Origin of the sequence: Nocardia vinacea NBRC 16497 (assembly GCF_000308835.1) — a bacterium.
GTDB lineage: Bacteria > Actinomycetota > Actinomycetes > Mycobacteriales > Mycobacteriaceae > Nocardia > Nocardia vinacea.
Genome location: NZ_BAGN01000161.1, coordinates 1 through 43,781, shown reverse-complemented (window position 1 = coordinate 43,781; position 43,781 = coordinate 1). Strand labels below are relative to the sequence as shown.

Here is a 43,781-nt window from a genome sequence, read left to right as displayed (position 1 = left end):
CCAGCTCGGCCAGGGCAAGGAGAACGCCCGCAAGTTCCTGCTGGAGAACACCGACGTCCGCGACGAGGTCGAGAAGAAGATCAAGGAAAAGCTCGGCATCGGCGCCGACGTGACCGCCGACGGCGCGGCCGCCGAGGTCCCCGCCGACTTCTGATCCGATGACCCCTCGGCGCCCAGCCCCGCACCCCACCCGGCCCGCACCCGATACAACGCGGCCCGACCCGGTAACCGAGGCCCGCCACCGCCTGAACGAACTGCTCTCCGCCTCAGGCCGCCCACCCATTCCAACCCCAACCGGGTCCGGTTCGGGCGAGTCCGAACCGGGGCGGGTGCACTGGTCGGAGGGCGGTTCGGAGGCCGCTGGTTTCCAGGTGGGCGAGTCTGAGCCCAGGCGAGTCCAGCAGTCCGCAGGAGCTGCCGGGTTCCGGTCGCGTGGTTCTCGGCGGAGCCGTGGTCGGCGGTCCGAGATCGACTCGGAGGCTGCGGATTTCGACTCGAACGAGCATGAGTCGGGCCGGGGCCAGTGGCCCGAGGGGGATTCGGCGGGGGCGGGTTTTCGGGGGAGGGGGCAGGGGGATAGGCGGGTCCGGTTGGCCGAAGGTGGTTTGGCCGATTCGGACATCATGGGAACTCGGTCGAGCGCGCCCGATCCGCAGCGGGCGCGCTCGACTGGGTCCCGGCGCGGTCGCGGGCGCCGGAACGAATTCCGGCGCAACGACTCCCACTCGGCTGACTTACAGAGTTCCGAAGGCCGATGGGCGGATCCGGTGGCGGCCGGATCCGAGGAGGGTGCGTCCTCGACGGGCACCGGTGCGAACCGGTCCCGTGCGGAGCGCACTCCCCAAGGCGGGACGGTCGAGCAGGCGAAGGAGGCGTGTCTTCGCCTGCTCGCCGTCCGCGCCCGCAGCCGTGCCGAACTGGCGCAGCGTCTCGCGGCCAAGGGCTTTACGCCCGAAATCACCGAACGCGCCCTCGACCGCTTCACCGAGGTCGGCCTGATCGACGACGCCGCCTTCGCCGAACAATGGGTCCAGTCCCGCCACACCTTCTCCGGCAAGGGCAAACAAGCTCTTGCCCAAGAACTCCGCCGCAAAGGCGTCTCCCAATCCGACGCCGCCTGCGCCCTCGACGCCATCACCGCCGACGACGAGGAACAGCGCGCCACCGAACTGGTCCGCCGCAAACTGCGCACCATGCCCGCAAACCTGGACCGCGACAAAACAGTCCGCCGCCTCGTAGCCATGCTCGCCCGTCGCGGCTACAACCAATCCACCGCCTACACCGTGGTGAAAGCCGAACTGGCACAGGCCCAGTTCGACGCGCCGGACCTCGACTGAGCCCAAGTCACGCGCGGCAGTCGTGGGCTGTGTCCTGTGCCGGTTTCGGCTCTGTGCCTTGCCGGTCCGCTGCGGCGACAGTTAGTCGAAAGCGGGGGCGAGGACTTCTTCGCACCATTGGCGGAAGGTGGTCGGAGTCGTGGCTCGGGGAGTGCGGGGTTCGGCGTTGTCGAGGCCGTTCTCCTTTGCTTCCAACATGTCGTACATGCCCTGAGCCATGGCCTCGGACATGCCGGATTCGAGCATGGTGGCTTTGTAGGCCGCGCCGGAGACTTGTTGGAACCGGATCGGGCGATCGAGTACTTCGGACATGATTCGCGCCATGTCGTTGTTGGACAGGTCTTCTGGGCCGAGCACAGGAACGCTGTCATATCCGCTCCACGAGTCGTCGAGCAGCAGTTCGGCGGCGACGGCGGCGATATCGCGGGTCGCGCAGACGGGGCGTTTCAGCTCGGGGGACAGCGGTGCGAAGAACATGCCCTGAGTCTTGATCACTTCGATCTGGTGGAGGAAATTGTCCATGAACGAGGGCATCGTCAGCGCGCGGTAGTTCACACCGGTGCTCGCGATCAGATCGTCCATCGCCAGTGATGCCGTGACCAGTCCGGCGTTCCCAACCGATGCGGCCCCGCGCCCGAGACCCGAAATTCCGACCACACGCTGGACGCCCTGGCTCTTGAATGCCTCGCAGGCGGGCCGGGTGAAATCCAGAAAGGTCGCGTCGAGACTCGCGGTCTGCCGATCCGGCGGAAGCAGCCAGAACACGGCATCGGCACCGGCGAATGCCTTGGTGACGACATCGACGTCCCCATGCGAACCGGTTACGACTTCGACGCGCTCGCGGATATCGGCGGGCAGGCGTGCGGGATCACGCGCGATGACACGGACCGGCACTTCGCGGGCGAGGAGATGCGGCAGGACCTGACGGCCGATGGTGCCGGTCGGGGCGGTAACAACGATCATGACAACCTCTGCTCGAGTGATTTGGCACTGGCAAGTCAAGTCGGCGCGGCATCGAACCTGAAGGACCGATCCGATAAGCGTTGATACCGTGGGGGTATGAGTGATCTGGAGGTTCGGCAACTCCGATACTTCGTGGCCGTCGCCGAGGAACTGCATTTCGGACGCGCAGCCGACCGACTGGGGATGGCGCAACCACCCCTGTCGCGGGCGATCCGGGAACTGGAACGTCAACTGGGCGTTCAACTTTTCGAGCGCACCACCCGACACGTGGTGCTCACCCCGCCCGGCGAGACCTTGCTCCGCGACGCGCGGACCGCACTCGATGCCGTCGCGGCGGCTGCTCAGCGTGCCCGGCACGTCGGCAGGCCCGCACCGGGGTTACGGCTCGCGCTCAAAGCCGACTACGACGCCGGACTCCTGCCGAAGATCATCGAGACCTACCACCTCGAGGAAGCCGCGGTCCCGGTCGAGTTGATGTTGGGTGGTCGGGGCGAGCAGGTCCCGGCCCTACTTCAGGGCCGCGCAGATGTTGCCCTCCTGTCCACCCCGTACGACGACCGTGGTCTGGATGTCGAACCGCTGCTCACCGAACCGCGGCTGGTCGCACTGGCCGCATCCGATCCGCTCGCCGCCCGGGCAACCCTGTGCCTGGCCGACCTGGGCGGTCGAACGCTGCCCGACGGAATTCCCGCCGACCGCGACGGCCTCGCCCCGCCTTCCGAAACCCCGCGTCCCGTCCGGGATCTGGCACAGATCTTCAACCTGGTCGAACTCGGCAACAGCATCTGGTTCCCGCCCTCCTCGGTCGCGCGCCGCCACCCGCGCCCCGGCATCGCCTATCGCCCGGTCACCGACCTGACACCGGCCACCCTCGCGATCGCTTGGCCACAGAACTGTCACTCACCCGCGGTGGCGGCCTTCGTCCGTGCAGCCACCGCGGTGGCAGCAGCCACCTATCCGCCCGAATCCGCCCCACTCGCGGAAACTTTCACCTCCGCGGTCCACCCCCAGACCGAAGAACTCCGCAGCACCGTGCCGTTGTCCTGATCACCAACCACCTGAGCGACCCGCCCCCACAACTCCGCGCACGTGCCGGATGCACGCATCCTCGGCGGCAGCGCATCCCCGCTTACATGCTGGTGTCGCCACAAGCAGCAACCAAACCGCGTCAGTCCGAAAGAGGCTCTGAGCGTGCCCTTTCCACGAATCCGGCAATTGCCGGATGCAGGCGAGAAGTGCACGCTCAGACCCCTGGACTCACGGCTTCTGCGTGATATCCATCCCCGGAGTCGCATCGGCCAGAATCGAGTCGGCCGCCACGACGCCGGCACCCTTGGTCCGCTTGCGCGAGCGCAACCGCTGCTCCAGCTTATTGGCCACGATCGTCAACGTGCTGTTCAGCAGAATCATCACGACGGCGACGACCATCAGCGCGGGCACCGTATTGCGTTCGGCCGCACCGAGTTGCGAGCCCTGACGCACGATCTCGAGGTAGGTGATCTGGTAACCGAGCGCCGAATCCTTCAGCGCCACAACCATTTGCGAGATCAAGGCGGGCAGCATGGCGGTAATCGCCTGCGGCAGCAGGATCAACCGCATCAGCTGCCCCTTGCGCAGACCCAGCGCCACCGCGGCCTCGGTCTGCCCCTTCGGCAGCGATTTGATGCCGGCGCGCACGATTTCGGCGATGACCGAACCGTTGTAGACCGTCAGCGCGATCACCACGGCCCACAGCGCAAGCTGATCGACCTTGAACACCTTGTAATCGGAAAAGACGTAGAACAGGAAGATCATCAGGATCAGCACCGGAATGGCCCGGGCCACCTCGACGATCGCTCCCGCCACCCAGCGCACCACCCGGTGATCCGACAGGCGAAGGATGCCGAAGACCATGCCGATCACCAGCGCGAACACAATCGACAGCAGCGCCGCGACCAGGGTGCCGCGCAGGCCGGGCAGCAGATAGGTCTTCCAGACGTCCGCCTCGATGAACGGCTTCCACTTCTCCGCGGTGAACTGGCCCTTATCGGCGAAGCCGCGGTAGAACACCCAGCCGAGTGCCAGCACCGCGACAATCGCGATGACGGAATAGATTTGGTTTCGAATGCGCGCGCGGGGCCCCGGCGCATCGAAAAGAACCGAAGCACTCATCGAGCCACCTCGTATCGCTTGGCCAGCCAGCCGAACAGCAGGCCGGTCGGCAGGGTCAGGATTACGAAGCCGAGTGCGAAGATGAAGCCGATGGTGATCAGTGCGGCCTCGTTCTCGTTCATCTTGGCCATCAGGGTCGCTGCCTCGGCGACGCCGATCGCCGAGGCGATCGTCGAGTTCTTGGTGAGCGCGATCAGCACGCTGCCCAACGGGGCGATGACCGAGCGGAATGCCTGCGGCAGCACCACGATTCGCAGATTCTGCGTGAAGGTGAAGCCCAGTGAGCGGCCCGCCTCGGACTGGCCCATCGGCACGGTGTTGATGCCCGAGCGCAATGACTCGCACACGAATGCCGCTGTGTAGATGCTGAGTCCGAGTACGGCGTAGCGGAAGTTGTTCTGCGCCAGCGAGTTCGGGCCCTCCGGTGCGAGCTTCCAGCCCATGGTGGAGTAGAGGCCCAGTGAGCAGAACACGATGATCAGTGTCAGCGGGGTATTGCGGAAGATGGTGACGTAGGCGGCGCCGAGAAAACGGGCGACCGGCACGGGGGAGACGCGCATCGCGGCGACGAATGTGCCCAGGATCAGGGCGAGGACCGCCGACGACGCGGCCAGTTTGATGGTCACCCAGAAGGCGCCGAGGACGTCATACCTCGAGATCAGGTCGAACACGGTGCTCGCGTCCCTCCGATCGGATTGTGCGGCGGCCGGAGATCGTCCTTCCGCGCGCTATGTACAGGTTTGCTCGTAGCCAAGAGATCGGGTGGCCCGTGCAGGCCACCCGATCACGAATCTCAGTACCGGTTCACCGTCGGCGGCGTGGGCGCCTGGTAGCCGGAGACGCCGACCGTGGAGTCGAACGCCTTCTTCCAGGACCCGTCGGCGATCATGGCCTCGATCGCGTCGTTGACCTTGTCGCGCAGCTCTTTATCGCCCTTCTTCAGGCCGATGCCGTAGTTCTCTGTGGTGAACGGCTTGCCGACGACCTTGAACGTGCCCGCGCTCTGCGCGGCGTAACCGGCCAGGATGATGTCATCGGTGGTCACCGCGTCGTACGAACCGGCCTGCAGGCCCTCGAGGCACAGCGAGTAGGTGTCGTTGGTCTGCAGCTGCGTGGCGGGGTAGTTCTTCTCGATGTTCTGGGCCGGGGTGGAGCCCTTCACCGAGCAGACCTTCTTACCCTTCAGATCATCGGGACCGTTGATGCCGGAGTTGTCGGCCTTTACCAAAAGCGACTGGCCCGCAACGTAATACGGCCCGGCGAAGTCGACCTTCTGCTTACGCGCATCGTTGATCGAGTAGGTCGCGACGATGTAGTCGACCTGACCGTTCTCGATCAGCGTCTCGCGCTGACCGGACGGGGACTCCTTGAACGTGATGTTCTCCGGCTTCACACCGAGCTTGCCCGCGACGTACTTGGCGACCTCGACGTCGAAGCCGCTGTAGGAGCCGTCTTTGTTGCGCAGGCCGAGGCCCGGCTGGTCGAATTTGATGCCGACGGTGAGCTTTCCGTCCTTGGCGTTGTCGAGTGCGGACTTGTCGCTTCCACCGCCACAGGCGGCGGTCGTTGCGGCCAGCGTCAGGGCTATCGCCCCGATGCCGAGTCGAAGCGAACGGTTGATCCTCATCGTGTTCCTTCTCCCTCTGGTGATTTCGGTGGCCGAGGTCTTTACGTTTGCGGTGATTACTCGGTTCAGTGGCTCAGAATCTTGCCGAGGAAATCCTTGGCGCGGTCGGACTTCGGCGCGGTGAAGAACACCTCGGGTGTGTCGTCTTCGACGATCAGCCCGTCCGCCATGAACAGCACCCGGTTGCCCGCCTTGCGTGCGAAGCCCATCTCATGGGTGACGACCAGCATCGTCATCCCCTCCTTGGCCAGCGACACCATGACGTCGAGCACCTCGTTGACCATCTCCGGGTCCAGCGCCGAGGTCGGCTCGTCGAACAGCATCACCTTCGGGCTCATCGCCAGCGCGCGGGCGATCGCCACGCGCTGCTGCTGGCCGCCGGAGAGCTGCGCCGGATACTTATCGGCCTGATTGGCGATCCCGACGCGCTCGAGCAGTTCCATCGCGCGCTTGCGGGCGTCCTCCTTTTTCACCTTGCGAACCTTCAGCGGCGCGAGCATCACGTTCTCGACGATCGTCTTATGCGCGAAGAGGTTGAACGATTGGAACACCATGCCGACATCGGCGCGCAGTGCGGCGAGCGCGCGGCCCTCGGCGGGCAGTGGTACGCCGTCGATGGCGATATCGCCGGAGTCGATCGGTTCCAGTCGGTTGATGGTGCGGCACAGCGTCGACTTCCCGGACCCCGAGGGGCCGAGAACGATGACGACCTGTCCCTTGGGGACTTCGAGGTTGATATCGCGCAGCACATGGAGGTCACCGAAGTGCTTTTCCACATTGCGCATCGAAATCATCGGCGCGCTCGTAGCGGTACTGCCCTCATCAGAACTAGCTGCCCCGGTTTTGGCCAACCCGATTGTGTCGGGCGTGGTGGCGTCGTCGGTCATGGTCCAAGACCTTAAGCGGAAAACGGCGATTTGCCCGGGTTTCGGCGACACACCGTCACGCCGCGCCGATACGACACAGCGCCGTAACCCTTCCGATGCGACCCGGCCGGGGCCCGGAGCCTGCGCCGATGCGCTGAAAACCCGCGTTGCGCACCCCCGTACCCTGGACGGGTGGATTCGATCGGACAGGCAGTGTTGTCTCCCGCCCCTGCGGCCGCGGACGGCGCACGCAGTTACGAGGTCCGCACCTTCGGTTGCCAGATGAACGTGCACGATTCCGAACGCTTGTCGGGCCTGCTCGAAGATGCGGGTTATGTGAAGGCCGCGCCGGGTGCGACGGCCGATCTCGTCGTCTTCAATACCTGTGCGGTGCGCGAGAACGCCGATAACAAGCTCTACGGCACTCTCGGCCACCTCGCCCCGATCAAGGCCGACCGGCCGGGCATGCAGATCGCCGTCGGCGGCTGCCTGGCGCAGAAGGACCGCGACACCGTCGTGCGCAAGGCGCCGTGGGTGGATGTGGTGTTCGGCACACACAACATCGGATCGCTGCCGGTGCTGCTGGAACGTGCGCGGCACAATGCCGAGGCGCAGGTGGAGATTCTGGAATCGCTGGAGGCGTTCCCGTCGAGCCTGCCCGCCAAGCGCGAATCCGCCTATGCCGGTTGGGTTTCGATCTCGGTGGGCTGCAATAACACCTGCACGTTCTGCATCGTGCCGTCGCTGCGCGGCAAGGAGGTCGACCGCCGTCCGGGCGATGTGCTCGCCGAGGTGCAGGCGCTGGTCGATCAGGGCGTCCTGGAAGTCACGCTGCTCGGCCAGAACGTGAACTCCTACGGTGCGTCCTTCGCCGATCCCGACGAGACGCGTGACCGCGGTGCCTTCGCCAAACTCTTGCGTGCGGCCGGACGCATCGATGGGCTGGAGCGAGTGCGCTTCACCTCGCCGCATCCGGCCGAATTCACCGATGACGTGATCGAGGCGATGGCCGAGACGCCGAATGTCTGCCCGCAGCTGCATATGCCGCTGCAGTCCGGTTCGGACCGGGTGCTGAAGGCGATGCGCCGGTCCTACCGCAAGGCGCGCTACCTCGGCATCATCGAGAAGGTGCGGGCCGCGATGCCGCACGCCGCGATCACCACCGACATCATCGTCGGCTTCCCCGGCGAGACCGAGGAGGATTTCCAGGAGACCCTGGATGTGGTCCGGCAGGCGCGGTTCACCAGCGCCTACACCTTCCAGTACTCCAAGCGTCCTGGTACACCCGCCGCGGATATGCCCGACCAACTGCCCAAGGCGGTGGTGCAGGAGCGCTACGAGCGGCTCATCGCGTTGCAGGAGGAGATCTCCCTCGGCGCGAACGAGGCGCTCGTCGGCACCGAGGTCGAACTGCTCGTCGCCGACGGCGCGGGCAAGAAGAACGCCGCGACCGCCCGCATGAGCGGCCGCGCCCGCGACGGCCGACTCGTGCACTTCCGCCCCGAAGGCGCTGCGGAAAAGATCCGCCCCGGCGACATCATCACCGTCGACATCACCGACGCGGCCCCGCACCACCTGATCGCCGACGCACCCATCAAAACCCACCGACGCACCCGCGCAGGCGACGCCCACGAACGCGGAATCACCCCCAAAACCGACCCCATCGGTGTCGGCCTCGGCCTCCCCCGCATCGGCGCTCCCGTGCCCGAACCCGTCGCCTCAGGCTGCTCAACCGGCTGCGGCGCATGAGCACACGGTCGGGTGACGAGGACCTGACGCGTGCTGGGGGATCGGATCCCGCACCGGGTGCGTCTGGAGCGGGGTCGTCCGTGTCGGATTCCGGTGGTGCCGGAGCAGATCGTGCGACGCGTGCTGCCGACGAGACGGGTCTGGTGTCCGATCGCGCGACCGATGGTGCACAGACTGATAACGGGGAGCGTGCAGGTGAGAGTGCCGCGCCGAGCGGTGAACGCCGCGAGGTCGTGCCGAGCTCACCCGAGATGGATTCGCTCGGAGCCGGTAGGACGCGTACGGGCGATCCCAAGGGTGACCCCGGCGGCGTCTCGAACGCGGGCGAGGGCGCTTCGGGCTCGGGTGGGCGCAAGGTTGGCGCGGATTCGGGACCCGGCGAGACCGGCGCGGTTTCGAATGCGGGCGAGGGTGTCGCGGATTCGGGATCGGGCGTGGGCGCTGCGGGTTCGCGGGGAGGCGAGGATGTCGCGGCGGATTCGGGACCCGGCCAGGATGCCGCGGACTCGCGATCTGGTGCGGGGGATGCGAGTACTACCGGACGTAGTGGGGTGGCCGCGGGGGATGGGGGCGGTGATGGCACAGTGGATGCGGGTAAGGCAGCGGAGCAGAGATCAGCCGAAGGAGACGAGGGCGCAGTGAACTCGGTCGAGAGCAGTAATGGCTTCGAGCAGTTCAAGGACGATCTCGACGCCGTCGAGCGGCGCATTGCGGGGGAGATCGACCCCGGGGTGCGCGCGATGGTGGTCGCGGGCGCGGTTTTCCTGCTGCTGTTTTCGCTCGTGTTGTCGCATGCGGGCGGTGCGCGCGGATTCGATGTTCTGCTCGGTACCGATGCCGCGCGCGCTGAGCACATCGGTCTGCCGTCGCGGATCTTCGTCTGGTTCGCCGTCCTCTTCGGCATCGGCTTCTCACTGCTCGCGCTGATGACCCGCCGCTGGGTCCTCGCCTGGATCGCCGTCGCCGGTTCCGCGATCGGCAGCGTCTTCGGCGTCTTCTCGATCTGGCACCGCCAGACCCCCGGCCTCGGCAACTATCACGGTGCAGGCCCAGGTGTCGGCCTCATCCTCGGCACCATCGCCATCATCGTGCTGACCTTCCACTGGATCCGGGTCGTCTGGAGCCGCACCGCCCTGCAACTTGCCGCAGAGGAACAGCGCCGCAACGCCGCAGCCGCTGCCGAGGAACGCGACCGCCGCCGCCTCACCGGCGACTCCTGACCCACCCAGCGCACTCAACGTCGGACCTACGCTGAGCCGCGCACCTTTCGCGCGAACGTGGCAGAGAATGCCGAGCTCGTGCGAGGGTGCACGCTCAGACCCGTCCAGCGACCCGGAACCGCCGGTCGGTATCGCTATCCGGGCCGCACAGTCAGCGCGGCCGCACGGCCCAGTGCGGTGTTGCCGAGCATCAGATCCGTTGTCCGCTAGACGATTTCGTGTTGCTTAGCCCCGAGGCTGACGGAGTCCCCGCTTGCGGTGCTCGAGCCGAAGCGGTGTGAACTACGCTGCGGCGTTGCCGGTCAGCATGGCGATCCGGCCGCGGAGTCGGCGCGGCCGCACAGTCCGGAATGCGCCCGGTGCCGAAGCATCAGATCCGTTGCCCGGTGGACGAATTCGTGGCCAAGCGCACAGAGTCCGTGCTTGCGTTGCTCGCGCCCACGCGGCATGGACGAAGGTGCTGTAGCGCTGCCAGTGAGCATGAATTCCACGAGGGCCCGAGACCAAGCCGCGCGGAGGACACGCAGCGCTGGCTTCTCACGTGCCAGGCTGCGGCACGCGGTCTTGCCTCCGAGACGGCCGGGTGCCGATCGCACCCGAGTTCGTCAACCGGTCGCGCGGCCGATCGATGCGATCCGCGCCAGCGCATGGCGGTACGGGATCAGCGGTTGCTGACTGCGCCTTCTGCGGCCTCGGCCCACTCGCGCCACTGTTTGGCTTGCTCCAGTGCCTTCTCCGCATCGCGCTTGTTGCCTGCGGCGGTTGCCTTGGCGGCCTGTTCCTCGAATTGGGCGACGCGTTCGCGGAATTGGGCGGCTCGGGCCATGGCCTCGGGATCGGTGCGGCGCCATTGGGCGTCTGCCGCGTCGCGGACGCGCTTTTCGATGGTGCGGAGTTTGCCTTCGAGTTCCTGGATGCGTTCGCGTGGGACCTTGCCGATCGCGTCCCATTTGTCCTGGAGTTCGCGCAGGGCGGCGCGGGCGGCGTCCAGACCGGTGGAGGGATCGATGTGTCCGTAGGCTTGCAGCAGATCTTCCTTGGCGGCGGCGTTCTGCTCGAATTCGGCATCGCGCTCGGAGACGGCGGCATTGCGCGCCGCGAAGAACACGTCCTGGGCGCTCTTGAAACGCCGCCACAGCGCCTCGTCGGCCTCGCGTGGCGCCCGGCCCGCGGCCTTCCACTCGGCGAGTAGATCGCGGAACACACCGGCGGTGCCGACCCAGTCGGTGGAGCCGGAAAGTTCCTCGGCGCGCACGCAGAGTTCTTCCTTGCGCGACTTCGCGGCCGCGCGTTCGCGGTCGAGTTCGGCGAAGTGTGCGCCGCGACGGCGGTTGAACGCCTCACGCGCCTTGGAGTAGCGCTTCCACAATGCGTCGTCGACCTTGCGGTCCACGCCGCGGATGGACTTCCACTCGTCCAGGATTTCGCGCAGCCGATCGCCCGCGGCCTTCCACTGCGTGGATTCGGTGGCGATCTTCTCGGCCTCGGCGCACAGCGCTTCCTTGCGCTCGGTGTGCTCGTGCCTGGCTTTTTCCTTCTCCTCCTTGGCGTGCGCCGCCGCCTCTTCGGAGTGTTCGGCAATGGCCTGCAGTCGCTGGGCGAGGCCCTCGACATCGCCGATGACCGCCGCGGTGGGCAGCGATTCGGCGATGGCGACCGCGGCCGCCTTGGTCTTGCGGGCATCCGCCCCGGCGGCCAGTCGAGCCTCGAGCAGCGCGACTTCGGTGGCCAGGTCGTCGAACCGACGGCCGAAGTGCGCCAGGCCCTCGGCGGCGTCGCCGGCCTGCCAGGATCCGACGACGCGCTCGCCCTCGGCGGTCTTCACCCATGCGGTGCCGTCTTCGTCGACGCGACCCCACGCACTGGGATCGCTGACGGTCGGGACGACGACCGGATGCGGATGCTGCTGCGCGGCAGGCCCCGGGGCCGGTTTGACCGCATGTGGCTTGGGATGGGCCGCCGACCCGCCCGGTTTGGGGGCCGCGGCTGGTTTCGGGGCGGCGGAAGGTTTAGGCACGGCGGCCTTCGGGGAATCCGAGGGGCGCGGCGTGCTGCCGGGGGTCGCTTTCGCCGTTCCGTTGCTCTCGCTCATTGCTCCTCGTCCCTGCCGCGCGTCACGGCTGCCTGGTTACGCCCTAGCTCACTCCATTGAACCCGGTCCGAGCCCTGTAAACCATCGATCAATGCCCTCCGACTGATGATTCCCAGGGAAATCAACCCGTGATGACCTGGGTTGTAGCACCTCGAACACTATCAATCTCGGCCGAGTTTGCGGCATAGACACTCGAACCCCGACGTTGCGGACGCCGCAGCGGTGCTGTGGATCGCGCATTCGGCGAACGACTACGGTTACGGCGTGTTCTCCATTGCGGCCCTGGTCCCGTCGCCGCCGATCCTGGTGCCCGAGCTCTGCGGCGGTCTCGCGCACGCGGCCGGGTCGGATCCCGATGACGCGCCCGCGGTGTTGCGCGCGGCCGCACTCGCCGCGGTCGGCGCGTTGGCCGCGACGACTCGGCACTGGACCGTCGTGGGTGTGGGCGCGGGCGCGCAGGTCGTCGGACCGGATGCGGTCGGCACCTTCCGCGGTTTCGGTGCGGACGTACAGGTAGGGCTTTCGGCGGACGCGCTGTCGCGATCGCGGCAAACGCCCGGCGCAGCGGATCCACGGCAGCCGCTGCCCGCCCTGATCGCCGGGTGGTTGCGTGGTCAGGTGGCGCCGGAGGCGGTGGCCGCGACGACTCTCGTCGCCGTCGACACACCCGCCGACGAATGCGCCCGGATCGGTGCGCAGTTGCGTTCCGCCCTGGACGATTCGCCGGAGGAGGCGGGCGTTCTCGTCGTGGCGGACGGTGCGGCGACCTTGACCCTCAAGGCGCCGGGCTACCTCGACGAGCGCGCCGCCGACGTGCAGCGCGAACTGGACCGTGCCCTGGCCGACGGCGATACCGCCGGACTGCTTGCTCTGGATCCGGCCTTGTGCGCCGAACTCGTGCTGTCCGGCCGCGCGGCCTATCAGGTGCTCGCTGGACTTTTCGCCGCTGATTCGGTCGCCCCATCCGTCGAAACCCTGTACAGCGATGCCCCGTTCGGCGTCGGCTATCAGGTGAGCATCTGGCGCACATCGGGAGGTGATCGGTGACAACGCCGATCGCCGTCGTCGGGCCCACCGCCACCGGCAAATCCGACCTCGGCCTCGATCTCGCCGAACGACTCGGCGGCGAAATCGTGAATATCGACGCAATGCAGCTCTATCGCGGCATGGACGTCGGCACCGCGAAACTCCTGCCCGCCGAACGCCGGGACATCCCGCACCACCAACTCGATGTCCTCGAAGTCACCGAAACCGCAACCGTCGCCGCCTATCAGGCCGCGGCCAGTGTGGATGTGCGCGAGATCATGGCGCGCGGCCGCAGGCCGGTCATCGTCGGCGGCTCGATGATGTATGTCCAAGCGCTGCTGGATGATTGGGAATTTCCGGCCACCGATCCGACGGTCCGTGCGCGGTGGGAGGCACTGCTGGCCGAGCGCGGCATCAGCGCTGTGCACGAAGCGTTGAAAGCGGCCGATCCGGCGGCCGCGGCGACCATCCTGCCCACCGACGGCCGCCGCATGGTGCGCGCGCTCGAGGTCGTCGAACTCACCGGCCGCCCGTTCGCGGCCTCGGCGCCGGTCATCGGAAAACCGCGCTGGGACACCGTGATCATCGGAGTGGACCGCGACACCGCCGAACTCGACGCGCGCATCGAACGGCGCACCGCGCTGATGTTCGAGGCCGGTCTCGTCGACGAGGTCCGCGGACTGATCGATAAGGGTCTGCGCGAGGGCGTCACGGCGCGCCGGGCGATCGGCTACGCACAAGTCCTGTCGTACCTGGACAACGAATACGACCTGAACCACGCGCAGGAACGCACCCTGATCGGCACCCGGCGCTATGTCCGGCGGCAGCGCTCGTGGTTCCGCCGCGATCCCAGGGTGCGGTGGGTGGACGGCGCCGATCCCGGTCTGGTCGCGACCGCGTTGTCCCTGCTAGAGAAGGAACGGATCCCGCAGTGACACGTCGTGTGAGTACCCGCAACGCCTCGGTCCAGGTGTGGCAGGCGTATCTGAACAACCGGACCAAGCGCCACCGCGACGGCCGCTTCCTGGTGCAGGGTGTGCGCCCGATCACTCAAGCGATCGCCAATGACTGGCCGCTGGAGACGATGCTCTACCGCCTCGGCGCGCCGGAGCTGTCGAGTTGGGCCCGGGAACTACTGGAGACCAGCGGCGTGCCGCAGGTCGGCCTGGTTCCGGAGCTGATGGCCGAACTCGGCGAAAAGTCCACCGGCATACCGGAATTGGTGGCCGTCGCGATATCCAGGCAACCCGAGCTCGACACCTTCGAGCCCGGTGAACCCGGTGACACAGCGCCACCTGTCGTGGTGGTTTTCGATCGCCCCAACTCGCCAGGCAATCTCGGCACGCTCATCCGCTCCGCCGACGCCTTCGGTGCCAGCGGCATCATCGTCACCGGTCACGGTGCCGACCAATACGATCCGCAGGCGGTCCGCGCATCCACCGGTTCGCTGTTCGTCATGCCGATCTTCCGTGCGGCCGGGCCCGCGCAGGTGCTCGAATTCCGCGACCGGCAGATCCAGCGTGGCATCCCGACCCGCATTGTCGGCACCGATGAGAACGGCGCGGATGCGGTCTTCGACTACGACTTCGCCGAGGCGACGATCCTGGTCGTCGGCAATGAGACCAGCGGCATGAGCGCGGCCTGGCAGGAGGCCTGCGACGATATGGTCTATATCCCGATGGGTGGCACCGCCAGCTCGCTCGGTGCGCCCTCGGCCGCCGCGGTCGCGTTGTACGAAATTTCGCGGCAGCGCCGTACGTTGGTTCGAGGACGATAAGCAGGGAGAATGCGCGACGTGTCGGATATCGAGTTCACCAAGGGCCACGGCACCGAGAACGATTTCGTGGTGCTGCCCGATCCGGAGGTCCGACTGGACCTGACGCCGGACCGGGTCGCCGCGCTGTGCGATCGTCGCCGCGGACTCGGCGCGGACGGTGTGCTGCGGGTGGCGCGGGCGGGCACGCTGCGGGACGCGGGTGTGCTCGCCGAGATTCCCGAGGGTATCGCCGACACCGACTGGTTCATGGACTATCGCAATGCCGACGGCTCGATCGCCGAGATGTGTGGCAACGGGGTGCGGGTATTCGCGCACTACCTGGCGGCGAAGGGGCTCGAATCGCGTACGGAGTACGTCGTCGGTAGTCGCGCGGGGGCGCGTCCGGTCACGGTGCATTCCGGTGGGCCTGCCAATGGCGAGGTAACCGTGGGGATGGGCATCGTTCGCGAGCTCGGTTCCTCGAATGCGACCATCGGTGGTTGGGCGCTGCCCGGCATCGGCATCGACGTCGGCAATCCGCACCTGGCCTGCGTCGATGCGAGCCTGACCGTGGACGCGCTCGCTAAACTCGATCTCACCGTCGCACCCGGCTTCGACCCGGATCTGTTCCCGCAGGGCGTGAATGTCGAGATCCTGACCGGATTGGTCGACGGCGCGGTCGATATGCGCGTCTACGAACGCGGTGTCGGCGAAACCCGTTCCTGCGGAACCGGAACCGTCGCTGCCGCGGCGGCCGCTCTGGCCGCCGACGGTTTCCGCATCGCCACCGACACCGGTGAGGTGCGCGTCCGGGTGCTCGGTGGCGAGGTCACCGTCCGCCTCGCCGAGGGTGCGGCTCGGTTGCGCGGACCGTCGGTGCTGGTTGCGACGGGCCGGATTGCCGAAGACTGGTGGTCGTCGCATTCGCCGAGCTGAGCTCGCTGATACGCCTTGCTGCGCAGCAGCCGGGACCGGCCTCGGCCGTGTCCAGGGATAACCGAATGCGCATCGGTCAGCACTCGTGGCAGCATGGATGATGTATGACGAAATCGAAGACTTTTGAATTCACTCCGGCCGACGACAATGACCACGTCGAGGCCGTCGAGGACACGACGGAAGACACCGGCGATGTAGTCGCCGAGCACGCCGCGCGGATGCGGCGGTCCGGGTGGACCGCCGACCCGACTGTCGGCGAGATGCAGCTCGACGAGCGCTCCTCGCTGCGGCGTGTCGCGGGTCTGTCGACCGAGCTCACCGATATCACCGAGGTCGAGTACCGTCAGCTGCGACTGGAGCGGGTCGTGCTGGTCGGGGTCTGGACCACGGGCACCGCGACACAGGCCGAGGCGAGCATGGCCGAACTGGCCGCACTCGCCGAAACCGCGGGTTCGGAGGTGCTGGAAGGACTGATCCAGCGTCGCGACAAGCCGGATCCGGCCACCTATATCGGTTCCGGTAAGGCCGACGAACTGCGCGCCGTGGTACTCGAAACCGGCGCCGATACCGTGATCTGCGACGGTGAACTGACCCCGGCGCAGCTGACCGCGCTGGAGAAGGTCGTCAAGGTCAAGGTGATCGACCGAACCGCACTGATCCTGGACATCTTCGCCCAGCACGCCACCTCCAGCGAGGGTAAGGCGCAGGTATCGCTGGCCCAGATGGAATACATGCTGCCGCGACTGCGCGGTTGGGGTGAGTCCATGTCCCGGCAGGCCGGTGGTCGCGCAGGCGGCAATGGCGGCGGTGTGGGTCTGCGTGGTCCCGGTGAGACCAAGATCGAAACCGATCGTCGCCGCATTCGCGAGCGAATGGCCAAGTTGCGCCGCGAGATTCGCGAGATGAAGACCGCACGCGATACCAAGCGGGCCCGTCGCACTTCCAGCGGCATCCCGGCGGTCGCCATCGTCGGCTACACCAATGCGGGCAAATCCAGCCTGATGAACGCGCTGACCGGCGCGGGCCTGCTGGTCCAGGACGCACTGTTCGCGACACTGGATCCGACCACCCGCCGTGCCGAACTGGACGACGGCCGCGAGGTCGTCTTCACCGATACCGTCGGATTCGTGCGGCATCTGCCGACCCAGTTGGTCGAGGCGTTCCGGTCCACCCTGGAGGAGGTCACCGGCGCGGATCTGCTGCTGCACGTGGTCGACGGTTCTGACCCGCTACCCGCTGAACAGATCAAGGCGGTCCGCGAGGTGATCACCGATGTGATCAAGCAGTCGGGGGCACCGGCGCCGCCGGAGCTGTTGGTGGTCAACAAGATCGATGCGGTCGACCCGGTCGAGCTCACTCGGCTGCGCGCGATGCTGCCCGACGCGTCCTACGTTTCGGCGCACAAGGGCACCGGCATCACCGAGCTGCGCGAGCGCCTCGCCGAGGTGCTCGGCGGCCTCGACGTCGAAATCAGTGTGCTGCTGCCCTACACCCGTGGCGATCTGCTCGCCCGCATCCATGCGGACGGCCGCATCACCACCTCCGAGCACGAGGAGGGCGGCACCCGGGTGCGCGCCCGCGTTCCGCACGCACTGGCGGCGGCGCTGTCACCGTTCGCGCACGCCGGCGGATCGTCCGAGCCGGACGGTGCGGGTTCGCCCGAGGCCGATGGTGTCGCGCACTGAGCTGTGGTCTCGATCGGCCGTCGAGTCGTTATCGGGCACGGCGTCGAGTGGACCAGTCGGACGCAGTGCCGTTGACGGGGCGCGCAGCAATGGTGTGTCGACGTTCCGTCGAATCGTGGGCCGCGAGGACCGGTGAGCGGTCGCCGATCGCGGTTGCGGACCACACGGCGCACCGGAGTCGGCCCGATTCGGTCGCGGACCGGCCGGTCGGTAGCGCATGCCGGGCACATCCAGTGCAACACAGGCGAATTCGTTGCGCTATCGTCATCGAATCGACATCAGGAGGGTTAAATGTCGCATGACCACTCCGGTGCGGCCGATTCGGGTGATCGGCGCTCCGGTGATTCGTCGCTCGCCGCGTCGGTGCTGAGTGATGGTGCGCCACTGTCGGTTTCGCTCACCGATACCGATATGCGGGTGCTCGACACGCTGCTCGCGCCGCTGCGCGCGTGGACGAGTCCGCGGTTCTACGGCCTGGAGAACATTCCGGCCGAGGGGCCGGTGCTGCTGGTCGGCAACCACAATCTGATGGGCGGTATCGATGCGCCGCTATTGCTGCCCGAGGTGCTGCGCAGGCGCGGTCGACTGATCCGCGGGCTGGCCGAGAATGTGCTCATCAATGTGCCCGGCATCCGTCAGCTGCTGCACCACTTCGGCACGGTGCGCGGCAACCGCCGCAACTGCCTGGCGCTGCTGGCGCGCGGCGAGGCCGTCATCGTGTTCCCTGGCGGCGGTCGAGAAGCGGTGCGCCGCAAGAACGAGAAGTACGTCCTCAAGTGGGAGGGCCGCTCCGGCTTCGCGCATATGGCGATCGAGGCGGGCGCGCCGATCGTGCCGGTGGCGATGATCGGCGTCGACGACGCCTACGACATCGTCTTCGACGGCGACCATCCGGTCATGCGACCGCTGCGCTGGGCCGTCGAGGCGCTCGGTCTGAACCGGGACCTGACCCCGCCGCTGATCCGCGGCGTGGGACCGACCGGCATCCCGCGTCCCGAGCGCTTCTACTTCTCCGCCGGTGCGCCGATCGATCCGACGCCGTGGCGGGACGCGCCCGATATGCATGCCGCCGCGGTGGAACTGCGTGACGTGGTGCGCAAGGAGCTGGAGGAGGAACTGAAGTTCCTGTTCAGCGAGCGCGACCGTGATCCAGGTCGCACCCTGTTCGGCCGACTGCGCAGTCTGTTCTGAGTCTGCTCTCAGTTATTTGTCAGTAACTCTCCATACCTTGGCCGAATGGCTGGAACGAGAGTGCGTATGGCGGCGGTAGCGGGTGTAGCAGCAGTTCTGGTGGGATTTCCGGCCGCATCGGGTGGCTTTCTCGCGTCCGCGGACACCGTCGCCGATCCGGTCGTCGCGACCGGCAAATTGCTCACCTCGTCGCGCTCGTCCGATGGCTCGTATGTCGCCGATGTCGCGGTCAAGGACAACCGCAACCTGACCCTGCAGGTGTACTCGGCCGCCATGGGCAAGAACATCGAGATCCAGGTGCAGCGCCCGGCCGATACGTCCGTACCGCGCCCGACGCTGTATCTGCTCAATGGCGCCGGCGGCGGCGAGGATTCGGCGACCTGGCAGGCGCGGACCGATGCCGCGCAGTTCTTCGACGACAAGGATGTGAATGTAGTCACACCGGTCGGCGGTAAATGGAGCTACTACACCGACTGGCGCGCTCCCGATCCGGAGCTCGGCGTGAACATGTGGAAGACCTTCCTCACCGAAGAATTGCCCCCGCTCATCGATAGCGGACTCGGCGCGAACGGCACCAATGCGATTGCGGGCCTCTCGATGTCGGGTACTTCGGTACTGCAATTGCCCATCGCCGCACCGGGCCTCTACAAATCGGTGGCCGCCTACAGTGGTTGTGCACAGATCGCCGACCCCGTCGGCTACAACTTCGTCAACGCCGTGGTCGCCGCGGGTGGCGGTCGTTCGGCGAATATGTATGGGCCGCAAGGTGATCCGATGTGGGCCGCCAACGATCCGTACGTGCACGCCGACCAACTGCGCGGACTGAACCTGTTCATCTCCGACGGCACCGGTATCCCCGGCCAATGGGACACTCTCAACGGCCAGCACGCCCTGCCCGGCGTCGGCGGCCTCGCCGACCAGGTCGCCGTCGGCGGCGCACTCGAAGCCGCAAGCAACTACTGCACACACAACCTGCAGACCCGCCTGAACCAACTCGGCATCCCCGCCACCTACGACTTCCAACCCACCGGTACCCACTCCTGGGGCTATTGGGAAGACGCGCTGAAGGCGTCGTGGCCCGTGCTCGCGCAGGGACTGGGATTGCCTGCCTAGGTCGGGTTTGCCGATCGACTTGCCGAACCACCTCCGCCGGTCCAGGTGAGACCACGATTTCTGGCCCAGAAGTAAACGATGGTTCTCGTTCCGGGTACCGTATGTAGCAACGACGGGTCGGTGTGGACCGGCCGTGGGGTCACTAGGAGGTTGGCGTGGAGCGCACACTGTTCGAACCCGAACACGAGCTGTTCCGGGAGTCGTTCCGCAAGTTTCTCGATCAGCACGTCGCGCCGAATCACGCGAAGTGGGAAGAGCAGGGCATTGTCGATCGCGCGGTCTGGCTCGAGGCCGGTAAACAGGGATTCCTCGGCATGGCCATGCCCGAGGAGTACGGCGGCGGCGGGGTCAAGGATTTCCGCTACAACGCGATCGTCGCCGAGGAGTCGGTGCGCGGCCAGTACTCCGGCCTCGGCTTCGCCCTGCACAACGATGTGATCGCGCCTTATCTGCTCGAACTCGCCAACGATGAGCAGAAGCAGCGCTGGCTGCCCGGCTTCTGTTCCGGCGAGATCATCACCGCCATCGCGATGACCGAACCGGGCACCGGCTCCGACCTCCAGGGCATCAAGACCCGCGCGGTCCGCGACGGCGACGACTGGATCCTCAACGGCGCCAAGACCTTTATCACCAACGGCATCAACTCCGATATCGTCATCGTGGTCGCCCAGACCGATCCGGACAAGGGTGCGATGGGCTTCAGCCTGCTCGTCGTGGAACGCGGCATGCCCGGTTTCGAACGTGGCCGCAACCTCGACAAGCTCGGCCTCAAGGCGCAGGACACCGCCGAACTGAGCTTCACCGATGTTCGCGTTCCAGGTAAGAACCTGCTCGGCACCGAGGGCATGGGCTTCATCCACCTGATGAACAATCTGCCGCAGGAGCGCCTGTCGATCGCCGTCATGGCGGCCGCGGCCATGGAAGCCTGCCTGGAGATGACCATCCAGTACGTGCGCGACCGCAAGGCCTTCGGCAAGCCGATCGGCGCCCTGCAGAACACCCGCTTCGTGCTGGCCGAACTGGCCACCAAGACCACCGCCGTCCGCGTCCTGGTCGACCGCTTCATCGAAGATCTCAACGCGGGCAAGCTGTCTGTCGAGGATGCCGCCATGGCCAAGTGGTGGAGCACCGAGGAGCAGCTCTACCTCATCGACCGCTGCCTGCAACTGCACGGCGGCTACGGCTATATGAAGGAATACCCGATCGCGAAGGCCTACATGGACGCCCGCGTCCAGACCATCTACGGCGGCACCACCGAAATCATGAAGGAAATCATCGGCCGTTCGCTGAAACTGAGCTGATACCAGGCGGTTTGGACTCCGGCCGGTGACGTTGCCCGTCTACGGCTGGAGTTTTTCCGTTTTCGGGGGCATTGTCTGGGGAAGGATGCGGAGGGTAGGCGCGGCACCGGTCGCGCGGCTCGGGCCGGTGAGCGGTTGACGGATATTCGACGGAAGGCAGGTCGGGGACAGTGGTCGAGTCGGTGGCGCGACAGGGGCGTAGTGCTGAACACACTTTCGGGACAAGCGCTTTCGTCGTGACCGGTGATGGACGTCGGCTGCACTATATGGTGCGGGGAACGGGCGAGCCGACGGTTGTGTTCGAGTCGGGGATGGGTTTTTCGCGGTCGATCTGGGGGCTTGTGCAACCGGTGATCGCTGAGCGGATGCGCGCAGTTGTCTACGATCGAGCCGGTACCGGGCGCAGTGACGACGATGCGCGACCGCGGACGCTGGAACGGATGGCCGGGGATCTCGATACTTTGCTGCGCGCCTTGGGGCCGGGGCCTTTCATCCTTGTCGGACACAGTTGGGGCGGCCCCATCGTCCGGGTCGCCGCGGCGGCCGATCTCGGACGCATCCGCGGAATTGTGTTGGTGGATCAGAGCGATGAGAACTGCGAACTGTACTTCGCGCCTTCAGCGGATAAACGCTACGCGATGACTCGAGTGCTCATGCCCGCGCTCGCCCGGTCGGGTCTGTACCGAATGCTCGGCGGCAAAGTGGGTGGTGCGCAGCCCGCCGATATCGCCGCGGACCACCGCGCCGAGGACTTCACCGTGCGAGCCGCGCGGACCATGGTCGCCGAGCAGGATCAGTTCAGCGGCGAGCTGCGACGCCTTCGTGAACATCCACCCCAACTCGGCGCGCTGGACATCAGCGTCATCTCCGGCACGAAACAGCCACGCATCGACAAGCACACCCGAAGTGCGCTGACCGCCGCCCATCACAGCACCGCAGGCGCGTGGCCCAATGGACGGATGGTCGAAGCGACGCGCTCCGGGCACCTCGTGATGTTCAGCGAGCCCGAGGTGATCGTCGAGGAGATTCGCCGCATGGCCGGGGACGCGTAAGACGTTGTACGGATCTACTCGACCGCCAATGGTTTACGTCGTTGGGCGATCCATCGCCATGGCGGACAGCAATTCATATCCGACATGCGCGGCCGCGATACCGGTGATTTCGGCGTGGTCGTAGGCGGGTGATACCTCGACGATATCCGCGCCGACCAGGTTCACACTGCTGAAAGCGCGTAGCAGGTAGAGCAATTCGCGGCTGGTCAATCCACCCGCCTCGGGGGTTCCGGTGCCCGGTGCGTGTGCTGGGTCGAGGACATCGATATCGACCGAAACATAAACCGGCCGGTCGCCGATCCTTGCTCGCATTCGTTCGACCGCGGCTGAAACACCGTCGATTTCGATCTCGGGCGCGGTGATCGTCGCGAAGCCGAGCATCCGGTCGTCGGCGAGGTCGCCGCTACCGTAGAGCGGCCCGCGCGTGCCGATGTGCAGGCTCGCCTCGCGGTCGATCAGCCCTTCTTCCGACGCCCGTCGGAACGGGGTGCCGTGGGTATAGGACGCGCCGAAATAGGTGTCCCAGGTGTCCAAGTGCGCGTCGAAATGCACGACCGCGACCGGACCGTGTCGCCTGGCCACCGAGCGCAACAGCGGCAGGGCGATGGTGTGGTCACCGCCGATGGTCAGGAGTCTGGCACCGGTGCTGGTGATCGCGTCCGCGCCGTATTCGATTTCGGCGATCGCCGCATCGATATCGAACGGATTGCAGGACAAGTCACCGGCGTCGGTGATCTGCAATGCATCGAACGGAGAGATATCGAGTGCCGGATTATAGGGACGCAACAACTTCGACGACATGCGCACATGGCCGGGGCCGAGTCTGGCACCCGGCCGGTAGCTCACGCCGGTATCGAACGGAACGCCGACGATGGCAATATCGGTCGCGGCGACCTCATCGATACGCGGCAGCCTGGCGAAGGTCGCCGGGCCGCCGTAGCGGGGAATGACGGTGGCATCGACCGGTCCGACAGTGGTCATCGGTGAATGCTCCTCTCTGGGTGAGTGATACGTCAGTCGACGTAGTGCGGATCGATGCGGTCGAGCAGCCGCAGCAGCGCCGCCCAGGCCAGGTCGTACGCCGAGGTGTCGGCGAAGTCGTCGCCGGTTTCGGTGCCGGCCAGCTGCCGTGCGCTGTGTTCGCATACTTGCGGTGGTGGCAGCGTCAGCGGTCCGGCTGCGGCGGCCGAGACCTGGATCTCGCAGGCTCGGTTCAGGTAGAACATGCGCAGAAAGGCTTGCGCCGCGGTGGTGCCGACGGTGAGCAGGCCGTGGTTGCGCAGGATCATGACCGGATGGTCGCCGAGATCGGCGACGAGCCGGGCCTGTTCGTCGAGATCGAGGGCGATGCCTTCGTAGTCGTGATAGCCGATCCGGCCGTAGAACTCCATCGACATCTGATTGACCGGCAGCAGCCCCGCTGTGGTGGCGGCCACCGCACATCCGGCGCGGGTGTGGGTGTGCAGCACGCAGTGCGCGTCGGGCCGGGCGGTGTGTATCGCGCCGTGGATGACGAAACCGGCCGGATTCACCGGGTGCTCCGCATCGCCGACCGGGTGCCCCGCTGCATCGACGACCACCAGATTCGACGCGGTGATCTCCTCGAACAGCAGCCCGTACTGGTTGATCAGGAATCGCGGCGTCGGTCCCGGCAGGCGCAGCGAGATATGGGTGAAGATCAGGTCGGTCATCCCGAAGTGTGCGACCAGCCGGTACACCGCGGCGAGTTCGCGCCGCAACCGCAGTTCGATCGCCGGAGCATCCATCGCTGTGGTCATCAGTAGCCCGCTTTCGTCGCGACCCGATGCTGGAAGAGCGCGGTGATCTGGTCCCAGTGCGAGACCAGGTTCGTCGCGTCCGCGGCGGGTGAGCTGCGGCCGGTCTGCAGGCGGTGCAGCATCGGCATGTCCTGGTCGTTGACTTCCCACAGCACCTCGGTCAGCTGCTGATGGGCCTGCGTGAATTCCGCACCGGCCGCGGCCGAATCGACGAAGACCGCCATATGCTCGACTGTGTGATCCGGGGCGAACGGATGAAAGCCGATGACCTGGAACCAATCTGCCTCGAGGAACAACAGGGCATTGGGGAAGACACAGAAGATGTCCTGGTGCTCGAGCCGGTCGGCGGGGACGTCGCCGAGCCAGGGCAGGGCGCGAGCGGTTTTGTCCGCCTTGCCGACCGCTCCGTGCGGATAGGTGCCGCCCATGATGTCGGGATGCAATGCCACATCGTCGACGTCCAGCGAGGCGGTCACCGGGCCGACCTGGGGATGCACGAATGGCAGATGATAGAAGTCGAGGAAGTTCTCGACGACGAGTTTCCAGTTGGCGTCGACGTCGTAGCGTCGCTCCCCGGCAAGGTGGATCCGATCGAAATCGATATGCGCCCAACGGGTCAGGATCGGCTCGAGGTGGTGCACGAAATCGTCCGCGCACGCCTGCGGATCGGTGTCGGTAGCCGACAGATCGACGAACACCATGCCCGCCCACACGTGGCTGGCGACGGCGAGCAGACCCAGCCGTTCTGCGGTCGCCGGATCCACCTTCGCGCCCCGCTCCCGTCCGTAATACGGTGCGGCGGAAAGCTTTCCGTTCAGATCGAAGGACCAGCAGTGATAGGCGCACTGGATCCGGCGCGTGACGACGAGTGGTTCCTCGGTCAGCGCCATCCCGCGGTGGCGACACGAGTTGTGGAACACCCGGATCCGGTCGTCATCGCCGCGCACGATCAGCAGCGGCTTGCCGCCGATCGTGATCGGGTGTACCGCGCCGGGCTCGGCTACCCAGTGGGCGTAACCGGCCCACACCCAACCCGCGGAAAAGATACGGTCCTGCTCCAGCGCGAATTCCGCGCCACCGGTGTAGGCGCGCGCGGGTACCAGTGCGCGGCCGATGGGTAGGTCGGGGAGTGGGCCGGCGACGACCACATTTCCGCTCGGGGTCATCCGCTCGGGTAGGGGAAAGTGTATGTCGCTCAACGTATTCCTCCTCGGGATGTGGTGATCGGAACGCGGCGCGCGGCCGCGGCGAACGCGGCCTCGGCCCGGTCGCGCAGTATCAGGGTTTCGGCCCATCGATCGGAGAGTTCGTTGCCGTCCCGATCGGTGATCGCGTACGGCGTGGTGCCCAGTTCGGTGCAGAACAGCACCGGATCACGGCTGTCGCCGCGGCCTGCCAGGATGGCCGCGAAGGCGCGAATCCACCAGTCCTGGAACAGGTCCTCCCAGGCGCGGAGCTGCGGGAAGCCGAGCGGGATCTGCACCTGGCAGCGGGTCGCGACGCGGCCCTGCACGGATCCGGCGCGCGCGAACAATGCCTCGAGGTGACCTTCGAGCTCGGCGGTCGGCGGCAACGGGAACTCGCTGCCGCATACGTAGTGGGACAGGTCGATCGCCAGCCGCACGTCCGAATCGAGTTCATCGAGTAGGCGGGTGGTCGTGCGGATATCGTCGGTGAGCGTGTTGCGATGCGTCTCCAATTGCATCGTGACGCCCGCTGCGGCGCACCTGCGGTGCCAGTGCCGCACTGTTTTCGCGACAGCTGCCAGGTCATCGTCGAATACGCGGCCGCATACCACAATGCGGTCGGCGTCGATGGTGTCGGCGTAGCGCAGGGCGGCATCGAGATCCTCGTCGTCGCCGACGAAAGCGAAGACCGCCGTGCGTAGTCGGTGTCCGAGTGCGGCCGCGAGTTCGTCGGCGTCGGGCCGCCCACGAGCGCCCAGATCGACCGCGACACCATCGAATCCGGCTGCCACGAGCCGGTCGAGCTGTTCGGCGAGGGTCCACGCCCGGGTTGCGTTCCAGGGCAGATCTTCCATGGCCCACAGGGAATTGAACATCTCGAGACGCACGGGGCCGCCCGCCACCCGACGGCCACCCCGCACCGAATCGCTGCGCGATGCGGCGTTCATCGGGTCACCGTGGACGGTTCGGCGACGGGGTGTAGCGGGCGGCCGGTGCGATACCACTGCACCACGTTGCGCGCCTGGGTCAGGACATAGTCGCGTGCGGTCGCATCCGAAAGATAGGCCACGTGCGGGGTCAGCAGGACATTCGGATGTCCGGCGAGGCGGTCACCGGTCGCCGGCGGCTCGGCGTCGAGCACATCGAGCGCGGCACCGGCGAGCTGGCCGCGATCGAGTGCGTCGGCCAACGCAGTGGAATCGACGATACCGCCGCGGGATACGTTGATCAGCCAAGAACCCGGGCGCATTCGCGCGAGCAGGTCGGCGTCGAACAATCGCTCGGTGCTCGGATCGAGCGGCAGATGAATGGAGACGAGGTCGGAGTTGGCGACAACCTCCGTCAGCGATGCCGCGGTGACACCGGCGGGCACCGTGCGCCCCGAATGGTCATGGCCCAGAATCGAGGCCACCGAACCGGCGGCTAGTTCGGCGACCTTGGTTCCGATCCGGCCGAGTCCGACCAGTCCCAGGGTGATCTCGGACAACCGACGCGGACCGGATGCGGGCCGGTCCAGCCATCCTCGGCGACCGCGCAGCGTGAAGAAGTCGAGGCGGCGAACCGCGGCCAAGGCGAGTGCCCAGGTGTGTGTGGCGACCTCGGCGGTGGCGAGGCCCCCGACGGTCGCGACCCAAATGCCGCCGGCCGCAGCCGCATCGATGTCGACGGCGTCGTGACCGTGCGAGAGCATCGACAGGATTCGCACCCGGGGCAGGCGGGCCAGCAGGTTCGCATCGACCGGCGCGTAGCCGACCAGCAGTGCGGTGGCGTCGGCGGCTGCTGTGGCGATGGTGTCGGGGTCGCGCGTCTCGAGCACCCGCACCTCGAAACCGGCATTCTCCAAAACGGTTATGCCGGGAGCCGGGTCGAGGTCGTCGAGATCGGTGTAGACCGCGATCGGAGCCGGCATCGGCGGATCTCCTTCCGAGTCAGTGGACATGGGACAGGAAAGCGCGGGTTCGTTCGTGTTCGGGCTGGGTGAAGAATTGCTCGGGAGGTGCCTGTTCGACGATGACGCCGGAATCGAACAGTGCCACCGCATCGGCGACCCGCCGGGCGAATCGGATCTCGTGGGTCACCACGATCATCGTCATCCCCTGCGCGGCCAGGTCTTCCATCACCGACAGCACCTCGTTGACCAGTTCCGGATCGAGTGCGGAGGTCGGCTCGTCGAACAACATCACCGACGGCTCCAGGACCAGTGCCCGCGCGATCGCGACCCGTTGCTGTTGTCCGCCGGACAGTTCCGAGGGATAGTGCCGCAGATGTCCGGACATGCCGACGCGTTCGAGTATGGTCTCGGCGCGGTGCACCGCCTCGGCCCTGGGCAGACCGTGCACGGCGGTCAGGCCGAGCGTGACATTGTGCAGCGCATCGAGATGGGCGAACAGGTTGAAGCGCTGGAATACCATGCCGATATCGGTGCGCTGCCGGGCCAGCCTTCGCTCGGGCATGGGCACCGGATGACCGGTCCGGCTGGTCTCGATGCCGATCTCCTTGCCGTGCAGCAGGATCGAGCCGCTATCGGCGGGTTCGAGTAAGGCCATCAGTCGCAGGATGGTGGATTTGCCCGAGCCCGATGGTCCGAGCACGGCCTTGACCTCGCCCGGTGCGATGGCGAAATCCACGCCTTCGAGGACGACACGGTCGCCGTAACTCTTGTGCAGTGCGATCGTCTGCAGCAGTGGCGCGCCGGTCATACGGTCACCATGTCCTTCTTCGGGCCGGGCGTCCCCGACGAGACCCAGCGGTAGCGGCGTTCGATCAGGCTCTGCACGCCCATCAGCGCGCTGACGATCACCAGGTAGTAGACGAGCGCCGCGGTGTAGTACTCCGCGTATCGAAAGGTCACCGAGACTCCGACCTGCGCCGTGGTGAGTAATTCGCGCAGTGAGATCACCGACGCCAGTGAGGTGTACTTGAGCATCGCGATGAACTCGTTGCCGGTCGGCGGCAACGCGACCTTCACCGCCTGCGGCAGTAGGACTTTCAGCAGCACCTGATGCGGCCGCAGTCCGATCGCTCGGGCGGCGAGATGCTGTCCCTCGTCCACGCTCAGCAGCGCCGAGCGCAGGATCTCCGCCATGTAGGCGGCCTCCACCACGGCGAATCCGATGAAGGCCGCGATGAACGGCGTGAACCAGTCGTCGCGCAGACCTGGAAACAGCTGCGGCCCGGCGTTCCAGATGATCAGTAGCACGAGCAGGGAGGGGATGGCGCGGAAGAACCATACGTACGCGCCGCCGAGGGCGCGCAACGTGGGCACCTTACTGATCCGGGCGAGCGCCACGCCGAAGCCGAGTACGGTGGCGAAGATCATCGAGACGGCCGCGAGAGCGACCGAAAGCCAAGCGCCGCGCCGGAATTCGGCCGAGGTCAGGGCCTGGAGGAAGATTTCGCGATCGAAGGTCATTGCGCTGTTCCGGGACGAATTCGCGCCGGATCGAGCCCGTATTTGGTGGCGATCTTCGCGAGTGTGCCGTTGTCGGTCAGCGTGCGCACGGCTGCGGCCACCGGCCCGCTCAGCGGTGAACCCTTCTTGGTGAAGACGCCGAAAACCGTTTCCGCGGTGAAGACGCCGGGCACGGCGCGCAGCGCACCGCCGGATTTGGCGACCATATCGACCACCGCGACATCGGTCTCGATCAGCGCGTCCGCCTTGCCATTGGTCACCGCCGCAACGGTTTCGGCGGTCTTGGGGTAGGCCTGAATGGTGATGGTCGGCTTGCCCGCGGCGTTGAATCGTTCCGAAAGCTGTTGCAGGGTCTTCTCGTTGGCGCCGCCGCCTTGGACGGCGATAGTTTTGCCGGACAGGTCGTCGGCGGTGGCGATCCCGGTTTCGCCGCTCCGGACGATCAGTCCCGGTCCGGTCGCCAGGAACGGTGCCGCGTCGGCGACAGCGGTGCGTTCCGGGCTGACGTAGAGCGCGGACCAGAGCACATCGCATCGCTGGGCCTGTAGGGCGGGCATGAGCCCGTCGAACGAGGTGATCTGCCAGCTCGTCTCGACCTGCCACAGTTCGGCGACTGCGCGGGCGGCGTCGGAGTCGAAACCCACCGGGGCGGTGGTGTTTCCGTTTTCGAAGTACTCCATCGGCGCGTATTCGGGATCGGTGCAGATCCGGAGTTCACCACCGCGGATCAGACCCGCCGGTGCGGCACCGCTGGCGGCACTGCCTTGTGATCCGCTCCCGCAACCGGCGATCAGCAATACCACCCCGGTCGCCATGGCTACCAGTCCCAGCTTTTTCATCTGCTCAATCTCCTCCAGTGCAGTGGCGTTATGGTCAACGTTCCTGCCCTGATTGATGCTCGTTCAACTGAGATGCACGATAGAAACCGCGATAGGTTCAGTCCACACAAGAGACTGAGCGATGAGCGCCACAGTTTGATGCTCTGGAAAGCATCACCGAAGATTTTGGGCGATTATGTCTCCATGAGAAGGGACTTGCTGATGAAAGGTAAATTCGAACTGATCTGGACGGCGATTGTTAAGTTCCGATGACCGCGTCCGCGGCTACCGGGACGCACACTCTGGACGCCCGGATCCTCGAGGAGTTGCGCATCGATGGGCGGATCGGCCGAAACGAACTGTCCGCCAAACTCGGTGCGTCCCGCCCAACGATCTCCAAACGGCTCAATACGCTGTTCGACTCGGGTAGGGCTCAGGTGGTCGGCATCGTGCATCCGTCGACAATCGGGCTGGCAGCGCTCGCGCACGTATCGATCAGCGTCGATCAACCGGTGCGGCAGGTCGCCGGGCGCGTGGCCGGACTCGACGACATTCCCTATGTGTCCCTGACCAGTGGCCGGTATCCGCTGGTCGCCGAGATCCGCACCCGGGGGCCGCAGCAGCTCGCGGCCACACTCGACCGGATCCGCAGTATCGACGGTGTGCGCGACACCAATACGCTGTTCTATTCGGATCTGATCATCGACGTCGGTCGCCCGGAGCGGGCGTCGGCGGCCTCGATCGACGCGCTCGACGCGCGTCTGCTCGAGGTATTGCAGGCGGACGGGCGCGCGTCCTATGCCACACTCGCCGCGGCGGCCGGTACCTCACCCGGCACCGCGCGGTTGCGGGTGAAGCGCTTGATCGATGAGCGCATCGTCCGAGTCGCCGCACTGTCCGGACCGGGCCATGGCGATACGGAGTACGCCGTCGGATTCGGTGTGCGGGCCAGTGGTCGCACGGCGGGGCTCGCGGCTCTGCTCGCCGAACTTCCCGGCCTCCGCTTCCTCGCCGCGACGATCGGGCGGTTCGATCTGGTCGGCACCGTGCACGCGGCCGCGCTGGAGCATGTCGTCGCCGCCCTCGACACACTGCGTGCACTGCGCCCAGTGCTCGAGGTCGACAGCTGGGTGCATCTGGTCACGGTTAAAGAGCGCTACAGCAATGTGCCGCCGCGGGCGCCGGCGGCGAAGTCGTGACCAACCGTGGCGACGGAGCCGAACGCCGGCGAGGCGGAGTCGTGACCGCGCCGTTCGCGTCGATCCCGGTGCGCGGACGCGTCACGGTGCCGTCCCCGGTCCGCGGCGCATCCGATGAACTCGCCGAAGCCGCGTTGACCACTGTGCTGCTGGCCGGGGTCGTCACAGGTGGCACGGTGCTGGCACGTGCGCCGCTGCCGGAGCACATCGTGCGAACGGTGCGGTGTTCGGTTGCCGAAACGGGTGCCTATGTAGTGTCGTCGGCCGCTGGTCTGACGGCGACTTCGCGTGCGACCGGGGGCGAGGTGACGTCGTTTCGATGCACGGTGCCCGACCACCTGTTCGCGCTGTACGCCGTCACGGCCGCTCGGGCATCGGCCACCTGCGTGCTCACACCGTGCGGCGGCAGCAGCGCGGTCGAAGCGGCGGCGGTGTTGGCCCGGCTCGGTCTGCGTGCGCGGGCCGCCGGTCGCTCCGTCGTGATCGAACCCGGTTTCGTTGCCGGGGATGGGATTGTCGATCACGCCGGTGATATCTACCTTGTCCTGTCGACACTGCTCGTCGGTCTGCTGCGGTTCGGTACTCGGATCGTCGATACCGCGCCGTTGGACATCCGGATGCCGGACTTCGTCGATACCTGGTCCGCATTGCTGGTTGCCGATGAATTCCTGCTTCCCGGAAGCGCTCTCGTGCCCTCGGACTACATCATGCGCCGGCCGTGACGCACGGTCATCGCAGTCGAAGCGTGAATTCAGCCGCGCATGGCTCTTCGAGCGTCCATGGCCAGCATCGCCTGTTCGACGATTAGGCCGAGCTTGCCCGCACAGCGGATGGCGCTCGCCATGCGGTCGGGGGCGTAGCGGATATCCGGATCGGCCAGCAGTTCGGCGAGTTCCATTGCGGCCCAAGCCTCATCGTCGGTGAGTGGGCGATCGGACAGCCAACTGACACGCCATTGCGTCGGGCATCCTGGGTTCTCCAGGTGCGCGAACTCCACGGTGCGATCGCTGGTCAGAGCATATTCGGTGCGGTCGATGGTCAAGGTCCGCTCCTGTCGACTCGTAGTGGATCGGGACCGTTATTCATGGTCTGAGCTGCGAAAGCAGGGTCGGTAGTAGTCAATACAAGGTCCGTACGGCCCTTTCGGCCATGCGCGCGAAATCCCTATGGTCAGAGCGTGGTAGGAGGGTGGGCCGGGGGGCTCGATCCCGCGGAAATTCGAACTCGCGAAGAATTCGCCGCTGCGCTGTCGGCCTTGCGCGTCGCGGCGGAGCTGACTGTCCGTCAGACCGTGGAAATTTCGGGATGTCCGCAGGGCACGCTCAGCGGATGGTTTGCGGGACAACATGTTCCGACCGACGGCAACGAGAAGATGTTTCGCGCGGTGCTCGCCGTCTGCGGCATCGACGCGCGGGCGGAACAGGAGCCCTGGCTGACCGCGGTCCGCCGGGTGCGCGGTACCACCGGGCGTCGTCGCCGCGATGACGAGAGTCCGTATCGGGGGCTGGAACCGTTCCGATTCGATGATGCCGGTTGGTTTTTCGGACGCGCCGAGCTCACCGCGGAATTGGTGGGCAAGGTCGATGTACTGCTGCGCTCGCGGGGGCGCCCGCGCATTCTGTTCGTCATCGGCGCGTCGGGATCCGGCAAATCCTCCTTGTTATCGGCGGGTCTGTTGCCCGCGCTGCGGGAGGAGGGACTCACCGCCGGTGTCGCGCTGCCGGGCACACATCCGCTGGACGCACTGCGCGAACTCGAAGAGACCGAGGTCGTCGTACTCGATCAGTTCGAGGAGACCTGGACCCAATGCGAGGACGAGGTGCAGCGGGCCGCATTCCTGGAGGCGATCGCAGACCACCAGGGCACCCGAACGGTTTTCGTGCTCGGCCTGCGCGCGGACTTCTACCGGCACGCCGCCGAGGAATCGGTACTGCACGATGCGCTGGCCGCGAATGCGGTGCTGGTCCGGCCGCTGAGCAGTGATGGCGTCCGCGAGGTCATCGTCGAACCGGCGCGCAAAGCGGGCTGGACCGTGGACGAAGACCTGGTGCAGTTGCTGCTGCTCGAACTCGCACCGCATGGCTCCCGCGCGGCACACGATGCTGGTGCCCTGCCGCTGCTTTCGCACGCACTGTTGCAGACCTGGCAGCGCGGCACCCGGCGGCGGATGACCGTCCTCGATTACAACGCGGTGGGACGGATCGGGGGAGCAATCCAACGCAGCGCCGACGCCGTCTATTCCGATCTCACCACCCCGCAACGTCAGATCGCGCGCCGCACCTTCCTGCGCTTGGTGACCATCGACGAGGAGAGCGTGACCCGTCGGCGGGTGCATCGTTCGGAACTGTTCTTCGACGACGACACCGCCGCCGACGTCAATGCCGTGATCGATCGCTTCTGCGCCCAGCGCCTGCTCACCTGTGAGGAGGAGACCGTCGAAATCACCCACGAGGCCGTCATCGGCGCGTGGAACCGATTGTCGGACTGGGTGGACAGTGATCGCGGCGGCCTCATCGTGCACCGCAGACTCACCCACGCCGCCCAGGTCTGGCACGACAGTGGTTGCGATCCGGGCGAATTGCTCGGCCCGGCGAGGCTGCCGCTGGTGCAGGAGTGGGCGAGCACCGGCGGCCGCCACCGCGACCTGAACCAGCGCGAACGCGACTATCTCGCCGCCAGCTCTGCCGAACAGCAAGCCGCGATCCTTGCCCAGCGCCGCCGCACCCGCATCCTGCAGCGGCTGGTCGCGGCACTGGCGATGGCCTCGGTGGTTGCCCTGGTGCTTGCACTGGCGGCCTACACCCAGCAGCAGAGTGCCGCGCAGGCGCGCGATGACGCGATGTCCCGGCAGATCGCGTTGCAGGCGGTTCGATTGCGGGACAAGGATCCCGCATTGTCGGCGCAACTCGCCTTGGCGGCCTATCGGGTCGAGCCGACACTGGAAGCGCGTTCGGCGCTATTGGATTCGAGCGCCGTGCACACTCCGGTGCGGTTCGTCGGGGAACACGAGGGGCGCACGGTCGTCGCCACCGATTCTCGCGGCACGCTGCTGGCCATTGGTGCCGTGGATGCGACGGTCAGCCTGTATCGGGTGAGTGGCGGCATTACCCCGGCGACCGAGGTCGGTCGGATCCCGGCACCCGCGGGACCACCGGGGCCGCAGCCGATGGTGTTGGAGATCGGTCCGGGTGACGATGTCCTCGTCCGGATCACCGCCGGTCGAGTCGAGCTGTGGAATATCGCGAATCCGCGTGCACCGCATCTACTTTCGACCGTGGAACGTTCCGGAGTCACCTATACCGGTGTGGCATTCGGCCCGGACCGACACCAACTCGCCGCGGGCACCACCGATACCGGCCTGGCCAGATGGGATATCGCCGATCCCGCCCACCCGGTCGCCTTGCCCACGCTCGTCCTGCCCGCCGGTTCGCCTGTTGTGGCATTCAGCCCGGACAGCACAATGCTGGCCGCGGCGGGACCCGAAGCGTCGGTGCGGATCTGGCGTCTCAGTGGAACCGATGCAGAGCAGGTCTTCGACCGCGCTCGAGACGGTTCCACCGCGCAGGCGTTGGCGCTGCGGTTCAGCCCCGACAGCAAAACCCTTGTCGCGGGTGGTCGATCGCGTGAAGTGTTGCGCTGGCGTCTCGACGATCCGGCCGCACCGGCCGAGTTGCCGAGATTGCGCGGATTCGACAGCTACATCAACGATCTGATCTTCAGCCCCGACGGATCCCGGCTCGCTGTGGGCAGTTCCGACCACAGCACCCGCATCTGGAATACCGCCGCCGAGTCGACGGAGCCCGAGCTGATTCTGCCGAATCTCGCGATCGTCGTCTCGGTGCGCTACGCGCTCGGTGGACGCATGGTCGTCACCGGTGACGAGACCGGCGTGGCACACCTGTGGCCACTGCCCGGCCCGCTGCTGCGCGGTGCCCAGAGCACCATCTATCAGACACCGATCGAGCGCACCGGCACCCGATTCCTCACCGGAACCGGCGCGGGCGACAGTCGTCCCCGCATCTGGGATATCACCGATCCGGCCACACCGATCGACTACCCGGCGCTCGGTGTCGGCGATGACGAAAAGACCTGCGGTGCCGTTGCGTTCTCGGCCGACGGCACCCGCGCCGCCATCGGCACCCGCACCGGCCACATCTATCTCTGGGACGTCCGTGATCCCCGTCAGCCGCGTCGGCTGGGGCAACCGATCGACGCGGTCGAGGGCATAGTGGCCGCGCTCGCCTTCAGCCCCGACGGATCCGTACTCGCGGTCGTCGGACAGGACAATCCGATCGCAACGGTGTGGAACCTCACGGACCCGAACACCCCACAGCCCATCGCCGCCCTCGATCTGAAAAAGGCCTTGCCGAATCTGGTCGCCATCGACTCGACGGGCACCCTGCTCGCCATAGCCACCACCGATGACGTCGTTCGCATATGGGACATCCGCGATCGCGGCCGACCGCCGCGGGAACTGCCGTCGCTCAAAGGTTTCGACAACGACGTGGCCTCGGTGGCCTTCAGCCCGCAGAATCGGGTCATCGTCGCGGGCAGCACCGACCACACCGCCCGACTCTACGACCTGTCCGATCCTGAAAACCCCCGCAACCTCGGCACGCTCGACGGGCCGCCCGACCCGATCATCACGGTGAACTTCAGCCCCGACGGCCGCTACGTCGTCGGTGGCGGTGAGGGCAGCGATATCTGGATCTGGGATGTCATCGATCCGGATAGGCCACGCCGCGTCGCCGTGCTGACCGCATACACCGGCCGGGTCAACGACGCGGGCTACGCACTGGGCGGCCAACTGCTCATCGGCGCCGGCCCCGATAAGGTCGTGCGGCTGTGGGCGACCGATCCGGACCGTGTCGCCGATGCGCTGTGCGATAGCGGCAGCACCGGACTGAGCTCGGTCGAGTGGCAGCGCTACCTGCCCGGCGTGCCATCCCGACCGCTCTGTTCGACACGCTGACCCGCCGCGCAGCGCCTGTATGGACCTTGTATGGACTGTTCCGCATAGCGTTATCGCAGGTCGGACGATTGCGGAGCACTACTTCCGACTCAGGGACAACCATCATGTCGATACCTCTGCCAACCGTGAAACCGGACCCGACACCGGGATTCCAACGTGCGCTCGGTGTTTTCCACCGTGCTGCTCGGCAGGTTCCCGCCTATGCGGACTTCCTCGCCGCCCACGGCGTCTACCCCGCCGATATCCACACCCTCGCCGATTTCGCCGATGTGCCCGCCATGACGAAAGAGAACTATCTGCACCGATATCCGCTCGACGCGCTCGTCTGGCGCGGCGATATCACCAGGGCGGGAACGTGGTCGACGAGTTCCGGTTCCACCGGCCGCCCGACCTATTGGCCGCGCGATATCGCCTCCCTCGACGAGAGCACCGAACTTTACGCGCGGATCTTCCAGCAGTGCTTCGGATCCCAGCGCCGTTCGACGTTGCTTGTGATCGGCTTCGCCATGGGCAACTGGATCGGCGGCACCTACACCTACACCGGTGCGCTGATGCTGCGCCGCCGTGGCCATCGACTCTCGGTCATCGCCCCCGGCATCGACGCCGAAGCGATCCTGGACAATATCGCGACGCTCGGCCCGCACTACGACCAAGTGGTGCTCGCGGGCTATCCGCCGTTCATCAAGGATGTGCTGGACCGCGCGCCCGAAGAGGTGCTGGGTCAGGATCTGCGAATCCTGTTGGCGGGGGAGGCGATCAGCGAGAACTGGCGTGACTGGGTGCTGCGGCGGATCGGCAAATCCGGCGACCCCACCGCGACCTGCCTGATCTACGGCACAGCGGATGGGGGCATCATGGGCCACGAGACCGCGACCACCATCGCCGTGCGCCGACTGGCCGCGCGACAACGTGTCGTCGGCGCGGAATTGTTCGGCGCGGACGAAATCCAGCCCACCCTGGTCGAATACGATACCGACTATCGGTTCGCCGAACTCGATGCCGAGCAGCGCTTCCTGTTCACGGTCGACACCGCGATCCCGTTGGTGCGCTACCGCATCAACGATCAGGGCGCGCTGTTCTCGGCCACCGAACTCGCGGATCTGGTCGGTGACAACGAAATTCCGATTACCACCTCGACCGATTCGTGCAGATTCCTGGCTCTGCACCGGCGCACCGATATCGCCGCGTCCTTCTACGCGCTGAAGATCTACCCGGACAGCGTGCGAATGGCCTTGGAACATCCGGATATAGCTCCGACGGTGACCGGAAAGTTCGTACTCGCCACCAGCACCGGCAGGCAGTTCGAGCAGACCCTCACTCTGCGGGTCGAATTGCGCGCGGGCACGCACCCGATCGAGGGGTTCGAAGTGCGGCTGCGGCGCGCGATCGTGGACGCATTGGAACGCACGAACACCGAATACCGCCGCCTGCACCGGGCGCTGGGCGCGGCCGCCGAGCCCGAGATCAGCTTGCGGCCCTTCGCATCGGCCGGATTCGAAGCCGATATCAAACATCGCTGGACGGAGCGTGCGGCATGATCGAGATACTGCACCCTGCAAACGATTCCGCACGGATCGCGGAATTGCTCGCACCCGGCTCCGGATTCCGCTACGTCGACGCATGGGACGGATGCCTACCCGAACTGGTCGCCCTCGACCATCCCCGGCTCGTTGCCGCCACGCCGCAGGCACGAGCGGATATGGCGAATCACGTTGCGTCGCTGCGCCGTAGCGGACCGGACGCCCGCTATATCGTTTTTCCTTGGCGTCGAACCGTGGTGAAATTGCCCGATGCCGAACTCTTCTGGCGACTGCGCACGGCCCGCAACCGATTCCTGATCGAAACGCACGAGCAGCGAACCTGGTCGGAGGCTTTGATCGGCATCGCCGGGCTGAGTGTCGGCGCGGCGGCGCTCTCGGTCTGCTCGCTGACCGGCGCGCGACGCTTCCGTCTCGCCGAACGCGACACCCTCGGCACGACCAATCTCAACCGCTTGGCCGCCTCGGTCTGCGATCTGGGCGAGCCGAAACTGACACTCGCGCAACGCCGCACGCTGGAGGTCGATCCCTACACCCGGATCGATGCCTACCCGCACGGCTATGTGCCCGAGTTCGCGGACGACTTCCTCGGCGGGCACGGCACCGAGCGGTTGGCCGTGCTACTCGAGGAAATGGACGATCTGCCGATGAAATTCGATATCCGACGCCGCGCGAAGGCAGCCGGAATTCCGGTCGTCATGGTCACCGACAACGGCGACAATGTGCTGCTCGATATCGAACGCTACGACCTCGACCCGGCCTATCCGATCCTGCACGGCCGTGTCGAGTTCGCGGCGCACTGGTCGCTCGCCGAACTCGGCGATCCGGCCCGGCGGTCGCGCCTTGTCGGTGCCATAGTCGGCGGCGGACTCACCTCGCGGCTGCGCTATTCGCTCACCCAGGTGGGCCATACGTTGCCGACCTGGCCGCAGCTCGGCACCGCGGCGACCATGGCCGGCGCCGTGGGCGCACTGGCCGCGCGTTTGATCGCGTGCGGTGGCGGGCCGCGTTCCGGGCGCTATCGGGTGGATCTCGACGAACTGCTGGTAGGTGTGTCAGCCGTGAGTACGTCGTCGTGACCGTTGCGGCGGCACCAGCTGAGCAGGTAATGCGCGTGCACGCCGCACCACCGATAGATCGCATTGGCGGTCAGCGGTAATTCGGGATCGTGCTCGCCGCGTTCGAGCACGATCGGCCCGATATAGACGCTGGCCACCTTATTGGCGGTATTGAGACCGACCCGCGCGGCCTTGGCCAGTGAAACGGCATCTGTGGCGCGGCCCGCGGCAATGGCTCCGGCCAGCCGCGCGGCCGTCTCACCGCGTTGTCCCTGGAACAGCCGATACAGCGGGGGCGGTGTGGCCGGCGGCGGCTCGAGATGTGGCCGTCGTCCGGTCGCCGCCGGGGGAATCGCCTCCAACAATGCCGGGACACCAGAGGATTTCGAATAGAAACCGGCCAATTCCGAAGACCTGAGCAGTGCTTCGTCCAGATGGTCGCGCTCCATGCTGTGCCCCTGCGCCGCCATCAGCACCGCGGCCGGGCGTTGCGCCGAACCCAGCATATCCAGCACATCCAGGCCGTCGAAGCCGTACTCCAGCGCCGGATCGTTCCAGATCAGGTCGGTGATCACCACATCGAAGCGGACCTGGTGCACGACCTCGCGCCGCACGGCCTGCCGGTCCAGCGCCACCGCGATGGTCGAACCAGCGAATGCTTGTTTCAGTACCGGCTCGATGACCCGACCCAGCGGCGAGGCCACCAGTATTCGCAGGTGCCCCATATCCCGTTCGAGCAACATATTGCCCGCACCCAGGCTCATCGGGTGATTCTTACACCCGCCGTGGTCGTGTGCAGGCGAATTGCGGTACAGCACAGTGAATTTCCAGGAACCGATCCCTGCGAAATGTTTGGCTACCGGAGTGCAATGCCCAGAGTGTGACCATACGAACCCCGAAGACTACGCGTTCTGCGGGAACTGTGGGGCGCCCTCGCGCCGAGTGGATCCTGCGGAGGGGAGGACGCAGCCGACCGGACCCGGTCCGCTGCGTCGTGACGAGGCCACCCGGTATCTTTGCGCGGCTGTCCATTTGGACAGTGTGCTCGCCACCGCGGTGGTCGAGAAGGTATTGGAAGAACCGCTGCGATCGGTCGCTCGTTCACCCGGTGTCGATCTGGTCGCGGTGGCCAAACACGCTGTGGCCGCACGGACCCGGCATCTGATCCGTGATCTGGCGCTGTTCACTGTGCTGGTCTTACTGATCGGCAACCAATTCCTCGGCGTCGAGCCCGGCAGCGCGCTCAGCTACCTGAACGTCCTCGATCCGTTCGCGCTGTTGTCGAAGCCGGCGATGTTCGCCATCGTGCTCGCCTGGGTCGTGGTCTTTGCCGAGGCGTATGCGGCACGGTGGGGCCGAACCGCACATACGTTGCGGCGCGGCGTCTTTCGGGCGTCGCGCGCACCGGTGCCGCATCTGGCGGCGGTCCGCGGTGAAATCGAGCATGTGGCGGCGTACGCGGGCGGCAACGTCACGGTGTACCAGGGATATCAGCCGTTCCTCGGGCACGGATTTCCGCTGGGCGCCTGGTCGATGGCGCTGGATATCACCAAGGCGCGCAATGACGATGCGCCGATCCAGGAATTCACCGTCATCGAACTGAATGAGCGCCTGCGTAAGCAGATCGCCCAGCTCGACGTGCCGAATCTCGACGTCTACAACCGATTGTTCGTCAACGGCAACGATATTCATCATGATCGGCGCTTCCTGCCGGATGCGCTGGGTCGTCCACTCGACCGGGTTCCGGAGTCCACGATCGAAGCACTGATGCTCGCGCCGGAGGATCGCGCCCGGCCCTATCTGACCACCGAAATCATCGGCTGGGACGGCGAATTGGCATGGTCCGGATTCCTGCGACTGGCCGCCAGCTCCACTTCGCTGTTCGTGGAGTCCACGTACTGCATGGTGCCGCCGCTGCACAGGGCCTATCACGAAGTCGACGAACTGCTGTTGCGCCCGCGTCCGCGCCAACTGCTGAAACTGCTGTGGCGCAGTCTGCTCCGGCTGCCGCGCATGTGGCTGCGCGCCGTGCCGAATGTGCTGTACCAGGCCTTCGCGGACGTGCGCAGGCGCCGGAAGCTGGCGCGTCAGCAGAACGAGATCAGCCAGGTCTTCACCTTCGATCACGGTGCGCTGCTGAGCATTCGGGAGGCGGCCAGTGATCTGCGCGTCGATAAGCGTGGCAGGTCGATCGGCTACCACCGCTACTTCCAACTGCTCGACCAGGAGATGTACACCAAGATCCTGGAGAAACGGGTCTTCGAGACGCTGGCCGCCTTCCTCGTGGAGAAGAACATCGATCCCGACGAACTGCTGCGGCGCGGCGAACAGATCACCAATAACAGCGTGACCATCGGTGGCGATGCGACGCTGCTCAATTCGTCGATCGGCGGTTCGACCGCGACGACGGTGAACGCGACGGCCGGCGACGCGGCCGAACGATGAGACCCACGACCCAGTGGCACAGGAAGGCACCCATGGACAAGAACACCGGAGTCACCATCGGCGGCGATGCGCGGCTGTCCCGATCGGCGATCGGCGGACACGATGCGACGGTCACCAATACCAATGGTCCGCGCCATGCGGCGGCCCCGACGAATCTGCCCGAACTCCGCGACGCGCTGACCGAACTGCTGAGCATCATCGGCACGGCCACCGAAGGCATGGGTGATCGCGACGATATCGTCGCCGCCGTCGAACAGGCCCGCGCGGAGGCCGACAAGGACCGCCCGAACCGGCATCTGCTCGTCGGGCTCTTGCATGCCGTCGCCACGGCGGTGGTCGGCATCGGCTCGCTGGCCGGGGTGGTAACGACCCTGGAGGCCGCCGCCACCTCGATCCTCGGCGGCTGAGCGACGCGACGGTGCCCGGCGGTTCTCATGGCGACATGCTGGAAATGCCGGGGCCCGCTCCCCGGGACCTGGCAGCGGCACTGCACTTCGTGCGGTGCGCAGGTGTGCTGGAACTGTGGACGGGAACCGACCGATACCGCACGCCGGTTCTGCACCGGCTGCGGCACCAATCTGGCGTCTGGGCAACCTGAACGGCCCACTCCGAGAGCATCTTTCGTGAGCGCGCCGGTGCTGTTGCCGGCGGCACTCGCCACCGCCATCTCGGTGGTACTCGTATTCACCCCGTCCGACGGCCGGTCGGGGCCGTCCGCGGCGCCGAGCGCTTCCACGGTCCCGGTGGTAGTGGAAGCGCTCGGCGCTCGCACCCCGGCGACGACAACGACAAGCGCGCCGACGACTGTCACTGCAGTGGTATCGGCCTCCGCCGCCGTCGTTTACGCCTATTTCGACGCGATCAACCGGCGCGACTATCCGCAGGCGTGGGCGCTCGGCGGCCACAATCTCGACTCCAGCTACGACGATTTCGTGGCCGGCCTGGCCACCACGGACCATGACGCGGTGACGATCACTTCGGAAGAGGGCGACACCATTCACATCCGGCTGTCCGCCCGGCAATCCGATGGCGCCTACCGCACTTTCGCGGGCTATTACGTCGTTCGGGACGGCGCGATCGTTTCCGCATCAATTCACGTGGCCTGACCCAGCACGGCGGCGATGGTCGCGGCGGTCCAGCCGAGTTCCGCGCCGGGGCGGGTGGCGATGTAGTTCGCGATCTCTTCGACTGTCCACGCGTGGGATTCGGTGAGGCCTGCGGCGAGGTGGTGTATGTAGGCGGCTGACGGCGGGTTGCCGGGCAGGTCGGTATAGCGCCAAGGTGCGGTGATGGTGAGGACCGGATGGCCTTCGAAAGTGCCGGTGCAGATCAGGGTTTCGTAGCGACCGGGACCGAGTGTCGAGCGGCCGTGGGTGATTGCTTCGCGGAGGTCGAGGTCGGTTCCGGGGGTTCGGTACATCTCCTGGGCGGCGATATCGCAGAACTGGTCGATGGTGACCAGATGGGCGCGGGCGGCGGTTTGACCGGAGGCGTCGGGATCGTAGAAAGCTCGCCCGCCGGTCCAGGTCAGGGATTCGGTGGCGAAATATTGCAGGCCGGGCAGCGTCAGCGGTACCGAGCGCAGCGGTTCGGCCCCGTGGCGGCAGCCGGGGAGCGTGATCGCACCGCCGTCGGGTGTGCCGCCGGCGAGGTAGCAGCGCAGGCGGCTCAGATGCATATTCGAGCCGTACGACGCGTACCACACGGTCTCAGTCATGGCGCTGATTCGGGCATCGCACCCGCCTTCCGGTCGGAAATCACCTATGACACGAGCATGCCACGGGTGGCGGTATCAGCGCCTTGCGACCGTGAGCACGTCCGGTACCAGCGAGTTCGACAGCGGGCGATGCACCGGCCGCGCGGATGCCTCCACCGCGCCGCCGGTCCCTTCGGGGATGTCACCACAGCCTCAGTTGTCTGGGACGGAATTTGTACCCCAGGTGTATGCGGTGATGGCTGCCGGGCAAACGCTGACATTGCGGACGCACCGAATACAACGGGATCAAATTCCACGCACCCCTTGCGCCGGTGCGTTATTCGCGCGCTGGGGAAGTCGAATTCGCGGCGGGCGCGCGCGAAATGCGTACACTGGCCCAGCCGAAGCAAATCTGAAACAGGTGTCCGTCAGCCGACGTTGGAGGGTAATTGTCAACACGACGCGACGACATTCTCGACGCGGCACGGGACCTGATCGTGCGCGAGGGCTACGCCGGCGCCAGTATGCACGCGATCGCGCGAGCGGGGGGTGTTACCCGCCCCGCGCTGTACGCCGAATTCGGTGATAGGGATGAACTATTCGGGGCACTGCTCGATCGTGAGGAAGAACGGGTGCTGGCCATGGCGGCCGAGGCGACTCCGGTATTCCAGGAGGGCGCGGATCTGGCCGCGATGACGGCGGACGTCTCGGCCGATGCCGTCGACATCTTTCTCGACCTCGTCGCGGCCGCGCCGCAGAGCTGGCGATTCGTGCTCATGCCCGGCGATGGCCTACCCGAAACCGCGCACGAACGGGTGGATCGCGGCCGCGAGGCGCTGCGGGAGCGCAGTCGAGCGGTGCTCGCGCTGATCGCCGCGCTCACCGAGCGAGATATGGACGAAGAGTTGTTGAGCCACGCGGTGATCAGTGCGAGCGAGACCGGTGCGAGGCTGGTGCTCGCCGAGAACGGCGCGCATCGGCGCGAGGCGGTATCCAAGACATTGCGCTGGGTGGCGCGCCGTGCGGTCGCCGCCGCCGGAGTCGGGGAGAAGTAGCGATGGCCGATGCGAAACAAGCAGCGCCCCATAAGCAATCGACCAAGCGCAAGTACGCCAAGCGACTTCAGCCGGCGGACCGACGTGAGCAACTACTCGACGCGGCGTTGCGCATTGTGGCGGAGGTGGGTTTCACCAGCGTGAGCATCGCCGCCGTCGCCGAGCGTGGCGGGGTGACCAGGCCGGTCGTCTACGACTCCTTCGGTAGCCGTGACGAACTGCTCGAGGCGCTCATCGAACGCGAGACCGCCCGCATGGCGGCGGCAGTGGCCCGCTCGGTCGCCGAGACCGCCACGACACCCGAATTCGGCACCGCCGCACCGGAACAGCTGCCCGCGATGCTCGGCCACTTCCTGACCGAGGTCTGCTCGATGCCCGACACCTGGCGGCTGGTGTACTTCCCGATCGACGGTGTGCCGCCGGTACTGCGGGAACGGGTCGCCGCGGCTCGCGACGAATTGCGCGCACCACTTCGGCATGCACTCGGACTGTGGCTGGCGGACCAGCCCGATGCCGATGGCGTGGATCCGGATGTATTGGCCCAGGTCGTACAGGGCA

The 43,781-nt window shown here is 66.4% G+C and carries 41 protein-coding genes and 1 pseudogene; 25 read left to right on the top strand and 17 right to left on the bottom strand.

All coding sequences use genetic code 11. The annotated features are described in order from the left end of the window. Together ON44_RS52735 and recX are read left to right on the top strand one after the other, a co-directional pair. Nucleotides 1-154 (top strand): annotated as a pseudogene (locus ON44_RS52735) (recombinase RecA); the annotation flags it as partial. 613 nt (nucleotides 155-767) lie between these two features. Further along, the gene (recX, locus tag ON44_RS21475; RefSeq protein ID WP_040692863.1) at nucleotides 768-1,337 is read left to right on the top strand and encodes a recombination regulator RecX; all 570 of its coding nucleotides are present in this window, start codon (nucleotides 768-770) and stop codon (nucleotides 1,335-1,337) included. Nucleotides 1,338-1,418: 81 nt separating this feature from the next. On the opposite strand, the gene ON44_RS21470 is transcribed toward recX, so the two are convergent. Then, nucleotides 1,419-2,300, bottom strand: a complete 882-nt coding sequence (locus ON44_RS21470; RefSeq protein ID WP_040692835.1) for an NAD(P)H-binding protein — start codon at nucleotides 2,298-2,300, stop codon at nucleotides 1,419-1,421. 96 nt (nucleotides 2,301-2,396) lie between these two features. On the opposite strand from ON44_RS21470, the gene ON44_RS21465 reads away from it, so the two are divergent. Beyond that, on the top strand, nucleotides 2,397-3,347 hold the full coding sequence (locus ON44_RS21465) for a LysR family transcriptional regulator (protein ID WP_083898041.1): 951 nt from the start codon (nucleotides 2,397-2,399) through the stop codon (nucleotides 3,345-3,347). A 210-nt stretch (nucleotides 3,348-3,557) separates the two neighbouring features. On the opposite strand, the gene ON44_RS21460 is transcribed toward ON44_RS21465, so the two are convergent. The 4 genes from ON44_RS21460 to gluA form a co-directional block, all read right to left on the bottom strand. Beyond that, nucleotides 3,558-4,451: an amino acid ABC transporter permease gene (locus ON44_RS21460; RefSeq protein WP_040692833.1), complete on the bottom strand. Its 894-nt coding sequence runs from the start codon at nucleotides 4,449-4,451 to the stop codon at nucleotides 3,558-3,560. After that, a complete protein-coding gene (locus tag ON44_RS21455; protein ID WP_040692831.1) occupies nucleotides 4,448-5,122 on the bottom strand; it encodes an amino acid ABC transporter permease in 675 nt (224 codons plus the stop codon). Before ON44_RS21455 ends, ON44_RS21460 begins: the two co-directional genes overlap by 4 nt. Before the next feature lie 122 nt (nucleotides 5,123-5,244). Further along, nucleotides 5,245-6,078 (bottom strand): glutamate ABC transporter substrate-binding protein, encoded by an 834-nt coding sequence (locus ON44_RS21450; protein ID WP_040692829.1) that lies wholly within the window; start codon nucleotides 6,076-6,078, stop codon nucleotides 5,245-5,247. Between the two features lie 65 nt (nucleotides 6,079-6,143). Next, nucleotides 6,144-6,872, bottom strand: coding sequence for a glutamate ABC transporter ATP-binding protein GluA (gene gluA, locus ON44_RS21445; protein WP_040692828.1), 729 nt, complete (start codon nucleotides 6,870-6,872; stop codon nucleotides 6,144-6,146). A gap of 264 nt (nucleotides 6,873-7,136) precedes the next feature. Between gluA and miaB the strand changes: the two genes are divergently transcribed. Both miaB and ON44_RS21435 read left to right on the top strand, forming a co-directional pair. After that, nucleotides 7,137-8,693: a tRNA (N6-isopentenyl adenosine(37)-C2)-methylthiotransferase MiaB gene (miaB, locus tag ON44_RS21440; protein ID WP_174415111.1), complete on the top strand. Its 1,557-nt coding sequence runs from the start codon at nucleotides 7,137-7,139 to the stop codon at nucleotides 8,691-8,693. Between the two features lie 638 nt (nucleotides 8,694-9,331). Continuing rightward, nucleotides 9,332-9,913 (top strand): Rv2732c family membrane protein, encoded by a 582-nt coding sequence (locus ON44_RS21435; RefSeq protein ID WP_040692860.1) that lies wholly within the window; start codon nucleotides 9,332-9,334, stop codon nucleotides 9,911-9,913. Nucleotides 9,914-10,574: 661 nt separating this feature from the next. On the opposite strand, the gene ON44_RS21430 is transcribed toward ON44_RS21435, so the two are convergent. Next, the gene (locus ON44_RS21430; RefSeq protein WP_040692827.1) at nucleotides 10,575-12,005 is read right to left on the bottom strand and encodes a DUF349 domain-containing protein; all 1,431 of its coding nucleotides are present in this window, start codon (nucleotides 12,003-12,005) and stop codon (nucleotides 10,575-10,577) included. Between the two features lie 264 nt (nucleotides 12,006-12,269). Here ON44_RS21430 and ON44_RS21425 point away from each other — a divergent pair, with 264 nt between their 5' ends. The 9 genes from ON44_RS21425 to ON44_RS21385 all read left to right on the top strand — a co-directional run bounded on the left by ON44_RS21425 (nucleotide 12,270) and on the right by ON44_RS21385 (nucleotide 22,065). Continuing rightward, nucleotides 12,270-13,052, top strand: coding sequence for a class III extradiol ring-cleavage dioxygenase family protein (locus tag ON44_RS21425; protein ID WP_040692858.1), 783 nt, complete (start codon nucleotides 12,270-12,272; stop codon nucleotides 13,050-13,052). Beyond that, nucleotides 13,049-13,966 carry a tRNA (adenosine(37)-N6)-dimethylallyltransferase MiaA gene (gene miaA, locus ON44_RS21420; RefSeq protein WP_040692826.1) on the top strand — a complete coding sequence of 306 codons (918 nt, stop codon included), beginning with the start codon at nucleotides 13,049-13,051 and terminating at the stop codon, nucleotides 13,964-13,966. The genes ON44_RS21425 and miaA overlap by 4 nt, the downstream gene beginning before the upstream one ends. Next, nucleotides 13,963-14,808: a TrmH family RNA methyltransferase gene (locus ON44_RS21415; protein ID WP_083898039.1), complete on the top strand. Its 846-nt coding sequence runs from the start codon at nucleotides 13,963-13,965 to the stop codon at nucleotides 14,806-14,808. The genes miaA and ON44_RS21415 overlap by 4 nt, the downstream gene beginning before the upstream one ends. A 27-nt stretch (nucleotides 14,809-14,835) precedes the next feature. After that, the gene (dapF, locus tag ON44_RS21410) at nucleotides 14,836-15,723 is read left to right on the top strand and encodes a diaminopimelate epimerase (RefSeq protein WP_040692856.1); all 888 of its coding nucleotides are present in this window, start codon (nucleotides 14,836-14,838) and stop codon (nucleotides 15,721-15,723) included. Between the two features lie 218 nt (nucleotides 15,724-15,941). Next, complete coding sequence (gene hflX, locus ON44_RS21405) at nucleotides 15,942-17,408, top strand: GTPase HflX (protein WP_051182290.1); 1,467 nt, start codon at nucleotides 15,942-15,944, stop codon at nucleotides 17,406-17,408. Nucleotides 17,409-17,699: 291 nt separating this feature from the next. Continuing rightward, nucleotides 17,700-18,599, top strand: coding sequence for a lysophospholipid acyltransferase family protein (locus ON44_RS21400; protein ID WP_051182287.1), 900 nt, complete (start codon nucleotides 17,700-17,702; stop codon nucleotides 18,597-18,599). A 45-nt stretch (nucleotides 18,600-18,644) separates the two neighbouring features. Further along, a complete protein-coding gene (locus ON44_RS21395; RefSeq protein ID WP_083898037.1) occupies nucleotides 18,645-19,712 on the top strand; it encodes an alpha/beta hydrolase in 1,068 nt (355 codons plus the stop codon). A gap of 155 nt (nucleotides 19,713-19,867) precedes the next feature. Beyond that, nucleotides 19,868-21,013, top strand: a complete 1,146-nt coding sequence (locus tag ON44_RS21390) for an acyl-CoA dehydrogenase family protein (protein ID WP_040692823.1) — start codon at nucleotides 19,868-19,870, stop codon at nucleotides 21,011-21,013. 266 nt (nucleotides 21,014-21,279) lie between these two features. Further along, nucleotides 21,280-22,065, top strand: coding sequence for an alpha/beta fold hydrolase (locus ON44_RS21385; protein ID WP_040692849.1), 786 nt, complete (start codon nucleotides 21,280-21,282; stop codon nucleotides 22,063-22,065). Nucleotides 22,066-22,098: 33 nt separating this feature from the next. On the opposite strand, the gene speB is transcribed toward ON44_RS21385, so the two are convergent. The 8 genes from speB to ON44_RS21345 are packed head-to-tail and all read right to left on the bottom strand — an operon-like array spanning nucleotide 22,099 to nucleotide 29,281. After that, nucleotides 22,099-23,046 carry an agmatinase gene (gene speB, locus ON44_RS21380; protein WP_040692821.1) on the bottom strand — a complete coding sequence of 316 codons (948 nt, stop codon included), beginning with the start codon at nucleotides 23,044-23,046 and terminating at the stop codon, nucleotides 22,099-22,101. Nucleotides 23,047-23,078: 32 nt separating this feature from the next. Then, a complete protein-coding gene (locus ON44_RS21375; RefSeq protein ID WP_051182286.1) occupies nucleotides 23,079-23,843 on the bottom strand; it encodes a class II aldolase/adducin family protein in 765 nt (254 codons plus the stop codon). Continuing rightward, nucleotides 23,843-25,042, bottom strand: coding sequence for an aromatic ring-hydroxylating oxygenase subunit alpha (locus tag ON44_RS21370; RefSeq protein ID WP_245567269.1), 1,200 nt, complete (start codon nucleotides 25,040-25,042; stop codon nucleotides 23,843-23,845). The genes ON44_RS21375 and ON44_RS21370 overlap by 1 nt, the downstream gene beginning before the upstream one ends. Next, nucleotides 25,039-25,977 carry a sugar phosphate isomerase/epimerase family protein gene (locus ON44_RS21365; RefSeq protein WP_051182285.1) on the bottom strand — a complete coding sequence of 313 codons (939 nt, stop codon included), beginning with the start codon at nucleotides 25,975-25,977 and terminating at the stop codon, nucleotides 25,039-25,041. Before ON44_RS21365 ends, ON44_RS21370 begins: the two co-directional genes overlap by 4 nt. Continuing rightward, on the bottom strand, nucleotides 25,974-26,939 hold the full coding sequence (locus ON44_RS21360) for an NAD(P)-dependent oxidoreductase (RefSeq protein WP_040692843.1): 966 nt from the start codon (nucleotides 26,937-26,939) through the stop codon (nucleotides 25,974-25,976). Before ON44_RS21360 ends, ON44_RS21365 begins: the two co-directional genes overlap by 4 nt. A 19-nt stretch (nucleotides 26,940-26,958) precedes the next feature. Continuing rightward, on the bottom strand, nucleotides 26,959-27,729 hold the full coding sequence (locus tag ON44_RS21355; RefSeq protein ID WP_040692816.1) for an amino acid ABC transporter ATP-binding protein: 771 nt from the start codon (nucleotides 27,727-27,729) through the stop codon (nucleotides 26,959-26,961). Next, a complete protein-coding gene (locus tag ON44_RS21350) occupies nucleotides 27,726-28,442 on the bottom strand; it encodes an amino acid ABC transporter permease (protein ID WP_040692815.1) in 717 nt (238 codons plus the stop codon). Before ON44_RS21350 ends, ON44_RS21355 begins: the two co-directional genes overlap by 4 nt. Next, nucleotides 28,439-29,281 (bottom strand): transporter substrate-binding domain-containing protein, encoded by an 843-nt coding sequence (locus tag ON44_RS21345; protein WP_040692812.1) that lies wholly within the window; start codon nucleotides 29,279-29,281, stop codon nucleotides 28,439-28,441. The genes ON44_RS21350 and ON44_RS21345 overlap by 4 nt, the downstream gene beginning before the upstream one ends. A gap of 30 nt (nucleotides 29,282-29,311) precedes the next feature. Here ON44_RS21345 and ON44_RS21340 point away from each other — a divergent pair, with 30 nt between their 5' ends. The 3 genes from ON44_RS21340 to ON44_RS21330 are packed head-to-tail and all read left to right on the top strand — an operon-like array spanning nucleotide 29,312 to nucleotide 31,181. Beyond that, entirely contained in the window at nucleotides 29,312-29,533 is a 222-nt protein-coding gene (locus ON44_RS21340; RefSeq protein ID WP_157187241.1) for a hypothetical protein, read from the top strand. Continuing rightward, nucleotides 29,530-30,459: an Lrp/AsnC family transcriptional regulator gene (locus ON44_RS21335; RefSeq protein WP_040692810.1), complete on the top strand. Its 930-nt coding sequence runs from the start codon at nucleotides 29,530-29,532 to the stop codon at nucleotides 30,457-30,459. The genes ON44_RS21340 and ON44_RS21335 overlap by 4 nt, the downstream gene beginning before the upstream one ends. 41 nt (nucleotides 30,460-30,500) lie before the next feature. Continuing rightward, entirely contained in the window at nucleotides 30,501-31,181 is a 681-nt protein-coding gene (locus ON44_RS21330) for a hypothetical protein (RefSeq protein ID WP_157187240.1), read from the top strand. 29 nt (nucleotides 31,182-31,210) lie between these two features. On the opposite strand, the gene ON44_RS21325 is transcribed toward ON44_RS21330, so the two are convergent. Continuing rightward, complete coding sequence (locus tag ON44_RS21325; RefSeq protein WP_040692807.1) at nucleotides 31,211-31,501, bottom strand: hypothetical protein; 291 nt, start codon at nucleotides 31,499-31,501, stop codon at nucleotides 31,211-31,213. Nucleotides 31,502-31,636: 135 nt separating this feature from the next. On the opposite strand from ON44_RS21325, the gene ON44_RS21320 reads away from it, so the two are divergent. From ON44_RS21320 to ON44_RS21310, 3 genes are all read left to right on the top strand, one after another. Then, entirely contained in the window at nucleotides 31,637-35,431 is a 3,795-nt protein-coding gene (locus ON44_RS21320; RefSeq protein ID WP_040692805.1) for a WD40 repeat domain-containing protein, read from the top strand. A 104-nt stretch (nucleotides 35,432-35,535) separates the two neighbouring features. After that, nucleotides 35,536-36,969, top strand: a complete 1,434-nt coding sequence (locus tag ON44_RS21315) for a phenylacetate--CoA ligase family protein (protein ID WP_051182284.1) — start codon at nucleotides 35,536-35,538, stop codon at nucleotides 36,967-36,969. Then, on the top strand, nucleotides 36,966-38,048 hold the full coding sequence (locus ON44_RS21310; protein ID WP_040692804.1) for a ThiF family adenylyltransferase: 1,083 nt from the start codon (nucleotides 36,966-36,968) through the stop codon (nucleotides 38,046-38,048). Before ON44_RS21315 ends, ON44_RS21310 begins: the two co-directional genes overlap by 4 nt. Here the strand turns inward: ON44_RS21310 and ON44_RS21305 are convergent. Further along, the gene (locus ON44_RS21305; protein ID WP_245567268.1) at nucleotides 37,988-38,791 is read right to left on the bottom strand and encodes an MSMEG_1198 family transcriptional regulator; all 804 of its coding nucleotides are present in this window, start codon (nucleotides 38,789-38,791) and stop codon (nucleotides 37,988-37,990) included. The two genes, ON44_RS21310 and ON44_RS21305, sit on opposite strands and share 61 nt — an antisense overlap. 178 nt (nucleotides 38,792-38,969) lie before the next feature. On the opposite strand from ON44_RS21305, the gene ON44_RS21300 reads away from it, so the two are divergent. From ON44_RS21300 to ON44_RS46950, 3 genes are all read left to right on the top strand, one after another. Next, nucleotides 38,970-40,472, top strand: coding sequence for an AbeC-like domain-containing protein (locus ON44_RS21300; protein WP_157187239.1), 1,503 nt, complete (start codon nucleotides 38,970-38,972; stop codon nucleotides 40,470-40,472). Nucleotides 40,473-40,504: 32 nt separating this feature from the next. Next, nucleotides 40,505-40,879 carry a hypothetical protein gene (locus ON44_RS21295; protein WP_040692802.1) on the top strand — a complete coding sequence of 125 codons (375 nt, stop codon included), beginning with the start codon at nucleotides 40,505-40,507 and terminating at the stop codon, nucleotides 40,877-40,879. Nucleotides 40,880-41,095: 216 nt separating this feature from the next. Continuing rightward, the gene (locus ON44_RS46950) at nucleotides 41,096-41,578 is read left to right on the top strand and encodes a hypothetical protein (protein WP_051182283.1); all 483 of its coding nucleotides are present in this window, start codon (nucleotides 41,096-41,098) and stop codon (nucleotides 41,576-41,578) included. Here the strand turns inward: ON44_RS46950 and ON44_RS21285 are convergent. After that, entirely contained in the window at nucleotides 41,566-42,189 is a 624-nt protein-coding gene (locus ON44_RS21285; protein WP_040692800.1) for a hypothetical protein, read from the bottom strand. The genes ON44_RS46950 and ON44_RS21285 overlap by 13 nt on opposite strands. A gap of 428 nt (nucleotides 42,190-42,617) precedes the next feature. Between ON44_RS21285 and ON44_RS21280 the strand changes: the two genes are divergently transcribed. Beyond that, nucleotides 42,618-43,223, top strand: a complete 606-nt coding sequence (locus tag ON44_RS21280; RefSeq protein WP_040692798.1) for a TetR/AcrR family transcriptional regulator — start codon at nucleotides 42,618-42,620, stop codon at nucleotides 43,221-43,223. A gap of 2 nt (nucleotides 43,224-43,225) precedes the next feature. Beyond that, the coding region (locus ON44_RS46945) for a TetR/AcrR family transcriptional regulator (protein WP_051182282.1) at nucleotides 43,226-43,781 on the top strand (556 nt) is incomplete at its 3' end.

Coding starts and splice junctions, on each gene's coding strand:
- ON44_RS21470 (WP_040692835.1), bottom strand. CDS start 2,300: ATGATCGTTGTTACCGCCCCGACCGGCACCATCGGCCGTCAGGTCCTG.
- ON44_RS21465 (WP_083898041.1), top strand. CDS start 2,397: ATGAGTGATCTGGAGGTTCGGCAACTCCGATACTTCGTGGCCGTCGCC.
- ON44_RS21460 (WP_040692833.1), bottom strand. CDS start 4,451: ATGAGTGCTTCGGTTCTTTTCGATGCGCCGGGGCCCCGCGCGCGCATT.
- ON44_RS21450 (WP_040692829.1), bottom strand. CDS start 6,078: ATGAGGATCAACCGTTCGCTTCGACTCGGCATCGGGGCGATAGCCCTG.
- gluA (WP_040692828.1), bottom strand. CDS start 6,872: ATGATTTCGATGCGCAATGTGGAAAAGCACTTCGGTGACCTCCATGTG.
- ON44_RS21430 (WP_040692827.1), bottom strand. CDS start 12,005: ATGAGCGAGAGCAACGGAACGGCGAAAGCGACCCCCGGCAGCACGCCG.
- hflX (WP_051182290.1), top strand. CDS start 15,942: ATGCGGCGGTCCGGGTGGACCGCCGACCCGACTGTCGGCGAGATGCAG.
- ON44_RS21400 (WP_051182287.1), top strand. CDS start 17,700: ATGTCGCATGACCACTCCGGTGCGGCCGATTCGGGTGATCGGCGCTCC.
- ON44_RS21395 (WP_083898037.1), top strand. CDS start 18,645: ATGGCTGGAACGAGAGTGCGTATGGCGGCGGTAGCGGGTGTAGCAGCA.
- ON44_RS21385 (WP_040692849.1), top strand. CDS start 21,280: ATGGTGCGGGGAACGGGCGAGCCGACGGTTGTGTTCGAGTCGGGGATG.
- speB (WP_040692821.1), bottom strand. CDS start 23,046: ATGACCACTGTCGGACCGGTCGATGCCACCGTCATTCCCCGCTACGGC.
- ON44_RS21375 (WP_051182286.1), bottom strand. CDS start 23,843: ATGACCACAGCGATGGATGCTCCGGCGATCGAACTGCGGTTGCGGCGC.
- ON44_RS21365 (WP_051182285.1), bottom strand. CDS start 25,977: ATGAACGCCGCATCGCGCAGCGATTCGGTGCGGGGTGGCCGTCGGGTG.
- ON44_RS21360 (WP_040692843.1), bottom strand. CDS start 26,939: ATGCCGGCTCCGATCGCGGTCTACACCGATCTCGACGACCTCGACCCG.
- ON44_RS21355 (WP_040692816.1), bottom strand. CDS start 27,729: ATGACCGGCGCGCCACTGCTGCAGACGATCGCACTGCACAAGAGTTAC.
- ON44_RS21350 (WP_040692815.1), bottom strand. CDS start 28,442: ATGACCTTCGATCGCGAAATCTTCCTCCAGGCCCTGACCTCGGCCGAA.
- ON44_RS21345 (WP_040692812.1), bottom strand. CDS start 29,281: ATGAAAAAGCTGGGACTGGTAGCCATGGCGACCGGGGTGGTATTGCTG.
- ON44_RS21340 (WP_157187241.1), top strand. CDS start 29,312: ATGGTCAACGTTCCTGCCCTGATTGATGCTCGTTCAACTGAGATGCAC.
- ON44_RS21335 (WP_040692810.1), top strand. CDS start 29,530: ATGACCGCGTCCGCGGCTACCGGGACGCACACTCTGGACGCCCGGATC.
- ON44_RS21315 (WP_051182284.1), top strand. CDS start 35,536: ATGTCGATACCTCTGCCAACCGTGAAACCGGACCCGACACCGGGATTC.
- ON44_RS21310 (WP_040692804.1), top strand. CDS start 36,966: ATGATCGAGATACTGCACCCTGCAAACGATTCCGCACGGATCGCGGAA.
- ON44_RS21305 (WP_245567268.1), bottom strand. CDS start 38,791: ATGAGCCTGGGTGCGGGCAATATGTTGCTCGAACGGGATATGGGGCAC.
- ON44_RS21295 (WP_040692802.1), top strand. CDS start 40,505: ATGGACAAGAACACCGGAGTCACCATCGGCGGCGATGCGCGGCTGTCC.
- ON44_RS21285 (WP_040692800.1), bottom strand. CDS start 42,189: ATGACTGAGACCGTGTGGTACGCGTCGTACGGCTCGAATATGCATCTG.